Source organism: Sphingomonas sp. LaA6.9 (assembly GCF_022601895.1).
GTDB lineage: Bacteria > Pseudomonadota > Alphaproteobacteria > Sphingomonadales > Sphingomonadaceae > Sphingobium_A.
This window is the reverse complement of sequence record NZ_JAKVIO010000009.1, coordinates 56,240-111,697: the sequence shown is the minus strand read 5'-3', so window position 1 is coordinate 111,697 and position 55,458 is coordinate 56,240. Positions and strand designations below refer to the sequence as shown.

Below are 55,458 nucleotides of genomic sequence, written 5' to 3'. Positions count from 1 at the left end.
TGTTATGACGACGCGGTGAATGCGCTCGAACAGGCCGTCACTGGCAGGCAGTTCATCGCACGCGACCGCTTCAGCGCCGCCGATGTCTATGTCGGATCGCACATCATGTGGGGGACGCAGTTCGGGACGCTGCCCAAAAAGCCGGCCTTTGAAACCTATATTGCCGGTCTTTCGACCAGGCCCGCCTTTATTCGGGCGAGCGCGCTGGATGATGCCGCGATGCCGGCGCAGCCGGCGCCGGCCGAACCCGCCTGAACAAAAAAAGACCCGGCAGCTTGCGCTGCCGGGTCACGGCTCGGATCGGAAGTTCCTGACGAACTATTCGCGGTTGCCCATGAAGCTGAGCAGGAACTGGAACATGTTGATGAAGTCCAGATAGAGCGACAGCGCGCCCATGATGACCGTCTTGCCCATCATGTCGGTGCCCGCGACATAGGCGTACATCGACTTGATACGCTGGGTGTCATAGGCGGTCAGACCAGCGAACAGCAGCACGCCAATGAAGCTGATCACCAGCGCCATCGTCCCCGACTGGAGGAAGATGTTGATGACCGACGCGACGATCAGGCCGACAAGACCCATGATCAGGAACGTGCCGAAGCCCGACAGATCCTTCTTGGTCGTGTAGCCCCACAGGCTGAGGCCCGCAAAGGCCGCCGCGGTCGCGAAGAAGGTCTGCGCGATCGAGGTCCCCGTATAGACGAGGAAGATCGACGACATCGACAGGCCCATCACCGTGGCAAATGCCCAGAAGCAGGCCTGGAGCGCGCCCGTCGACAGCCGGTTGAGGCCAAAGCTCATGACCATCACGAACGCCAGCGGCGACAGGATGATCAGCCATTTGAGCAGGCCCGGCCCCATCAGGATGCTCTGCGCCAGACCCGAACTGGCGAAGAGCAACGCGACGATGCCCGTCAGCAGCACGCCCGACGCCATATAGTTGTAGACAGAAAGCATGTAGGACCGCAGCCCCGCATCGAATGCGGCATCGCGCGCACCGGCTTGCGCCGGGAAGCCCGCGGCTGTCGTCCGGGGGTCAGACCAGTTTGCCATTTGAATTCGTCTCCTTTGCCCGGCCAAGGGGCCGGATGGCTTCAATATCGGTTGAAACAATCAGAGTTTCAAGGAAAACCGGACAAGATCATCCCCCATACTTCTGTTACAAAATGTTTCTATGCATCGTCTTTTTGCAGCGATCCGACCACCTGCGGCCATTCGCCGGCAACTTCTTGGCCTTATGGGCGGCATTCCGCGGGCGCGCTGGCAGGACGATGACCAGTTGCACCTGACGTTGCGATTCATCGGCGAAGTCGATCGTCATAGAGCGACCGATGCTGCCGCCGTGCTCGGTCATGTCCGTCACCCCGCCTTCGACATCGCGCTGAGCGGTATCGGCGCCTTCGATCGGCGGGGGCGCGCCGACGCGCTGTGGGCGGGCGTGACGCCCCATGATGACTTGGCGCTGCTCCACAACAAGATCGACCAGGCGCTCGCACGGATAGGTCTGGCACCCGAGACACGCGCCTATCTGCCGCACATCACGCTCGCGCGGTTCGGACGCGATGCGGGATCCATGGATGGCTTCGCCGAAAGCCATGGCGGACTTTCGAGCGCTCCCTTTGCAGTCACGCATTTCATCCTGTTCGAATCGACGCTCGGTAGCGAGGGCGCACGCTATGACGTCGTGGAACGCTACGCGCTTAGCGCCTGAGCCGTTCCACCAGTCCCTGCGCGCCCGCGACCACGTCGGCCCAGGTGACATCGAATCCGGCGTCGTCGCCATAATAAGGATCCGCCACCGCCTCGCCCTCGCGGCCCGGCACATGGTCGAGCAGCAGGCTGATCGCTGCGCTGGCATCCTCGGGACGCATCGCGTGCAGATTGGTCACGTTGCTCTCGTCGAGCGCGATGATGTGATCGAAGCGCATGAAGTCGATGCGCTCGACCTGCCGCGCGCGATATGCCGAAATGTCCATGCCGTTGCGCAGCGCAACCGCCTGCGCGCGCTTGTCCGGCGCATGGCCGAGATGCCAGTCACCGGTGCCCGCCGAATCCACCTCGACCTCAAGCCCCAGCCGCTCCGCCTCGGCGCGAAATGCCGCCTCCGCCAGCGGCGAGCGGCAGATATTGCCGAGACATACGAACAGCACCGACACCATTTTTCGAAACTCCTTTGCCAATCGGTCGAACCCTGTAAGCTCCGCGCCACAAAACACAAAGGAGAGCGGGCGGATGGGTGGCGGATTGTACCGATATTACGTTCTCGGCCTGTTGATGGTCATCTATGCCTTCAATTTTCTCGACCGCCAGGTCATCACGATCCTCGCCCCCTCGCTCAAGGCAGATCTCGGATTGCAGGACGCCCAACTCGGGCTGCTCTTCGGCACCGCCTTCGCGCTGTTCTATGCGCTCTTCGGCATTCCCTTGTCCAAGCTCGCCGATGGCTGGCACCGCGTGAAGACCATCTCGCTCGGCCTGAGCTTCTGGTCGGGGATGACCGCGCTCAGCGGTTTCGCCGCCAATTTCGCGCAGCTCGGCGCCGCGCGCGTGGGCGTGGGTATTGGCGAGGCCAGCGCTTCGCCCGCCGCCTATTCGCTGCTCCAGGACTATTTTCCAAAGGAGAAGCGCGCCACAGCGCTCGCCCTCTATTCGAGCGGCATCTATATCGGTGTCGGTGCCTCGCTGATCTTCGGCGGCGCGGTGATCGCCTATTGGGACACGCATTTCACGCCCGACACCCAGCCCTTCGGCCTGGCCGGGTGGCAGGCGACCTTCCTCGCCTTTGGCATCCCGGGCCTGTTGCTCGCGCTGCTGATGCGCTTGACCGTCCGCGAGCCGTCACGCGGCGCGATCGACGGCCTTCACAGCCCGGTAGACCCCCACCCCTTTCGCGCGGTGGGCCGCGAATTCGCCGCGATGTTTCCGCCCTTTTCGATCCTGGCGCTGGCGCGGAGCACAACCTCCCGTGCACCACTGCTGCGCAACGTGATGATGCTGGTTGCATCGATCCTGGGAGCGATCGTCATCATCGGCTGGACCGACGGGCTGCTGCCCCCTGAAAAACGCCCGGCAATCGCCACGCTGGTCGGGTTTGCCATTACCACCAATGTCGTACAGTGGACCGCGATCGCGATCGGTGCCTATTGCAGCTTCAGCTGGATCCAGTCGATCCGCCTGCGCGACCGGCCAACCGCGCGGCTGATCGGCAACGGCACATTTGCGATGTTGTCGATTGGCGGCGGCCTGATGTCGTTCGCCAGTTATGGCCTGTCGCCCTTCCTTTATCTTTACGCGGTCAAGACCTTCGGCGTGGGACCGGAGGCCGGCTACACGCTGGGCTGGATCCTCGCCATCGCCGGCGGCACCGGCACCGTCGCCGGCGGAATGCTCTCTGATCGCGCGCGCTCCCTGCATCCTTCGGGAAGGCTCTATGTCGTCATCGCCGCGGCAACGGCGGCGGGCATCCTGCTCTGGGTGCAGTTGCACACTGCCAGCCTGACGGTGTTCTATGCGCTGCTCGGCCTCGTCAACTTCCTCCAGATCATGTGGCTCGGGCCGGTGGCGGCAACCTCGCAGGACCTCGTGCTGCCGCGCATGCGTGGTGCTGCGACCGCGGTGTTCTTCCTTGGCACCAACATCATCGGACTCGGGCTCGGACCCTATGTCGTCGGCCTTGTGAGCGACGCGACCGGCGACCTTCGCTTCGCGATGCTCTCGGTCCTGTTCGTCCTGCCGGTGACATTGGCGATGTTCATTTTCGCCAGCCGAAAGCTCCCGGCGCTCGAGGCAAGCGTCGTAGAACGCGCCCGCGAGGCCGGGGAGCAGGTTTAGCCCGCGCTAAAGACGCCGCAGGCGATCCGTCCGCCGCTATTGCCCGTCGGATCGGTCTTGAGGTCGTCGGGATTGGCGTGGATGACGAGCGCCGCGCCGTCCTCGTCGAGCAGTCCGCCCGACCCCATCATCTTCGCGCCGTGCAGGTCGATGGTGAAGGATCCCTTCCCGTCGGTCCCGATCAGCAGATTGGGCAGGTCGCCCGCATGCGCACCCTGCGGATTGTCACGCCCATGCTGCGCGCCGCTCGGGTTCCAGTGCGCGCCCGCGCTCGCAAAGTCGGGCGCGTCGCAGCGGCCGACCATATGGACATGCGTGCCGTGCGCACCCTGCGGAAGGTTGACGCCCGTCACCGTCAGCTTCAGTCCATGCGTCATCGCTTCGATGACCGCCTCACCCACCGCGGTGCCCGTCGGCCCCTGAAGCGATGCGCGTGCTGACGTCTGAGCCGCGGGCGCAGCATCCTGAACCCCGCCGTCATTTGCAGCACATCCCGAAAGACCCAGACCGAGCAGCACCGCCGCCAGTCCCGATTGCCTCACATCACGTCTCAGCATTACGCGCTCCTTCGTTGCATTGCCCCGGCCCTTCGGTCACATACATGGTGATCGATCAGAATACCCTCCCTAACACCCGAAACGCCTTGATGAAAATCGGGTGCGGGCCGCGGAGGGAGGGAGAATGTGCGAATGACGACGCTCGTAACCGGGGCTGCGGGTTTTATCGGCTATCATGTCTGCAAGGCGCTGCTCGCACGCGGCGGCGGCGTGATCGGCATCGACAACATCAACGACTATTATGATCCGGCGCTGAAGCGCGACCGGATCCAAGCACTTGAACGCCTCAACAGCGGCCGCTTCACCTTCAAGCGTGTCGATTTTGCCGATCACGAAGCGCTCGACGCAGCGCTCGACGGCGCGGAGTTTGATCGCATCATCCACCTCGGCGCTCAGCCGGGCGTGCGCTATTCGTTGCAGAATCCGCGTGCCTATATCCAGTCCAACCTCGTCGGGCATCTCAACCTGATGGAAGTCGCGCGCAATCGCACCTCGAGCCATCTGGTCTATGCCTCGTCCTCTTCGGTCTATGGCAACAACGAGACGTTGCCCTTTCGCGTCGAGGACCGCGTCGACCACCCCGTCTCGCTCTACGCCGCGACCAAGAAGTCCGATGAGCTGATGAGCGAGACCTACGCCCATCTCTATCGCGTTCCGATGACGGGGCTGCGCTTTTTCACGGTCTATGGCCCCTGGGGCCGGCCCGACATGGCGCCCTGGATCTTCACGCGCAAGATCCTCGCGGGCGAGCCCATTCAGGTGTTCAACCACGGCGACATGCGCCGCGACTTCACCTATATCGACGACATCGTCGCGGGCATCATCGCCTGTCTCGACAATCCGCCCCCCGATGATGGCGCGGAAAAGGCGGGCGGCAGTCGCGCGCCCCACCGGCTCTACAATATCGGCAACCACCGCTCGGAAGAGCTGCTACGCTTCATTTCGGTGGTCGAGGACGCGTGCGGCAAAAAGGCAATCACCGAAATGATGCCGATGCAGCCGGGCGACGTCCGCGACACTTATGCAGATATCAGCGCGATCGAGCGCGATCTGGGCTATGCCCCAACCACCCCGATCGATATCGGCATCCCGCGCTTCGTCGAATGGTTCAGGGAATATCACGCCCGTTAGACGCTTCTTAAATCTGCATGGCTAGGGGGCAGCCATGCATAGCAGCAACAACAAGGTCATCGTCGTCTTCGGCACGCGTCCCGAGGCGATCAAGCTGTTCCCCGTGATCCAGGCACTGCGCGCCGAGCCGGGGATTGACGTGCGCGTCTGTGTGACCGCGCAGCATCGCGGGCTGCTCGATCAGGTGCTCGAGATCAGCGGCATCACGCCCGACATCGACCTTGACCTGATGCAGCCCGGCCAGTCGCTCGACGCGCTGAGCGCAAGGCTGCTGACGGGTCTCGGCGAGGTCTATGACCGCGAAAGCCCCGCGCGCGTCATCGTCCAGGGCGACACCGCCACCGCCATGATCGGCGCACTCGCTGCCTATTATCGCAAGATCCCCGTGAGCCATGTCGAAGCGGGTCTGCGCAGCTACGATATCTACCAGCCCTGGCCCGAAGAAGTGAACCGCAAGATCGTCGGCTCGATTGCCGACCAGCACTTCGCTCCTACACAGACCGCCGCAGATGCCTTGCACAAGGAGAACGTCGCGCCCGACACGGTTCATGTGACGGGCAACACCGTGATCGACGCGCTCCATGCGACGCTGGCGCGGATCGAGACCGATCCCCGCTTCGCGCGGGGCCTCGACGACATCGCCGCCCGCTTTGCCGGCAAACGCATCATCCTGGTCACGAGCCACCGGCGCGAGAATTTCGGCGGTGCTATGGAGGGCATTGCCCGCGCCCTAGGCCGTATTGCCGCGCGCGAGGATGTGGCGATCGTCTTCCCGGTTCACCCCAACCCGAATGTCCGTGCGGTCATGGACCGTCTTCTTGCGGATCGGGCCAATATCGCGCTGATCGACCCGCTCGACTATCCCCAGTTCGTCCGTCTGCTGGGCATGTGCCACATCGTCCTCACCGATAGCGGCGGCGTACAGGAAGAGGCGCCCGCGCTGGGCAAGCCCGTGCTCGTCATGCGCGAGACCACTGAGCGTCCCGAGGGCGTCGCCGCGGGCACCGCGAAGCTGATCGGAGCCAGTGAAGACCGCATTGTTTCCGAATTGTTTACGCTGTTGGACGATGATGGCGCCTGGTCAGCCATGGCGCGCGCCCACAATCCATTCGGAGACGGGAAGAGCAGCCGGCGCATTGCTAGGATCGTCGCCGATGCTCTCGGAGCACACCCCTAAAGTCATCGTCCTTGGTCTTGGTTATATCGGATTGCCCACCGCCGCGGTGATCGCGCGTTCGGGCTGCCCGGTGCTGGGTGTCGACGTCAACGCCGACGTCGTAGAAACCGTGGCTTCGGGCCGTGTCCACATAGAAGAGGTCGATCTCGACGGCCTCGTCCAGGGCGTCGTCGCGCGCGGGCTGCTACGCGCCTCGACGCGGATCGAGGCCGCAGACGTTTTCGTGATCGCGGTGCCGACCCCCTTCGAGGAGGATCACGCTCCCAATATCGGCTATGTGCTGAGCGCCGCGACGAGCATCGCGACGGTGCTCAAGGCCGGCGACACGGTCATCCTCGAATCGACCTCGCCCGTGGGTACGACCGAAAAGGTGCGCGACCTGCTCGCGCAGCTCCGCCCCGATCTGCGCGTACCCGGCCGCACGGGTGAATCCGCCGACATCGCGATCGCCTATTGCCCCGAGCGCGTGCTCCCCGGGCGCATCCTCGTCGAACTGATCGACAATGACCGCTGCATTGGCGGCATAACCCCACGCTGCGCGCGCAAGGCACTTGCCTTCTATCGGCGCTTCGTCCGGGGTCAGTGCGTGACGACCAGCGCCCGCACCGCCGAAATGGTCAAACTCACCGAAAATGCGTATCGCGACGTCAACATCGCCTTCGCCAACGAACTGTCCAAGGTGTCGGACACAATGGACCTCGACGTGTGGGAGGTGATCCGGCTCGCCAACCGCCATCCGCGCGTCAACATCCTTCAGCCGGGTCCCGGCGTCGGAGGGCACTGCATCGCGGTCGACCCCTGGTTCATCGTTCATGGCGATCCTGAAAACACTCCGCTGATCCGCACTGCACGCCAGGTCAATGACGGCAAGACCGATCACGTCATCCAGCGCGCAGTCGCGATGATCGACGAACTGCCCGGCGCGGCGATCGCCTGTCTCGGGCTCGCCTTCAAGGCCAATATCGACGATTTTCGGGAAAGCCCGGCGGTCAAGGTAGCAGCCGCCCTGGCCGGCCGGTACGGCAGCAGGGTGCGGATTGTCGAGCCATATGCGTCAGCGCTTCCCAAGGCCCTTGAAGGCACCGGCGCCACGCTGATCGATATCGACACTGCGATCGAGACTTGTCCGGTTTTTGTCGTGCTCGTCGACCATGATGTATTCAGGTCGGTGCCCGTCGACGAGCGCAGTGACAAACATGTCTACGACACACGCGGCATCTGGCCGGATCAGCCACGCCGCGAAGCACGCCCCACCTCTGCGCGTCAGTTGGGCCTTGACCGTCTCAGGCTGAGAGCCTGAAACCTGAAGCAAGGCCTCAACCATTTGAATAGAGACTGATTCACGCTTTCGGCGAAGCGCGACACCACCTCAGACGAACCCGCGCCAGGCGAATGGACGCGACCGGCTCGCCTCAGTCGGTGCTCAGGAACCAGCACTGGTCGGCTTCGAGACCGACCGCGCTCAACCTCCCGCTGGCAAAGGCTCCCGTGTCGATGCCGATCCGGTTGGGCAAGCGCTCCACCTCCTCGGTGATGCTATGCCCGTGCACGACGACGCGTGCATGCATGCCCTGATGGTTCAGGAAATCGTCGCGGATCCAGCGCAGGTCCGAGGGCCGCTGCTGCTCAAGGTCGACACCCGGGCGTATCCCCGCATGCACGAAGGCATAATCACCGACCTCGATCAGATCTTCGAACGATTCGAGAAAGGCCACGTGTTCAGCAGGGACGCGCGCTGCCAGCAGCGCGGTCAGATCCTCATATTCGAGCGTGTTATACTCGTCATCGGTGATCCCATAGCTCGCCAGCGTGGCTCTGCCGCCGATGCGGATCAGGAACTTGGTCGACTTCGCATCGCCGTGCACCGCGCGAAGCAGCACCTCTTCATGGTTGCCCTTCAGGAAACGCACATGCCGCCCTCGTGAACGAAGCCGCATCGCGCACTCCACCACGCCGGCGGAATCCGGTCCTCGGTCGACAAGGTCTCCGAGCAGGATGATCAGCGTGTCCGCGGCTCCACGCGCGGCATCGTCCTCCTCGATCCTTGCAAGGAGAACCTCCAGAAGGTCGAGCCGCCCGTGGATGTCGCCAATGGCGTATACGCGCTGCCGATCGGGAATGCGGGCGTCAGGCGCTTTTCGGTTGCGCGCCCAGCGTGTCAGTTTCGAATAGAGCATTTCTTCTGTCTGTGTCGGTTACGTAAAGCGTAGCGCGCATATAGGCGCATGGTCGCGTTTGTGCATCCCTTACATTTACTCTTAGCGTCTGCGCGGTCGCTTCGAACTCCGTCTAATTATTAAGCGACGATTAAGAGAAGGAAACAACGGGCATCCAACGCATCCGGCAATCGAAGAAGGCGTGCAACGAGTTCCTGTATCCAACACTTTGACTCGTTCGGAATGCCCCCACACGACGTCATTTTTTGTTAGCATTTTAGTGCGAAAGCCGCCGTGACAACGCCTCCTTCAATCGCGTTTTAGGGTTGTCATGATTGCATGGGTATGGCATCGGACAACCTGAGTGTTGGAAGAGCCTGTAACGTTGTAAGGAGCTAACTATGCGTCTCGGAAAAATTTCGATGGCGGCTGTCGTGGCGCTCGCAGTGTCGAGCACCCCGGTTCTCGCCCAGGCTGCTAGCCCTGCGTCGAAGCTGTCGGTTGCGACTGCTTCGAAGTCGGTCCGCACCGGTGCGACCGTCGATCGCAAGAGCGAAGCTGCCGGTGGCGGCGTCATTCTCGCGGTTCTCGCAGCTGCCGCTGTGATCGCCGGCATTGTCATCCTCGCCGACGGCGATGATGAACCCGCCAGCCCCTGAGCTGACGGCGTAAAGCCAAAAGGAAATGGCGGCCTTCGGGCCGCCATTTTTTTTGCCCCGCCGCGGACAAGTCATCCTGCATGATGGCTTGGCCGAGACTATAGCATAATGGCGGCCGAGCGCCTGTCAGAGCAGCCCCCCCCCCCCCCCGGGGCCAACTCCCGCTCCTGTCAGTGGGCATGGCGGCACCACCACGCCCATAGGCGCAAGGCGTTTCCCAAAGCATTCGAACTGGCCCTGGCGCCGGCAGACAACCCGCGTTCGGGCGTCGACACTGCTCACGAACGACAGCGGGGCGTCGCGGCGTTGAACAGCAGCAGCGCTCCCCCAAATGCCCAGTGCGCCCCACGCTGTTGAACCTCGACGTCAACAACACTGAAAGCGCAGGCGTAGAAATTGTGACAATAAAAAGGAGGCCGGCCAAATGGCCGACCTCCTCTTTTCTTTGTCGTGAAACGTGGCCCGAAGGCCACGGCCACTTACATGCCCGAGCCGGGACCGTAAGTGATTTCCACGCGACGGTTCTGCAGTTCGCGGACACCATCGGCGGTCTCGACGCGCGGACGGCTTTCGCCGAACGCTTCCGTCGCGATGACGCCCGAGGGGATGCCCTTCGATTCGAGATATGCACGGGTCGAGTCGTTACGACGCTGCGAGAGACCGACGTTGTACTGGGCCGAGCCCGACTTGTCGGCGTGACCCGCCAGCATGACCTGCGCGTTTCCGCAATCCTGATACGCGGTAACCGCGTTGTCGAGGATCGACGCTGCCTCAGGCGTGATGTTCGACTTATCCCAGTCGAAGAACACGATGTACGGCCCGGGCGTGCACACTGCCGGCGGCGGAGGCGGCGGCGGGGGCGGCGGGGGCGGCGGGGGCGGCGGCGGGGGTGGCGGCGGAGCCTCGGGCTCACCGAAGTTGTAGATCAGGCTGCCGAGGAGGCTGTGCGAACGGAAGCGCCCGCTCACGTCCTGACCTGCTGCATTGACCGTGTCGAAGCTGTCGGCGTTGAAGAAGCGATACTTCAGGCCGACATCGATGCGGTCCGAAAGCGGAGCGCGGACGCCCGCAATCGCCTGCCAGGCAAAGCCCGTGTCCGAATCATCGATGAAATCGCCGGGGACGTCGATATCCCAGTCAGCATCGACGCGGGCTACGCCCACACCGCCGCCGATGAAGCCCTGAAGGCCGTCATCCTCGCCGAAATCGACGAGAGCGTTGACCATGAAGCTCAGCGCGGTTGACGAACCACCGGGCGTGGTGTCGCCAAAGGCAGGCGTCTGGATCGATTCGATCGAAGCGCCCTTGTAGCCGATCTCGGCTTCAGCGCGGAATCCGCCGAAGTCATAACCGATGATAGCATCGAAATCATAACCCCAGTCGTGATTGACACTTGCGGCATTGTCGATGTCGTTGATGTCGAGATCCATGTCCTCGACAAGCATCGCACCACCTTCGACACCAATGTACCACGCATCGTCTCGCGCCAGGGCGGGCGAGGCAATGGCCGTGGAGGCGAGTGCCATCGCTATGGCAAGCTTCCGCATAGTATTCCCCTTTCTCAGTTGTCACTTAGGACAGCGGTTTATTCACTACCCAATGCCAAGTCTTCGCGCAAGCCGCCAAATAGCCTGATATGTGGCCAAAATGTCGCACTTCTTTGCCATTGAGCACGTCGTTGAGAACCCCGTTTGGCTAATATGGTTCCCCCAATTCCGTTGTCAGTTCGAAATTATTCCGGGTGCGCGAAGCCGCAAGCTCCGCCACGACAGCGCCGTGCACTTCTGCATCAACAACGCCCCCGGCCAAGGATTTGCAACGGACGCCTGTTGGGCTCCACGCACGCGCTGCTCACCTCGATCCGGACGCGCGCATCAAAGCCGGGTCAAAGTCGAATGAGCCGCGAACTGCCCAGAGCAGCAGATTGCGCAACCATGAGGCGCATGTCCTTGCATCAACGCGGCAAAGCGCCATTCCACCCGCCCTCCACCAGGCGAATTGCGCCGCACGTCCAGCCCAGCCCTGTTGGCGCAGATCCCAATAGCCATGCCTGTCCGTCGCGGTTGAATCGTTGGTGCCAAGCACCCCGGCGGCAGGATTGACCAGGCAATCGGTTAGCAAGAGCGCTTCGTTGGCATCACCTCCTTGTGCGCCTGCACCTCCTTGTGCGTCTGCCGCGCACAGAGCAGCGGGAATGCGCGCCGTGGAATAGCAGAAAGGGTCGTCGACACATCTTCCGCCAGATTCTGCTCGATTACAATGTGATAGTGGCTCGCAAATGAGGGCGCGGGCGCCCCCGCGCCCGACCGCGGTTCGCGCCACTCGCCGAATCTGTGGAAGTGATCACAACGGCTTCGCCGCTGATCGGGAGTTGCGACGCGCGCAGCCCGGCGACGGCGCATGGACCGGCGGAATTGCGCCACTCTTTGCCTTCAACATAAAGAGACTTCCCTTTTCCGTGGCCATGTATCACCCTCCATATAGTCAAGTTCTGGGATTGGAATTCGCCATGATTTCAATAGCGCTTGTCACGATGCTCTTGGCCGCTGCGAACCCGAGCGATCCGCCGCGCAAGGCCTATCTTCAGTGCCTCGATCAGTTCATGCGCAAGAGCCTCGATGAAAGGATGAAGCCCGACGATTTCGAGAAGGCGATGGGTCCGGCCTGCGCCGAAAAGGAGGGCGTGCTCAAGAAGGTTGCGATCGACTACGACGTGAAGGACGGCGTGCCGCGAAAGGATGCCGAACAGTATATAATCGAGGAAATCGGCGACTTTCAGTCGAATATCCGCATCATGTACCGCGACTATTTCGACAGCAACAGCAAGCCTGGCTGAAGCCGCGCCAAGGGGCCGGGGGACGTCTCGATCGCACCCACGCGATATTCGATCATCCATTGCCCGTCGCGCTGGCCGTCACGCATGATCCGGCTGCGGAGAAGGCGATGCTCGCCATCGTCAGGCGCATTTTCGATCGCCTCCTTGGCCATCGCCACCAGGCGGCGCAGCCGCGCCCGGGGGCCAGCCCGCCATTGGTCGACGCAGCCAGCGCCTCGCGGCCCTTGAGCGCGCGAGGAGCGCCGCCTCGACCGCTCGCTGCGCGCTCGTCGCGATCCAGCGCAGTCGCGTATCGGCGAACAGCCAGCCGCGCAGCCCCGGTGCGGGGAGGTCTACGCCCACCATTCTCGTCCGGGACGGCCAGATCGGGACACGCCCGCATCACGGCTTAAGCCAAACGTTGCCAGCCTTCGTCCAGCGCCGCATCCCAGTTTGCGCGTACGTCGCAGCAACGTCGCCTGAGCTTGCCCGCGCTCGCTTTGGACATAGCGGCCGCATCTGCAGAAGCATTCACATTGACGGCCAGCGCCAGAAAGCGCTTGCGCCGCGTCGGGATCCACCCCTCATGACGCACAGCGCGCCGCTGGCGTCGTCCGGCATCGGGGCTGCAGCTACGCGCCCTGATCAGCGATGATGCTTCACCGACGATCCCGCTCCGCTCAAAACGAAACGGGCCGGACAAGCATCCCGTGTCATTGGGAGCTCCCGGCCCGTCTCCAGTCCCGATCTCCGGGACCCGACTCATAAATCTTCTGCTGCTACTTACGTGCCAGATAAGCGCGATGATGTCAAGACAACTTTGCCGATTTGGTTATATTCACGCGGCCTGCACAAAGGCCCGCTCCTTCGTGAGCCACACCGCAAAGCTCGGGCGCGCGAGGATCGCTTCCACATAAGCCGCCGTTCTGGGCCAGCGTGACTTGTCGATTGCGACGCCGATATGGTCCAGATTGGCAACGGGGCTCGCGACCGAAATATCGGCCAGCGTCAGCCGGTCGTCGACGAGATAGCCCGAGTCCGGGATCGTCTTTTCCAGATAATCGAGGATGGGGGGCAGTTCGTCGCGCTCGGCTGCGTCCGCCACCGCCAGGTCGCCTTCGCGCCCAAGCACCTTGGGGGCCACAAACCGGTTGAAGAACATCTTGGCGCCGCATCCCATCAGGATCGTGTCGGCGAACTCCTCGAACCAGATCGTGCGCGCGCGCGATCTGGGCTCCGCGGGGATCAGCGAAGGCTCGGGATATTTGGCCTCGAGATAGGTGATGATCGCGGTTGAATCGCAGATCCTGAAATCGCCGTCGCTGAACGCGGGCATCTTGCGGAACGGGCTCGCGGCCTCGAATTCCGGGCCGCCGCGCCCCATGCCGGCCATCTCAAGCTCGAGCGGCAGCCCCTTTTCCGCGGCATAGGCCAAAACCTTGCGGACATAGGGCGACATCGAAGAACCGTAGAGCTTCATCATTCCTCTCCTGCGACTCAATTGCGTTGCAATTTGATACTTATATCCGTTCACCCTGAGCGCCAAGCCGAAAGGCGTCCGGTCCCGAGTCCCCCATTGCGGAGTATGATTGTCCCGCCTAATCCGCGCCCATGACCCGTTCGCCACGCATCTGCATTCTTGTCCCCGATCCCGCGGATCCCCAGTTCGGCGCGCACTGGCATCCCCAGGCCGATCTGCTCGAGGCGCCGCTCGCCGCGGTGGGCCTGTCGGTCGACTTCCGCCCCTGGACCGCGCCGGGCGATCTTGCGGGTCATGACCTCGTCCTGCCACTGCTCGTCTGGGGCTATCATGCGCGCCCGGCCGACTGGAGCGCCTTTGTCGACGGCGCCGCCGGATTGCGGCTCGCCAATCCGCCCGCGATCCTTCGCCGCAATACCGACAAGCGCTACCTGCTCGATCTCGCCGCACGCGGCGTACCCGTCGTGCCCACAATGGTCTTCGAACGCCTCGGACAGGCCGATATCGCGGATGCCGCCGCACGCTTCGGCACCCCCAATCTCGTCGTCAAGCCGCCCATATCGGCGGGCGCGCACGGCACCTGGCGCCTCGAAGGCGCTCCCGCCCCCGCCGCTGCACTGGACCGCGCCATGCTCGTCCAGCCGATGATGCCCGCGATCGCGCAAGAGGGCGAATGGTCGCTGTTCTACTTTGGTGGCCGCTACAGCCATGCGATCCTCAAGACCGTCGCGGCCGGGGATTTCCGCGTTCAAGTCCAGCATGGCGGCGATGCCAACGCCGCAACGCCCCCCGCCGCGGCATGCGTCGCTGCCGAAGCCGTGCTCGCCGCAATCGCCGACCCGCTGCTCTATGCGCGCATCGACCTCATTTCCGACGGCGCGGGCAATTATCTGCTCATGGAAGCCGAACTCATCGAACCCCAGCTCTTCCTCGAGCACGCACCCGATGGCGGCAGACTCTTTGCCGAGGCCGTACGCGCCGCCGCCTGAAGGTTCGGCGCGACAAACCCCGCAAATCATGCAACATTGCCCGGATCAGGGGTAACGGGCGGAAGCGGGGCACATGCTTATTCTTGCGATTGCGGCCGTGGTGTTCGCGGTCCTGCTCTCGCGCGCGTTCGATCGCATCAGGACGCTCGAGCGCACCGTCGCCGAGCTTGAGGCGCGCGATTACGCGGCATCGGTCGTGCCCGTTCTCGATGAACAGCCCGCCGCGCCCCAACCCGCCGCGCCCCAACCCGTCATGGCCCATCAGGTACCGCGGACCGTTGCCCGCGTCGTCAACGCCCCGCCGCCCGAGCCCGAAGCTGCGCCCGAGCCCCCCATAGCCGCCGAGCCTGAATCCATCATCCTTGCACCGCGGGTGGAACAGCCCCGCGCAACCCCGCTCAACCTCGCGGCAACCTTCGAAAATCTTGTCGGCGGCAAGCTGCCGATCTGGATCGGCGGGGCTGCACTCATCCTGTCGGCCTTTTTCCTCGTACGCTATTCGATCGAAAGCGGGTTGCTCGGTCCCGGCGTGCGATCGGTGCTTGGCGCGGTCTTCGGGCTCCTGCTTCTCGGCGCGAGCGAGATCAGCCGACGCTACCCCGCCACGCGCGACGATCCGCGTATCGGCCAGGCGCTCGCGGGCGCGGGCATCGCGACGCTCTATGGCACGCTCTACATGGCGGCCGAGCTTTACGGCCTGCTCGGAACGGTCTCCGCACTCGTGCTCATGGTCGCGATCACCGTCTCGGCACTCGGGCTGTCGCTGCGCCACGGCCCGCCGACTGCGATCATGGGGCTGGTGGGCGGCTTCGCAGCGCCGCTCGTGACCGGGCTCGACGCCGCCAATGTCGCGCCGCTGCTCGTTTACCTCGCCCTGTTCACCGCCGGACTGTTCGCGCTCGCGATCCATCGCGGCTGGTTGTGGCTCGCGCTTTCGGCCACGGGCGGGGGCTTTGCGTGGCCGCTTGCGCTGATGGCGCTCGCCGAGCGCACTGAACTGCAATGGGTCGGACTGTTCGTGCTCACGCTCGCCTTCACCGCGACGCTTGCCCTGCCCCGTGCGGGCACGTCGAGCCCGCTGCTCCGCCTCGCGCCGCTCGTCACCGGCCTCGTCCAGCTGGTCCTGCTCGCGCCCCAGCTCGAATTCTCGCCGCTCGCCTGGGGGCTCTACGCGCTGCTCGCCGCCGCCGCGCTCTGGCTCGGCTGGCGCGACTACCGTGTGAGTGCAGGCGCGGGCGCCGCGCTCGCGCTTGTGCTCGTCCTCCTCGCGATCGCACTCATGGGCGGCGATGACCGCAACGCGCCGCTCGCGGCACTTTTGTTCACGCTGATGTTCGGCGGCGTTGGCCAGTTTCTGCTCCGCCGCACGCCCGATGCACACATTTGGACGGGCATTGCGCTCGGCGGTGCCGCCGCACCACTGCTGCTCACCAACGGGCTTGAGCCGGATCTGTTGCGCCCGATCGGCTGGGCCGCCCTTGCGACCATTGCCGCAGGCGCCGCGGGCTGGGTCAGCTGGCGCTGGCGCGATCGTGCAGCGCCCGAGAGCCGTTTCGATCCCGGCCTGACCGGCGGCGCGGCCGTCGCGGCCCTCCTGCTCGCGGTCGGGCTGTCGCAGCCGCTGCCCTCGCTCTGGAGCGCGCCGCTGCTTCTGGCGATCGCGGCCGCGCTAGCCTTCTGGGCGCGGCGCACCGGCGATGCCTCGCTCGCCAATCTCAGCCTGCTCCCGTTGCCATTCGCGGCCGGGCTCTGGATCAACGACACCGAGCCGCTTGTCACCTATGGCGAAAGCGTCCTCGCTGCCGGTCCGATCCCGCCGGTCGACGAAATCGGGGCGCTCGCGCTCGTCCCCGCTGCCCTGCTGGCACTGCACAGCTGGCTGATCAGCGCGCATGCCGCACGCCCGATCCTCCACTGGGCAGCCTGGCTCCTCGCGCTGTCGATCCCGCTCGCGCTCGTTCCCGCGCCCTGGCACGCCCCGCTGCTGGCGTTGATCGCCGTCGCCGCGATTCTGAGCGCTTCGCGTCCGATACTGCCGCGCCTCGGCGAAGCCGCTCCGCTCGCAGCGACCCTCGTCGCGATGCTGCCCCAGCTCTTTCCGATGGCGTTGTTGCTCGCGGCCTCGCTCGCCGGCGACCCCACGCCCTATACCCGGCTTCCCTCGCTGATCACGCTGCTGCGCGAGGTCGGGCTTCCCGCGACCATCCTCGGCGCGCTCCTGTGGGGACGCACCGACGCGATCGCCGCGAAGCTGCGCATGCCAGTCGCGCTCTGCGTCGCCGTCACGCTCACCGTGACGCTCTATGCGCTCCTCAAGCAGCCGCTCGCCATCGCCACCGAAGCGCGTTTCGTGGCGTTCGGCCTGTTCGAACGCACGGCACTAACCCAGATGCTCTTCGCGGGCGGGCTGATCGCGCTGTGGCGTTTCCCCCGGTTGCGCGCGCCGGGCCTTGCTCTCATCGCGCTCGCCGCCTTCCGCCTTGCATGGTTCGACCTGCTGGTGCTCAATCCAGCCGCAGTCGCCCAGTCGGTCGGCGCGATTCCGCTGCTCAATCTGGCGACGCTGCATCCCGCGCTTGCCGCCTTCTGGTTCTGGCTCGCCGCTCGCCTCGGCGCGCCGCAGCGCCCCTTCCGCAGCGCTGCTATTGCATTGGCGATCATCGCGGTGCTGGGCGCGATCCGTCAGCTCGTGCATGGCCCGATCCTCACCGCGGCCGAAATCACCACGACCGAGAATTATCTCTATTCGGCAGGGCTGCTGGGCCTTTCGCTGATCTGGCTGTGGCGCGGCATCGCCAGGAGCGTGCACGACCTCCGCATCGCGGGGCTTGCGCTGCTCACCGCTGTCACGCTCAAAGTCTTCCTCGTCGACGCATCCGCGCTGCAAGGCCTGCTGCGTATCCTCTCCTTCATGGGGCTGGGCGTGGCGCTGATCGGGATCGGCTGGGCCTATGGCCGGTTCCTGAGCGGCACGCGCGCGGCCGCAGTGCCTGTTGACTAGCGCAAGCCGTAGTCATCGGCGAGCCGGTCGAGCGCGAGCGACAGTATAAGCTTGCCCGTGCGCATGGGCCACCCAAGCGCCTTTTCCGCGTTCGCGCACGCCACGCGCCACAGCACGTCGCTGAGGCCCGGCCCCACCGCCACGATCGCCGCATCAGACCGTTGCTTGGCCGCGCGCTGAGGCGGAAGCGTGAACCAGGCTCTTTTCAAAAAGTTGAGACCTTGATTTGAGTCGGCCCTCTTGCCGCGAAGGCGATTATGTAGGACAGAAAGAAACCTTATCGGTTAGTTCTATTTTTGAGGAAGCGTCGATGATCACTGCCATTCGCGAAGTGCGCCGCGCCAGGAAGCTCACGCTCGAGGATGTCGCCCGGCGCTGCACCCCTCCGACCACCGCGCAGACGATCGGGCGGCTGGAAACGGGCACGCGCACCGTCTCGGTCGGATGGCTCAACCGGATTGCCGATGCGCTTGGCGTCACTGCCGCCGATCTCGTCAGACTGCCCGACCGCGCCGACCTCCCCGTCGCCGCGCTGCTCGAGGCGGACGGCGTGCATGCGCCGCGCCACCCCACTATCGTCACGCCACCGCAGCCCGCACCTGAGCTCGTCGCGATCATCGTGCGCGCCAGCGTGGGCGACTATCGTTCGGGCGACGAGATCTGGTGTGCACGGCTCGCGCCCGATCGCTTCAGCGAGGCGCTCAACCGCGACATCTTGCTGCCACGTCCCGCCGGCCGTTTCCTTTTCGGTCGCCTGATCGGGCGCGAGGGCGACAAGCTCCATATCCTGCCGCTGGGCGCCAGCGCCCGTCAGCAGGTGATCAGCGATCCGCCTTGGGCCGCCGTAGCGGTCCGGCTGGTGCGCACGCTTTAGGACTTGGGGAAGATGCGGATCCGGCCGCTGTTGTGGCAAGACAACGCTGCCTCAGAAAAATGACGGAAATCAGCATATTGTTCTCTTGCAGCCACAGTCTCGCCGCGCGCTCGTGAGACCGCAATCTCGCGTTGATTTCTAGAAAACTGATCGGCTTCCGGGAGAGGCGATGACGCTGCTGCGCTGATAGCCCACCCCAACGGTTTCGCACGCACGATCAGGCAGCTCCCGGTCGGCAAGGAGCTTCAATGAGGTGAGCGAGCAATTGAGTATCTCGCTCGCTGTTGCCGCTGACATGGTCTCTCTGTCCCGCGCTTCGGCCTCGAAGCTTCGCCTGCCCGCAACGGGCAGCTTCTTCACCGGTTTCGAGTGGCTCACGATCATGCTCACCGGCGCCGGTATCGCGGTTGCGATCCTCGCCGTCTTCGTCGTTGCCGTGGATGGCGGGGAACCCCCTGAACACGCGCGTGCGATGGCCCTCGTGACGCTCGTCGTCTCGCTGGCGATCCTGCTGCTCGCGCTGAGTCGAGGCGCAATTCCGGCGGCGCGGATAGGCGCACTCTGCGCCTTCGCCTCTGTGCTCGCCTTCACCCAGGTCGACGCGTTGGCGGCCCTACTGCACTCGCACCCGCTGCCGGCGCGTGATTGGCTGGTCGCCGTCATAGCAGGCCTGATCCCCGCGCTGGGCGCCATGCTTATGCACTGGAGGCTTGGTCACGAGGCGGGTGGACCTCTCACGAGGTCGAACCACGCTTAGGATGACCGTCGTCAACGCCCAGGTCGGCTCGTGCAGGCTTCGCTCAGGAGCCGTCATTCTGCGTCCGGTCCAATCGCGATCACCGCGCGACGCATGAAAGACTGGCAAGTATAGTACATGACATGAGGCGCACCGAACGGCGGAGATTGCGGCGCTTGCTGGCATAGTTCCATCGGTTGCAGAAGCGCCGTCTCTCGGCCTTCTCGCGCCCGAAACCGGGCCAGTCGGTTCTCGGTCCATCCTCCGACTGGATATCGGCCGCGATTGTATCGGCGCGTCAATCAACGCGCGCTGCCAGGTCGCCCGATGATGATGGAAAGCTGTCGGGTCTCGTCTCCGAAGGCGACTTCTTTCGGCCCGGCGCGCCGGGTAGCCGCGTGGCCGAGCTTCTCGAAGCGGATGCTTCGACCAGATCCAAAGTGTTAGCTTCGATGCGGGTCGGCGAGATCTGTGCCGAATGTCCTGACGACGGACAGAGGCACTTTTAAATTGGTACAACACCCGAAGAAGATATGGTGGGCGCTGACGGGCTCGAACCGCCGACCCTCTCGGTGTAAACGAGATGCTCTACCAACTGAGCTAAGCGCCCCTGTCGATCAATGATCGTCCGGGAAGCGGCCCATGCCACTTCGCGCGCGCTTCGGCAAGATCAGATCGCCATCCCGCCGATCTGACGCAGCGCGCCGAACTAAACCGTCATCCCCGCCGCGGCGCCTTGGGATAAGGCGATGAACACGCGCCGACCATCGCCGGGGTCGGCGGTGCGGACAAGCAGGCCATGGTCGGTCAGCGTCCGAATCCAGCGCAGCCCGTTTCTCCATTTCGGATAGATCTCTTGGCGCCTCCTCAATGCAAGACGAAACGCAAACGCCCCGGTCGGCAATTCCTGCCGACCGGGGCGCCTGAACCGCTAAATCGCGCGATTGCTACAGAGACTTCACGATATCCTCGACCATCTTCTTGGCGTCGGCGAGGAGCATCATGGTGTTGTCCATGTAGAACACCTCGTTGTCGACGCCGGCATAGCCGACACCGCCCATCGAGCGCTTCACGAACAGCACGGTCTTGGCCTTTTCGACGTCGAGCACGGGCATGCCGTAGATCGGCGAGGTCTTGTCGGTCTTGGCCGCAGGGTTGGTGACGTCGTTGGCGCCGATCACGAAGGCGACATCGCACTGCGCGAACTCGGAGTTGATGTCCTCCAGCTCGAACACCTCGTCATAGGGCACGCTGGCTTCGGCCAGCAGCACGTTCATGTGCCCGGGCATGCGGCCCGCGACGGGGTGGATGGCGTATTTCACCTTCACGCCCTCTTCCTTCAGGATGTCGCCCATCTCGCGCAGCGCGTGCTGCGCCTGCGCCACCGCCATGCCGTAACCGGGCACGATGATGACGCTCTCGGCCTGCTTCATCAGGAACGCCGCGTCCTCGGCCGAGCCGCGCTTCCACGGCCTGTCGGTGGCAGCACCGCCGCCTGTGATCGCCGCCTCGGCGCCGAAGCCGCCCGCGATCACGGAAATGAAGCTCCGGTTCATCGCGCGGCACATGATGTAGGACAGGATCGCACCAGACGAGCCCACCAGCGCCCCGGTGATGATCATCGCGGTGTTGGAGAGCGTGAAGCCCATCGCAGCTGCAGCCCAGCCCGAATAGGAGTTGAGCATCGAGACGACCACGGGCATGTCCGCGCCGCCGATCGGGATGATCAGTAGAAAGCCGATCAGGAACGAGAGCGCGGTGACGGTCCAGAACACCCAGGGGCTCTGGTCGGTCACGAAATAGCCGATCAGCCCGAGGATCGCGGCGAGCGTGCCGAGATTGATGAAGTGGCGCAGCGGAAGCATGATCGGCTTGCCCGACATGTTGCCGTTCAGTTTCAGGAACGCGATGACCGATCCCGAGAAGGTGATCGCACCGATCGCGATGCCCAGCCCCATCTCGACGCGGCTGACCGCGAAGATCTGGCCTGCAGCATCGACGATGTGGAAGGCGTCGGGGTTCTGGTAGGCGGCGGCGGCGACGAGCACCGCGGCCATACCGACCAGCGAGTGGAAGGCCGCGACGAGCTGCGGCATCGCGGTCATCGCGATCTTGCGCGCGATGACGAAGCCGATCGCGCCGCCGATTGCCACGGCTGCGAGAATTTCCCCCAATACAGCCCAATCAAGCGTTGACGTGTCATAAGCCGGCACGCCCGGCGTCGGAAACACGTTGAGGCTTGGAACATGCGTGACGAGCGTGGTCACGACCGCGAGCGTCATGCCGATCATGCCGAAGCGGTTGCCGCGACGGCTGCTCTCGGGGCTGGACAAGCCCCTCAGCGCGAGGATGAAACAGACGCCTGCGATCAGATAGGCGAGCGCAACCCAGGGGTTGACGGGAGTGGCTTCATGCATGGTCGTTTACCCCCTCAACCCTTCTTTTCTTTTTTCTTGTACATCGCGAGCATCCGCGCGGTGACCGCGAAGCCTCCGAAGATGTTGACGCTCGCGAGCGCGACGCCGATCAGCCCCAGCCATTTGGCGCTGGCCGAACCCGCGGCAGCAGACGCGATCAGCGCGCCCACGATGATCACCGACGAAATCGCATTGGTCACCGCCATCAGCGGCGTATGCAGCGCGGGCGTCACCGACCACACCACATAATAGCCGACGAAACACGCCAGCACGAAAATCGACAGGATGGATATGAAGTCCATGATTAACCCCTGTTATCGCACCGCTTCACGCGGTGAATTCTGCGCGCGCACGATTGCGCGCGTGTAAACGACTGAACCCAACGCCTATCGCTGCATCGCCAGATCCTCTCGCGCAGCGGCCCCGGGGTCTTGCGCCGGCGCCAGTGCGTTGAACGGGATCCGGATGGTGGCGCGAAAGCCGCCCTCCTGCTCCCTGGTCTCCAGCACGCCGCGATCGCCGAACAACATGTGCAGTCTGGCGCGCGTATTGTTCAGCCCGATACCGTGTCCGGCCGTCACTACGCCCCGTCCGGTCGCCACCGCGCCCGGCTGTTCCGCGCGATTCTCGACGACAAGCATCAGGTCGCGCGCGTCCCGCCGCGCGGACAGCCGCAGCGATACCGGCCCGGTCACCGCCTCGACGCCATATTTTAGTGCATTCTCGACCAGCGGCTGAAGGATGAAGTTGGGAACCGCAGCGTCACGCACCTCGTCCGCCGCGTCGACCTCAACGTGAAGCCTGCTGCCGAACCGCATCGCCTCGACGTCGATATAGGATTCGATCGTGGCCAGCTCGTTGCGCAGCCGCACCTCGTCGCCCTCGACATCCATGACGCCGCGCAGGAAGTCAGCAAGCTGCTCGGCCATGCGATTTGCCTCCGCATGCCGGCCTTCGAGGATCAGGCTCGAAACCGTGTTGAGCGAATTGCACATGAAATGCGGATTGAGCTGCATTCTGAGCATATTGATCTGCGCCTGCAACGCGCTGATCTGGGCATGCGCGAGCTCGGCCTCGCTATCGCGCAGCCGTCGCGACGTCGCCGAAATCCAGAACAACACGATGTTGCATGCGCTCAACGCCCAATAGATGACGGTCGTCAGCGCGACCGCCTGGGGCGACGTATCGGGCATGCGATGCTCTGCGAAGATCGCGTGGAGCAGATATTGCCCCGCATAGTCTCCGATCATCTGGAGAATCGCGGTTACCGACAGCCCGACCAGCCCCATGGGAATCGCGAACCACAGCGGCCGCCCCGACACGATATGCGTGAGGCCATAGAGCAGCGTGGCGAAGAGAAGCGCGGTAATTGCGCCTGTGATGAGCGAAAGGAACTCACCCACGCTCGTTACCTGACCGGCGATCAGCACCGCGGGCGCGATCACGCACACCACGGCGGTCCACAGGACAAGCGAAAGCTGGATCGCCTCGCGCCTCGACGGCGCCGCAAGGTTCAGCCTGCGCTCAAGCATCGGTGCTCACCATCACACAACGCCTCCCCGTGGAAATGCCCGCCTTCCGGCTAGGCGCCTGCCTCCAGCAGCCGTGCATTCACGACCTTGCCGCCCTGCGTCAGCCGGATCGCCTGCGTGATCTCGTCATCGTCGGGCAGCACCGGACGCCCCGCTTCCTTGTCCCAGAAGGCGCTGAGGAAGTTGAAGAGATTGCGCGAGAACAGCGCCGAGGTATCCGCCGCAAGCCGGCTCGGCACATTCTTGTGCCCGACGATCTTCACGCCATGCTTCTCGACGATCTCGCCCGCGACCGCGCCCTCGACATTGCCCCCCTGCTCGACCGCGAGGTCGACGATCACCGAACCCGGCTTCATCGACGCGATCTGCGCGTCCGAGATCAGCCGTGGCGCTGCACGTCCGGGGATCAGCGCGGTGGTGATGACGATGTCCTGCTTGGCGATGTGCGACGACACCAGCTCGGCCTGCGCCGCCTTGTATTCGTCGGACATTTCGGTGGCATAGCCGCCGGTGCCCTCGCCCTCGATGCCCTTGACGCTCTCGACGAAGATCGCCTTGGCGCCGAGGCTCTCGATCTGCTCCTTGGTCGCCGCGCGCACGTCGCTCGCGGACACCTGCGCGCCGAGGCGTCGCGCGGTTGCGATCGCCTGGAGGCCCGCCACGCCCACGCCCATGATGAAAACACGTGCTGCGGACACCGTGCCCGCCGCGGTCATCATCATCGGGAAGGCCTTGCCATATTCGCCCGCCGCATCGAGCACCGCCTTGTAGCCGGCAAGGTTCGACTGCGAAGAAAGAATGTCCATCGACTGCGCGCGCGTGATGCGCGGCATGAACTCCATCGCCAGCGCCTCGACGCCCAGCTTCGCATATTCGTCGACACGCGCGCGTTCGCCGAAGGGGTTGAGGCCCGCGACGATCCACGCGCCGGGCTTCACGCCTTTCAGGCTCTTGGGATCGGGGCCCTGAACGCCGAGCAGGATGTCGGCGTCCTTGAGCACGGCTGCGCGTGTGCCGAGTTCGGCGCCCGATTCCGCATAGGCCTGGTCCGCGATCGTGGCGCCTGTTCCGGCACCTTTCTCGACCGCGACCGTGGCTCCCAGTCCAATGAACTTCTTGACGGTTTCCGGCGTAGCGGAAACCCGGCGCTCACCTTCGGCGCCCTCCCCAAGCACCGCGATCTTCATGCGCGGCGATCAGTTCGCGATGACGAAGATGACGATGGCGGCGAGGATGATGCTCGCGGCCGTGCCCACCTTCAACAGCGTCAGGAACCCGTGATAGGTCTGATCGTGCATCTGCATATCGCCATTGTCGGCCATTTTATTCCCCTGAAACTGTTCGGTCGTCGCATTTGCGAACGTCGCCATGCCTTAGACAGCAATTTCCCTGTCCTCAACCCTGCATATGGAAAGGGTCCGGCGCAGTTTTGCTTGGGCCCGCCTTAAGCCTGTGTTTACCCAGAATCGTTTACCTCGTCCCCTAACGGGACAGGAAGTTGCTGAAATGACGCCACAGGGCACCAGACTGCTGATGCTGATCGATGACGAACCGGCGCAGCGCCGGCTGGTATCGGCGATCGCGGGGCGTGCCGGATGGCGGACGATCTTCGCGGGCGATGAGGAAACCGCCATAGCGATGCTCGGCACGCAGGACGGGATGATGCTCGACGCGATCGTCCTCGATCACTGGGCGCCGGGCGTCGATCAGGGCACGCTGATCACCGAGATCCGCAAGCGTCGTCCAGCACTCCCCATATTGATGCTCACCTCGGTCACCTCGGTCTCGACCGCGGTCGACGCGATGCGCGCGGGCGCCACCGACTTCCTCGTCAAGCCGATCGCGCCCGACCGCCTGCTCTCCGCGCTCGACGCGGCGGTCAGCACGCGGAACGGCACCGGCGAACTCCGCCCGCTCACCGAAAAGATCAACCAGGTGCTGGGATTCGGCGAAATTGTCGGCTCCGCCCCCGAATTTCGCGCAGCACTCGCGATCGCCGCCAAGGCCGCGCGCGCGCGCGTCCCCGTGCTGGTCGAGGGCGAAAGCGGCGTTGGCAAGGAGCTCGTCGCCGAAGCCATCCATGCCGCGTCTCCCCGCGCCAAGCGCCGGATGATCGCGGTCAACTGCGGCGCAATTCCGATCAATCTCGTTGAATCGGAACTGTTCGGGCACGAAAAAGGCTCGTTCACCGGGGCGTTCGATCGCCATATCGGCAAGTTCCAGGACGCCGATGGCGGGACGCTCTTCCTCGACGAAGTCGGCGAGCTTCCCCTCGACGCGCAGGTCAAGCTGCTGCGCGTGCTCCAGTCCGGCGAGGTTCAGTCGATCGGCAGCCGGTCGGTGCGCGAGGTCGACGTGCGCGTCATCGCCGCCACCAACAAGCGGCTGATTGAAGAGGTCAATGCAGGCCGCTTCCGCGAGGATCTCTATTACCGCCTCAACGTCGTCCAGGTGACGATCCCGCCCTTGCGCGAACGGCACGGCGACATTCCTGCGCTTGCGCGCCACATGCTCGCGCGCATTGCGCAGCAGCCGGGGCTAAGGGGCCTCGGCATTACCGACGAAGCGCTCTCGCTGCTCATCGGCTATGACTGGCCGGGCAATGTGCGCCAGCTTCAGAACGCGCTGTTCCGCGCCGCGGTGCTCTGCGACGGCGATGCGCTCACCATCGCCGACTTCCCGCAGATCGCCGAACATGCGGCCAATCCCCAGCCGCGCGCGCAGCATGTCAACGGGCACAGCGCCGTCACCGACGGCGCGGGCGTCACGCTTTACCGCGCCGACGGCAATCTTCGTCCGCTTGAGGAGATCGAGGCCGACGTCATCCGCCTCGCCATCGGCCATTATCGCGGACGCATGACCGAGGTCGCACGTCGGCTCGGCATCGGCCGTTCGACGCTCTATCGCAAGCTGGGCGAGCTCGGCATCGGCGACGCCGCCTGATCGGCGACGCGCGTTACAGCGCGACGATGATCCCCGCGCGCGGGTCGGCCCTGCCCTCCACCGCCTCGCGATATGCCGCAAGCGCGGCGTCAGCGCCTTCGCGGCGGTCGATATGGAAGAGCCGCTTCGCATCGCCGAGGAAATGCGTCCATGCCGTCGCGACACGTTCGCGAAAGCCATTCGCGCCCCAGTCCTGAGAGCGCTTCTGGATGCGCCCCGGCGCGAAGAATCCGGTGGCGGGCCAGCGTTTCCCCTCGGCAGCCGTGGCATCCCAATGCGCCTTGCCGACGATCAGGCTGAAGCGAAGCGCATCGCCCAGATGCTCATGCACCGCACCCGTCACCGCGCTGTTGCCCGCGACATCGACAAAGGCGGAAGGCGCAGACGCATCGATTTTGCCGATCGCGTCGTAAAGCACCAGTTCGTCGTAAAGCTCCGTCGCTTCGAGGAACGCGCGGCCCCGCTGTGAAGTCAGGCCGATCAGGCGCGGTCGCTCGATTCGCTCGCGCATTGCGTGCGCAAAGGCGATCGCGGTCTTGGCCGAAGCGCTCGCGACGATCACCTGCCGCGCGCCATGATCGCGCTCATCCTCGAACTGGTCAGCGATCAGCCAGCCGGTGAGGTAGAGCGGGCGAAAGACGGGCCACCAGTCGCGATCGGCTTCGGCATAATCGTCGAGCGCCGTGACGCGCTGATACTGGTTGTAGACCGCGGGCATGTCGAGCCGGTGCGCGCTCTGGTCGGTGAAGCCGAGGGGGCTGACGCGGCCGGGGGTGAGGCGCGCGTGCGAGGCGAGCGGGAAATAGCCGTAAAGCTGCTCGCCGGGATCGACCCCCTCGACACCGGAGCGCGTGACCGTGGCGAAGCCCCACACCGGAAGCCGCCCGGCGCCGTCGCCCGAGAAGAAATCCCAATAGCCCTTGTCGTTTCCGAACAGCCCGACGGGATGCCCGAGCGCCGCATAGGTGACGTTGTTGGCGGTCATCGCGAACGCGTCGAGCCGGACCTCGATCTCGCCGTCATCAAGCGGCGTCTCACGTTCGTCTACGATCACGGCGTTTGCGATCGCGTCGCGATCGATATCGATGGCCCAGCGTGCTTCGCTCATGGATTCCTCTCCTTGCTCCGCCAGCAGAATGCCGCATAACCGTGACAGCACAAGCCATGGACGAGGACATGCGGTGAAAGCCACGCTCCGGATCAAGCGTATCCATGAGCCTGTGGAGCCCGATGACGGAGCGCGCTTCCTCGTCGACCGGCTCTGGCCGCGCGGCGTTTCAAAGGAAAAGGCCGCGCTCACCGGCTGGCTGCGCGTGCTTTCGCCCAGCGATATGCTGCGCAAGCTCTATCACGGCGAAACCGGGGATTCGGACGCGGCATGGGACGCGTTCCGCAAGGCCTATGCTGATGAACTCGAAATCGGCGGCCCCGACATTGCCCGCGCACTCGCCGAACTCGACGCAGCGCGCGCGTCTGGACCGGTGACATTGCTCTATGCCGCAAAGAATGAGGCGCGGAACAATGCGGTGGCGCTGAAAGCATGGATTGAAGCGCTGCACTAGGCGACGTTTCTCATTACCGTGCAGAAATGATCCTTTAATTTCCTGCGTCTAGGCGTCCACAACAATGGAGCGCGGGGCGAACAGGCCGTATTCGCGTTTTGCCGCGCGTTCTAAAACATGTTCCGGGGGGAATATCAGTGAATCGATGGAAAAACCTGCTCGCGCTGCTAGCATCCGGCGCGTTGATCAGCGGATGTACGGTGCCGGTCAAGGAACTGCGTCACAGTGGCGGCTATCCTGGCCATCTCATGGACAAGCAACTTTTTGACGCTTCGGGATCGAAGCAGCTGCAATTGCTGCGCGCGACGATGATCATCGCAATGGCCTCGCGCGTGGGGACTGCCTATGTCCGCGACGGCAGGGAAGCCGAAGCCTTTATCGACTATCTGCAGAACGCCACCGATGAAGTGAATTATATCGCCAGCCACGTCTACGAGGCGGATGGGGAGGCCCCGTGCCTGACGCTCGAAGACGCAGGCTGCACGGGCAGCTACCGCGCCCTGTTCGAAAGCGACCTGCCGCAGCTTGAATACAAGATCGTCCGTCTTGTCATGGCGGCGCTGCCACAAAAACAGGCGGCCGAATTCGCGGATACAGCGCGGACGGGAAACGGAATGTCCGCCGCGTGGAAAGCGCTCCGCCTGGCGCTCGCCGCGCTGGACGGCGCACATCGGGGCGCGGCCGTCTATCGATCGAGCGAGGAAGTGCTTGCGCTGCTCGTCAGTTCAGCGAGCAAATGCGCCAGCGGACAGGCCATGGAGATCGCGACAACCAACAATGCGGTCCAGTGCCTTGGCCTGTCGCCCGACAGCCTGACCGAAAATCCCGATCGGGTAAAAAACATTCCGGCCGAGGTCGGCAAGGGCGCCTTTCACCCGCTTTTCGACATCATCAAGACGTCGTGCTGGCTTCTTCCTCTCGACGTCGATCTCAGCCGGGTTCGCACCGCCAACGGCGAGCCGGCGGGTGAAGCCGTGGTGACTAACCGCGCCGACCGCTGCGACTCGCTCGCGTTCGCCCCGCGCCTGCGTTTCGCGAAGACGGCGGCGGTTCAGGACCGGGGAAGCGCTCCCGGCACGGCGCCCCCAACCGGCACGGCGCCGGTCGCCAATCCTCAATAATTGAGCCTGAACCCCGTTGCAGCCCATCCCCTCCAGAGAGGGGAGCGGCCATGTCCATAATGTCGTGGCGGGTTCAACTGGTCGCTGTCGCCGAACCATCGCCTGAACGAAAAGCGGCTTTCAGCGTGGCACTCGCGAGGACTGAATGGCGGAGATAGTCGGCGCCTGCAGCCTGCCATCATCCGCGCCTGACCCTAGAACTCAAGGTCAGTTTTATAAACTGATCTGATCCAGCTAGGCAGGCGCGGCACCGCGAAGACCAATCGGCCGTTCGCGAATGTCAGGCAATGGCTCGGCGGCTGGTTGAGGCTGGAATTGTCAAAGACCATACCGCGATCCGCTTTGAGAACCGCGTCGCGGATGAAAGGTGCACCGCGCGCATATCGGGCACGGATCTTGTCCTCGGGGACGATATGTCCGCCCTCCTCGACCCGTGCGCCGACGCGCGCGACCGAGAGATCTGGAGTATCCACGCCGACATGCATCACGATGACGGTGAAACCTCTGGTGCGCGCTTCGTCGATGAGTTCAAGCTTGGAGGGATGCGAGAAGACGGTCTCGGTCACGAAATCCCGACCCTGAGCGAGATAGTCGGCCCGGCGCGCGGAAGCGATGTTGGCCGCTTCGTAAGATGCAGTCGGTGACGGATCGCGCAGCTCGTCGCGTTGGATGATGTCGGCGTTGATGAACGGTCCTGCGAAACTTGGCGCGATGCGGGTCTCGTAGAGTGTGGACTTGCCAGCCCCGTTCGGCCCGGCAAGCACGACCATCGTTGGCCTCATGCGTTACGGGTGGCCTTCTCACGCATGAGGTTGCCGGCCGCATCGAGGCCGACACCCAGCCCAAGCTGCCGCCGCCGGGCAAAAAAAGCATCCTCGTCAGACCCGTGTTGCCCCATTTTCTCGACAAAGCTGTCGAGCCAGACATCCTTCTCCTCGTCGTTGAGGTCAGTTGTCTCGATCTCGCCGGCGAGAGCAGCGGTGATGCGGGCATAATCGAAATTGCCGGATTTCTCGATAGCGCGGCCGATGCGCACCCAATGGGCGATCTGGCCGGCGATCGAGCGGCTCTGCAACTCGGATTCGCGACGCACGATCTTCATGATGTCGTCACCAAGCTTGATGGACTGGGCCATGGATCACCTCCAGGCCACGAGGTAGCATTTTGCCACCTTAATTTCAAGCGTGTGGATCAGTGTTCCGCCGGGGTCGCTGGCGACCGAAGTTCCAGCGTAACCTGCCATATCCCCACCACCCTCAATAGTTCAGCTTTAACCCCGGCCTCGGCCAGTCGATCGCGACCAGCCGGCCCGTGCCCGACAGCGTGACATAGGCCGTTCGCCGATCCTTCCCGCCCCAGCAGATATTGGTGGTGAAGGGATCGGTGGTCGCGACGAAGTCGACAAGCTGCCCCTCGGGCGAAATCACCGAGATGCCACTCTGGCCGATTGTCGCGACGCAGATATTGCCGTCCTCCTCGACGCCGAGGCTGTCGAAATAGGTGTAGCCCGCGGGCGAATAGAGGAAGCGCCCGCCGCCGCCCGACAGTCCCGGGGTCTTCGCAACCCTGCCCGGCCCTTCGAGGTCGAACGCCCAGAGCTTGCAGGTATAGGTTTCGGCGACATAGAGCGTCTCGCCGTCGGGCGAGAGACCGATGCCGTTGGGATTTTCGAGCGGGAAGATCACCTCCTCGATATGGCTGCCATCGGCCTTTGCGTAGAAGACGCCGACGACGTCGCGCGATCGCGGCCCGGTCTTGCCATGATCGGTGAACCAGAAGCCGCCTTGCGCGTCGAAAACGATATCGTTGGGCCCGCGCAGCTGCACGTCCCCTGCATGCGTGTAGAGCGTCTCCACCGACCCCGTCGCCATATCGACGCGCTGGATCGAGCCGCCCGCATAGTCCGCTGCGGTGCCGTGGGGGACGAGCAATCCTTCGGCTTCCACCCAGCCGAAGCCGCCATTGTTGCAGACATAGAGCAGGCCATCGGGGCCGATCGCGAGGCCGTTGGGTCCGCCGCCGGGCTCGGCCACGGTTTCCTTCGATCCGTCCGGATGGAGGCGCGTGATCCGGCCCGCCGCGATCTCGACGAGCACTATGCTGCCATCGGGCATTACCACCGGGCCTTCGGGAAAGCGCAGTCCGGACGCGACTTCGTGCACGGCGATCATGACATCGGCTCTCCCGCTTGCTTGTACTTTGCCCAAGCAGAGCAAAGCACGCTCGCGCTTGCCAGCAAAAAAGCACGTCGCACGCTGTCCTACATGCGCGCTTGCTGCCATGCTGTGCCCGAGCGTCGTTCAACCCGCACCGAAAGGAAGCCGGTCGAACACGCGTTTTGTGAGAAATTTGCGAAGCTAAGTGAAGCTAAGCGAAGCCCGACACGCTCTTGCAAAGGGCGGAGGCGACCTTAGACCTCTGACAAAAGACACAGGATTCAGGAGAGCTCCCCAACCATGACAACCAGAACCGGCGGCCGCGTCCTCGTGGACCAGCTCCTCATTCAGGGCTGCGACCGCATCTTCACCGTCCCCGGCGAAAGCTTCCTTGCCGTGCTCGACGCGCTCCATGACAGCCCCGAAATCGAGACGGTTGTGTGTCGGCAGGAAGGCGGCGTCACCTTCATGGCGGAGGCCGATGGCGCGATGACCAAACGGCCAGGCGTTGCCTTTGTGACGCGCGGGCCGGGTGCGACCAATGCCTCGATCGGCGTCCATGTGGCGATGCAGGATTCGACGCCGATGATCCTGTTCATCGGCGATCTTGCGCGTGGTGACCGGGACCGCGAAGGTTTCCAGGAAGTCGATTTCACCGCGATGTTCACGCCGCTCGCCAAATGGGCGGCGCGGATCGACGATGCCGCGCGCATTCCCGAATATATCGCGCGCGCTTATGCGACTGCGATGTCGGGGCGGCCGGGCCCGGTGGTGCTGGCGCTGCCCGAGGACATGCTGCGCGACGAGGTCGAGGCGCTCGACCGGCCAAAGGTGGTGCCGCCCGAACAGAGCGTCGATCCCGAAGCGATGATGGTGCTGGTCGACATGCTGAAGGACGCCTGCGCGCCTGTCGCGATCGTCGGCGGCGCTGGCTGGTGCACGGGCGCATCGCATTATTTCCGCGAATGGGCCGAGCGGATCGGCATCCCCGTCGCGGTCGGTTTTCGCCGGCAGGACGCGATCCCCAATGACAGCCCGGTCTATGCGGGCAATCTGGGCTATGGCCCCAATCCCAAGCTCGTCGAGCGCGTCAGGAACGCCGACCTGATCCTCGCGGTGGGCGCACGGCTCGGCGAGGCGACGACCGATGGCTATGCGCTGATCACCCCCGATCATCCCGACCAGATCCTCGTCCATGTCCATCCAGACCCCAACGAGCTCAACCGCGTCTATCGCACCGATCTCGCAATCTGTGCGGACATGCGCGAATTCGCCGAGCAGGCCGCCGATTGGGAGGACGACCTGCTCGATTTCGATGCGGGCAAGGAAGCGCATGCCGAATGGGAGGCGTGGAATACCCCCCAGCCCAACGGCGCCGCGCTCGATCTCGGCCTGTGCGTCGCGGAGATGCGCGAAAAGCTGCCCGCCGATTCGATCATCTGCAACGGCGCGGGCAATTTCTCGGGCTGGTGGCACCGCTACTGGCGCTATACCGGCCCCGTCAGCCAGCTTGCGCCGACCAATGGCGCGATGGGCTACGGCGTGCCCGCGGCGGTCGCAGCTGCCATGCGCAATCCGGGCCGGCAGGTGATCGCGCTTGCGGGCGATGGCGACTTCCTGATGAACGGACAGGAGCTCGCGACCGCGGTGCGCTATGGCTGCGACATGCTCGTCCTCGTCATCGACAACGGCGCCTATGGCACGATCCGCATGCATCAGGAGCGCGAATATCCGAACCGCGTTTCGGCGACCGATCTGGTCAACCCCGATTTCGCCGCACTCGCGCGCGCCTATGGCGGCTGGGCGACGACGGTCGAGAAGACCGGGGATTTCGCGCCCGCGCTCTCCGAGGCGATGCGCCAGAAAGGCGTGAAGCTGATCCACCTCAAGACCGAGGTCGAGCATATCGGCGCGGGCGGCAACACGCTCGACAAGGTGCGTGCGGCGGGCCGCAAGTCGCGCGGCGAGGCATAAGTGAAAGGCCCCGTTCCGAATGACCGGAACGGGGCCTCCCGCGACCCTCAGGGGGTTGGACGATATCAGCGGGCACCTATGGCATGTCGCGCCTGATCCGTCCTCGATCAGAAGATTTCGTGCACGAGGGCACGCACTCCCTACTGCAACCGCCGGTCAGGGGAGAACCAGGCGAGCATGGGGGGACCAACGGCCGGCCGGAAGCGCGGTTCCGGCATTTGCGGCAGGCGGTTGGAATTCAAACGACGATCCGTTGGTCTCAACCGCCGCTATCTTGCCATGATGGTGCTGCAAGACGCCGAAACAGGTCGGAGGCACAGATGAAGTTTCGTCCCCAAATCCTTGCAATGATGATGCTTCTGTTCCTCGCCGCCTGTGTGACCCCGGCCCCCTTGCCGCTGTGGCGAACAAGCGGCGCCCCGGCGGGCACGCGGACGGCGATACCTGTGTTCTTTGCCACCGATCGCATCGCCAGCACCGCGCCCGCGGACACCCCCGAATATCTCGCGCAACCCTATGGAAAACAGATATTCTTCGATCGTGCCAACAGCCTGTCGTTTGGCACCGCGACCGGCACGATCGGGCGGCGCCCGACATCGCTCGGGCCGTGCGAGCCGGGATGGTGGCAGCAGGACATCGTGCCCGGCATCGTGAAACCGCGTTTTCCGTTCAGATCGGTGTCGCCCCTCCCCGACGATGCATTCTATTCGGCGTTGCGCAGCGAGATGGAACGCCTCGCAACCGCGCCCGCCACTCCGTGTAGCGAAAGCGAACCGGGTGCGCTGACACGCCCGGCGCGGCGCGTGATCCTCTATGTCCACGGCTTCAACGATAGCTTTGACGAGGCGGCCGGCAACGCGGCACAGCTGGCCTATGACCTCGACATCCGCGCCGCGCCCGTCTTCTTCAGCTGGCCCTCGCAGCAATCGCTGGTCGAATATACGCGCGACAGAACCTACTCGGAGCGCGCGGGACCGCTTCTGAAGGAGCTGATCGCGGGGATCGTCGACAAGGTGCAGCCCGACGAATTCTATCTGATCGCGCACAGCCTCGGCACGCGCATCACGCTGCAGGCGCTGAATGAGCTGTCGGTCGAGCGCTCCGCGCGCTTCGTGCCTCTGACCGCGCTCGTCCTCTATGCCCCCGATCTCGATACGCTCGTGTTCGAGAGAACCTTCATGGAGTCGCTGCCGCGCTTTGCGAGACGAACCTCGGTCTATGCCAACACGCACGACATCCCCCTTTCGGTATCGCGCCGCGTCAATGGCGGCTACGCGCTCGGCGATTTCGACGGCGCACCGTTCACGGGCCCAGGCTTTCACACCATAGACGTCGGCCCGGTGCGTCAGTCGCGGCTCAACCATTCGGGGTTTGAGGATTCGCCGCTCATCACGCGCCAGATCCAGGCCGATTTGCTCGGCACTCCCGTCGCCGAACGCCCCTGCCTTTGCCGGCTGAGTGCCGAAGGAAGCGGCGCGATCAACCCGACGGGCAAGCAGCCCTATTACCGTATTGCCGTGGGGGCGCCGGCCTGTCCTTTCGATGCCAAGGTCTATGCGGACCGTCCGGACACGCCCAATTGCCCGGCTCAGAAATGAGAGGCCTCAACTCCCCTCCAACTGCGCGCGCGTGGCCGCATTGTCCGATGCGATGCGCGCCATCAGCGCCTTGAAACGCGGATCGTCATTCAACCCGCGCGCGAGCGGATAGTCGACGATCGGCGCGAAGATCTCGAAATCGATGGGTGTGCGGTAACCTGCGCCGATCGCCGAAGTCAGTTCGCGCAGGGCTGCCTCGCGATCGCCCAGACCCTCCCAGGCAGCAACGCGCGCCAGCACCAGCGTCCCCTCGGGCGCGCCGGGAGTGGGTTTTTCGCCGTCTACCACCAGACGCAGCAGCCGGCGCGCCTGTCTCTGATCACCCACCGCCGCCATGACTCCGGCCGTGACCATGCTTTCATACGCCGATGCGTCGGGTTGGGGCTCGGGCAGAAACAGGCCGGGCGTGAGTTCTGCCATGAGCGTCCGCGCTCTTTCGAAATCGCCCGTGAACATAGCCGCCTTGGATATCGCGTCGCGCCAGATCGGATCATTTGTCCGTTTGAATTCGCGCTCGCTCAGGGTCATCAATCCGCGGTAATCGCGTGCAGCGAGCAAGCGTATCGCCTGCGCGAGCCCCGCCGCCATTGGCGACTTCTCGATGCCGTCGAGCGCATTCTCAAATTCCTTCTGCATACCAAGATTGATATAGACATGCGCAAGCATGAACCCCGCCGCGGCATCGTCGTCGATCGTCCGTGCCCGACGCAGAGGCGCTATGGCACCCGCCAGATCGCCGCGGGCCACGCGCAGTTGCGCCAGCGTCAGCAGCGTGGGCGTGTAATCGGGAAACAGCTCCGCGGTGTTTTGATACTGGCGTTCGGCTTCATCCAGCCGGCCCAAATTCTCGAGCGTGACGCCCACCATGGTCTGCGCGGCCCGATTCAACGGATCGATGGCAAGCGCGCGCCGCAACACTGTGAGCGCCTCTTCCGACCGATCCAGCGAGGCAAGTTGCGTGCCGTAAAGCGTCAATGCGTCTGGATTGCGCGGCTCGCGCGCGAGCGCTTGGCGCAACACTTGCTCGGCGATGCGGTGATGTTCGATGTTACCCGTCCGGATCGCGAGCACCCGATGTATGAACGCCTTGGCTCGCAATGCATTGGCAGATCGGGGATCGACGGCAAGCGCGCGATCCACTGCGCCGCGCGCGTCGCGCACCGCAGGATCGAACTCGATGGCGAGATGATCCTGAGCAAGCTTCATCAGCGCATCCGACAGACCCGCCCATGCATCGGGATTACGCGGCTCCAGTCGCGTCAACTGCTCGAACAGCGTGCGTGCCGCCTCCACATCCTCCAGCCGGTTTGTCCGCAGTCGCGCGCGGGCCTGCAGTTCCATCGCAACAGCTTCACCGCTTCGCGTGGTTGGTGCGGCGCCTGGCTCAAGCAGTTGCGCCTTCAGGACATTGGCGACGGAATTGGCAATGTCCGTCTGAACCTTGAGCACGTCGCTGACCGGACGATCATAGGTTTCGGACCACAGATGAAATCCGTCCGCGGTCTTGATCAGCTGTGCAGTGACACGCAACCGGTCGCCGTCGCGCCTGACACTGCCTTCAACGACGTGCGCGACCCCCAGTTTCTTGCCGACGTCGCGCAGATCGACATTGCGGCCCTTGAAATAGAAGGAGGACGTCCGGCCGGTGACCTTGAGTTGCGGGAGCTGGGCAAGGCTGTTGATGAGTTCCTCGGTCAGCCCGTCGGCGAAAAATCCGTCCTCGGCCGATCTGCTGAAACTGGCAAAGGGCAGCACCGCAACCGAACGATCGCCGCCCCCGGCACCGTCACGCGCGCCGATGATCTGATAGCCTGCGACCCCCACGATCAACGCCGCCGCCGCAAGCACCGCCCAGTCGAGGCGCCCCATGCCCGCCGGCGTCGCCCCCGCTTCAGCGGGGGCGGTCGGCCGGATGCCCTCGGGCGTACGCTCGAATGCCCAGGCGATGATGAGCGCAACAGGCAATCCCAGTGCCAGCAGCACCAGCGAGAAAGTGACGGTCCATTTCGGAAGGTCGAGCGCGGGGGCAACCGCGCTGACGACCTGGAAGATCGCCCAAGCCGTCACGGTATAGACCCCGGCAATGCGGATGACGTTGCGGCGTTTCAGTTCGGCGAACAGACCCGTTCGCGCTCCGCCTTCGCCGTCCACGGCTCCGGTCGTGTCAGACACGTGCTTCGAGCACCATGTTGGCCGACGTCTGCCCTGTCTTCGCGCCGTCGATTTCCGGAGCCATCGTCGCCATTGCACTTCTCCCGGAGCGTCCCGCAATGCCCGGAGACGATAGCACCGGGCCGCACGCGAATCGTCGGGGGAAACTACGCGCCGACGAGCGGGACGAAGCGCACCGCGCAGAGCTCGCCGACGCTGTAGCTGTCGGCACCCGTACGCGTCACGCGAACCAGCGTCTGGATCTCGTCATGGTGGCCGAGCGGAATCACCAGTCGCGCGCCGATCCTGAGCTGCTGCTTCAGCGGCTCTGGAATCGCCCGGCCACTGGCAGCGACGAGGATGGCGTCGAAGGGCGCCTCTTCGGGCCAGCCAAGCGTGCCGTCACCCGTGCGCACCGTGACGTTCGTATAGCCGAGTTCGGCCATACGCGCTTCAGCAAGGGCCGCCAGGACCGGCAATCGTTCGAGCGCGAAGACGTGCTCTGCAATCCGGCTCATCACCGCAGCCGCGTAGCCCGAGCCCGCCCCCACTTCGAGCACCCGCGATCGCGGACCGAGCCCGGCCTCCGCGATCATCAGCGCGACGATATAGGGTTGCGAGATCGTCTGCCCCGCCTCGATCGGCAGCGCGCTGTCCGAATAGGCATAGGCCGCAAGGTCATCGGCGAGGAAACGCTCGCGCGGCACTTCGCGCAGCGCGGCCAGCAATTGCGGATCGTGGATTCCGCGGCTGGCGATCTGGCGATCGACCATGCGATCGCGCTCGCCCTGAAAATCGCGCATCGGGCCTCCTTCGGCTACACGATGACTTTCCGGCTGTCACACTAGCACAGCGACAATGCCCATCAGCTTTCAAAATCGGACGGCATTGCGGCACTGCTTGAAAAGCTGGCACGTCCACCTTCGCCGTGAACCGATATTATGTACTGGGCAGATAGCGCCGGAACAATCAGATCAGCCCGGCCAGCGGGCTTGACGGGTCCGCATAGCGCCGCTGGCCCATGCGACCCGCGAGATAGGACAGGCGCCCGGCCTCGACCGCGGCCTTCATCGCGCGGGCCATCATGATCGGCTGCTTCGCTTCGGCGATCGCGGTGTTCATCAGCACGCCGTCGCAACCCAGTTCCATTGCGACTGCCGCGTCCGAGGCAGTGCCGACGCCCGCGTCGACAAGCACGGGCACCTTGGCGCCTTCCACGATCAGGCGGATCGTGACGCGGTTCTGGATGCCGAGGCCCGAGCCGATCGGCGCGCCCAGCGGCATCACCGCGACGGCGCCCGCATCCTCGAGCTGCTTCGCAGCGATCGGATCGTCGACGCAATAGACCATCGGTTTGAAGCCTTCATTGGCCAGCACCTCGGTTGCGCGCAGCGTCTCGCGCATATCGGGATAGAGCGTCTTCGCCTCGCCCAGTACTTCGAGCTTCACCAGATCCCAGCCCCCCGCCTCGCGCGCGAGGCGGAGCGTGCGGATCGCCTCATCGGCGGTGAAGCAGCCCGCGGTATTGGGAAGATATGTGATCTTCTTCGGGTCGATATAGTCGGTCAGCATCGGCGCGTTCGGATCGGCGATGTTGACGCGGCGGACCGCGACCGTGACGATCTCGGCGCCTGATGCCTCGACGGCAGCGGCGTTCTCCGCGAAATCCTTGTACTTGCCCGTCCCGACGATCAGGCGCGAGCGAAAGGTCCGGCCCGCGACGGTCCATGTATCATCGTCCTGACCGCCACCGACGAAATGGACGATCTCCAGCTCATCGCCATCTTCGACGCGCACATCACCCAGCGTCGAGCGCGGCACGACCTCGAGATTGCGCTCGACCGCGACCTTGGCAGGATCGAGGCCAAGTTCGGCCGCGAGGCCGGCGAGCGTAAGCCCGGCCGTGACCCTGCGATGCTCGCCATTCACCTGGATCGAAATCGTGCCATCGCTGCCCATCAAGTCCAAACCTTTGCGTGTTGCGTTCGCGCGCCATATAGGGGGCGCCTTGGCAGTGTCGCAACCGAAAGGCTCCTGATGGCTGACGCAAAGACCGTGTTCGTGCTCAACGGTCCCAATCTCAACCTTCTGGGCTTACGCGAACCCGAGATTTACGGGCACGACACGCTCGACGACATTGCCGACAGGCTCGAGGATCAGGCGCAGAATCTGGGGCTCTCCATCGACATGCGCCAGTCCAACCATGAGGGGCATCTGATCGATTGGCTGCACGAGGCCAATGCCGAGGGCGTCAAGGCCGTCATCCTCAATCCTGGCGGCTACACGCATACCTCGGTAGCGCTGCATGACGCGATCAAGTCGATCACCGTCCCCGTTATCGAGGTCCATCTTTCCAACCCGCATGCGCGCGAAAGCTTCCGTCATATCAGTTATGTAGGGCGCGCAGCCAGGGGGACGATCGCGGGCTTCGGCGCGCTTTCCTATGCGCTCGCGCTGGACGCGGCGGCGCGTCTCTGACAATAGCGGCGACAACCAAGGGGAATAAGAGGGTCGCATGACCACAGCAAAAACCAACAGCACCATGCAGGTCGATCCCGCGCTGGTCCGCCAGCTCGCCGAACTGCTCGACGATACCCAGCTGACCGAAATCGAGGTGCAGGACGGCGAACGCCGTATCCGCGTCGCGCGCAACGTGACCGTGGCCGCTGCCGCAGCGCCCGCCTTTGCGGCACCCGCTGCCGCGCCCGTTGCAGCGGCGGCACCCGCCGACGCTCCGGCAGCCGCACCCGCCCACGCCAACGCGATCAAATCGCCGATGGTGGGCACCTGCTACCTGGCGCCCGAGCCCGGCGCCAACGACTTCATCAGCATCGGCAGCACGGTCAAGGCCGGCGACACGCTCCTCATCGTCGAGGCGATGAAGGTGATGAACCCGATCACTGCGCCCTCCGCGGGCAAGGTGACCGCGATCCTCGTGGGCAATGGGCAGCCGGTCGAGTTCGACCAGCCGCTCGTCGTCATCGAGTAGACACCCCATGAAGATCGAGAAGCTGCTGATCGCCAATCGCGGCGAGATCGCGCTGCGCATTCACCGCGCGGCGCACGAAATGGGAATCCGCACGGTCGCGGTGCACTCGACGGCGGACGCCGACGCCATGCACGTGCGGCTCGCTGACGAGGCGATCTGCATCGGCCCGCCGCCCGCGGGCGAGAGTTATCTCAACATCCCCAACATCATCTCGGCCGCCGAGATCAGCCATGCCGATGCCATCCATCCCGGCTATGGCTTCCTCTCGGAGAACGCGCAGTTCGCCGAGATCGTCGAATCGCACAACATCATCTTCGTCGGCCCCAAGCCCCAGCACATCCGCACGATGGGCGACAAGGTCGAGGCCAAGCGTACCGCGGGCAAGCTCGGCCTGCCGCTGGTGCCGGGTTCGGACGGCGCGCTGACGGGCATCGAGAGCGCGAAGATCATCGCCGAGAAGATCGGCTATCCCGTGCTCATCAAGGCTGCTTCGGGCGGCGGCGGGCGCGGCATGAAGGTGGTGCAGAGCGCCGACCTGCTCGAAACCATGATCGGTCAGGCCAAGAGCGAGGCCAAGGCGGCGTTCGGCGACGACACCGTCTACATGGAAAAATATCTCGGCAACCCGCGCCATATCGAGTTCCAGATATTTGGCGATGGCGAGGGCAACGCAATCCATCTGGGCGAGCGCGATTGCTCGCTTCAGCGCCGGCACCAGAAGGTACTCGAGGAAGCCCCCTCGCCCGTCATCACGCACGCACAGCGCGAGGAAATGGGCATGATCTGCGCGAAGGCGATGGCCGAGATGGGCTATCGCGGCGCGGGCACGATCGAGTTTCTCTACGAGAATGGCGAGTTCTACTTCATCGAGATGAACACGCGCCTGCAGGTGGAGCATCCGGTGACCGAGGCGATCACGGGCCTCGACCTCGTCCGTGAGCAGATCCGCATCGCCGAGGGCAATCCGCTGACCTTGCGTCAGCAGGACGTCCAGTTCCGCGGCCACGCGATCGAATGCCGCATCAACGCCGAGGATCCTCGCACCTTCGCGCCCTCGCCCGGTCTCGTGAAGCAGTTCCACGCGCCCGGCGGCATGCATGTACGCGTCGATAGCGGGCTCTATGCCGGCTACAAGGTGCCGCCCTATTACGACAGCATGATCGCCAAGCTGATCGTCTATGGGACGACGCGCCAGGGCGCGCTCCGCAGGCTTCGCCGCGCGCTCGAGGAGTTCGTGATCGACGGCATGAAGACGACGATCCCGCTCCATCAGGCGCTGCTCGACGTCCCCGAATTCCAGTCGGGCGATTACACGATCAAATGGCTCGAGGAGTGGCTGGCGAAGCAGGACGAAGGCTGATCCGCCGATTTTGTAATCGCGTTCAATCGAGGAGGTCCGGGTGACCGATCTGTCCAGTTTTCCGATCACCCGGCGCTGGCCGGCGGCGCATCCGGATCGCCTTCAGCTCTATTCGCTGCCTACGCCAAACGGGGTGAAGGCATCGATCATGCTGGAGGAGATCGGCCTGCCCTATGAGGTGCACCTGATCGACATCGGCGCGAACGAGACCTGGACGCCCGAATATCTGTCGCTCAACCCCAATGGGAAGATCCCCGCGATCCTCGATCCCGACGGCCCCGGCGGAAAGCCTCTGGCGCTCTTCGAATCGGGTGCGATTCTGCTCTATCTCGCCGACAAGACGGGCAAGTTCATGCCCGCAGACGTGGCGCGTCGCTACGAGACGATCCAGTGGGTCTTCTTCCAGATGGCGGCGATCGGACCGATGTTCGGACAGGTCGGCTTCTTCCACAAATTCGCGGGCCGCGAATATGAGGACAAGCGCCCGCTCAAACGCTACGTCGATGAAGCCAGGCGGTTGCTTGGCGTGCTCGAGACGCGGCTCGAAGGGCGCGACTGGATCATGGGCGACGATTATACCATCGCCGACATCTCGATGCTTGGCTGGGTGCGCAACCTGATCGGATTCTACGACGCGGGCGCGCTGGTCGACTATGGCAGCCTGCGCCATGTGCCCGCCTGGCTTGAACGCGGGCTTGCGCGCCCGGCGGTACAACGCGGACTGACCATTCCCGCGCGCGGCTGACGCTATGGACCTCTACGTAATGACCATGCGTTTGATGCCGGCAAGGATCGAACGAGAGAAAGGCGAGGAGCACACCCGTGAAAGCGACCATCTGGCACAACCCCAAATGCGGAACATCGCGCAAGACGCTTGAGATCCTGCAGACGACCGCGGGTGTCGACGTCGAGGTGATCGAATATCTGAAGACGCCGCCCAGCCGCGAAAAGCTGGCGGAACTCTACAAGCGCGCGGGGATGACGCCGCATGAAGGGCTCCGCAAGAAGGAAAAGCTCGTCCAGGATCTCGACCTCGAACATGTCAGCGCCACTGCGGTGCTCGATGCGATGGTGGCCGATCCGATCCTTATCGAACGCCCGCTGGTAGAGACCGAAAAGGGCGTCCGCCTGTGCCGTCCGCAGGAGATGGTCCGCGAGATACTCTGACCCGGCAGTTGCCATTGGTGCAATCGCCATGCCACATTTGCCTGCCTAACACCGCGGACCGGGAGCAGCGATGGGGAACGGCAACGAGATGGCGACGATTGCGGTCTATAGTTTGAAGGGGGGCGTCGGGAAGACCACGCTCGCGGTCAACCTCGCCTGGTCCTCCGCCATCCTGTCTTCACGCCGGACATTGCTGTGGGATCTCGACCCCCAGGGTGGCGCGAGCTTCCTGATCGGCGACGGCAAGGCCGCCAGGGACACCGCGCAGGCGGTGTTTTCGAAAGACGTCGCACCGGAAAAACTGATCCGCCCCTCGACGATCGATCGCGTCGACCTGCTGGCGGCGGACACATCGCTGCGCGGGCTCGACCGCCTGCTCTTCACGCTCGACAAGAAGAAGCGGCTCGCAAAGCTGCTCGAAACGCTGGGCCGGCATTATGATCGCATCATCCTCGATTGCCCGCCCGGCCTTACCGAGACGAGTGAACAGGTGATGCGCGCCGCCGACATCATCCTTGCGCCCGTCATCCCATCGCCGCTCTCAGAGCGCGCCTTCGAGGACGTGGTTGCCTTTCTCGACCGGCTGAGCGGCCGGCGCGCGCCGATCCTGCCGATCTATTCGATGGTCGACCGCAGGCGAGCGCTTCACAAGGCAGCAGTCGAACTGCGTCCCGACTGGCCCGTCATTCCGATGGCCAGCACGGTCGAGCAAATGGCGATCCGCCGCGCGCCCGTCGGCCATTTCGCGCATAGCTCCCCTGCGGGGCAGGCGTTCGCGAGGCTCTGGCAGGGGGTCGAGCGCAAACTCGCGACGATGGGACCTAACGGATAGCGATACCCTTTTCGCTATAGTCGATCCGGATCCGCACCCAGCTACCCACCATCGGCCGCCCCCCGATCCTGGGCGGGAGAACGCGGAACTGCCACGCGGCAAGCCGGACCGCGCGGGCGAAGCCCGAGCCGCGCGGCGATTCGCCCAGTTCCTGACAGTCTTCGACCTGATATCGGTCTATGGTTCTGCACGCGATCAGACCCCAGCCAGCCGACGGTGCGTTGGACGGCACATAGGTCGCCAGTTCCGCGTGCGTGGGCCGGCGATACCAGTCGGCATTGTAGAGACGCTCGCCCCCGGGGCCTTCCCCGACCGCGCGCGCATCGGTGCCCGACCCCGAGCTACCGCCCCCCGCTTCGCTCTGCGTCGTCCGCCGTGACGGCAAGCGGCCGATATCGGCAGCGGCATAATCTTCGCGGGTAAGGACGAGGAACGAGGGTACCGGCACATTCTCGATCCTGGTCACGTCGACTTCGGGAGGTTTCTGACGCTCGACCGCACGCTGCTGCACCGATTCGCGCTCTGGTGACTTCTTCTTCGCGGCATCAGCGCTGGCATCGGGCTGGGGCAACAGTTCGAAGGTCGCCGACAGCCGACCGCCTTCGCGCGGCTTCATGGGAACAAAAGACTGCCTCAATAACAACGCGATCATGAGGAGATGGATGGCGATCGCCAGGGCGAGCGCGATCGCGCGCCCGCTGATCTGCGGCCGGCCGGCGGTCAATGAATTTCTGGAATACGCCAACGCCATCCGTCAGCGGCCTAACCGCAACCTTCTTCGGCGGCAACTCATGCCGGCACACATTGATCCCGTGCCGCCGACGCGACATATTGAAGCCGTGCAACCGCTCGACACCACCATGCTCCTTCGCGCCTATGCCTGCGGCGTCTTTCCGATGGCCGACGACCGTGAGGCGGACAAGGTCTTCTGGGTCGAACCCAAGAAGCGCGGCGTGTTGCCGCTCGACCATTTTCACTTGTCGCATTCTCTCGCGAAGACGCTGCGTTCGGACCGCTTCACCGTCACCGTCGACCGCGACTTCGAGCAGGTGATCGCGGGATGCGCTGCGGCGACACCCGACCGGCCGGGCACCTGGATCAATGCGCAGATCGAGCAGGCCTGCCTCCAGCTCCATGCGCGCGGGCACGCCCATTCGGTCGAGACCTGGCGCGGCGATGTGCTGGTCGGTGGCCTCTACGGCATCAAGCTGGGCGGCGCCTTTTTCGGCGAAAGCATGTTCAGCCGTGCAACCGATGCATCAAAGGTGGCGCTGGCACATCTCGTGGCGCGGCTCAGGGTCGGCGGATTCAGCCTGCTCGATTGCCAGTTCATCACCGATCATCTCGCCTCGCTGGGCGCGATCGAGATCAACCGCGACGATTATGTGGCGTTGCTCGATTCGGCGCTGGCTGGCGGCGTGGGCGCCTCAGCCTCGCCCGATTTCGGAGCGCTGGACCGTTTGGCCGCAGCGGGCGCCGAGGACGATTCGCCGCCCGTCACGGTTTCGGTTTCCGGCCCGATATCGGGGAAGCTCATCGCGCAGCTCTTGGGCCAGACATCGTAGATCGGATGCTCGACCACGTTGAGCGACGGCGATTCCTTGTAGAGCCAACCGGAAAAGACGCGGCCCCATTGATCCTTGGGATTGCGCACATCGACCTGGACGAAGGCGCCGGTGAGCTGCTCGTGCTCCCAGGGCGCGGTCTTCTCGCACGCACGTAGCCGAACTATGACGTCGCCCAGGCGCAGCGCCTGGCCGGGCTTCATCGTCAGGTCGCGCTCGATGCCGTTGCGCTTGTTGAGCACACCGATCACCGCGACCCGCTGGGCCATGGGCGTAGTACCCCGTGATGGCGCAGGTCCGCGCGTTTCCGCCGCCGCGACACGCACCGGCCCGCGCGGCACGGCATCGGTCTGATTGGACACGACACTGCTCGCGTTGTCCGCGGCCGCTTCTTCGTTCTGCAGCGCATCCGCCGCCTGCCATCCCGCCAGTCCCAGCCCGATGGCCGCGATCCCGGCAAGCGCCCAGCCCTTCTTCACGCGCCCGGCGTCCATGCCTCATAGTCTCCGGTGGCAGCCGCGCGGCGCCCACCCTTTTCGAGCGCGCCCGCGGGGCGATACGCCTCTGCCGTTCCGGTCAGATTTGGCGTCGGCTCGCGTTCCCAGTTCCGCGCGGGCGGAAACGCCTGATCGGGCGCAGCGTCGATCGTATGGTGCAGCCAGCTGTGCCATTCGGGCGGCACGCGGCTCGAATCATTCTGGCCCTTGTACATGACCCAACGACGCGTGAAGCCGCCCTGAGCCTTTTTGCCCTCATAATAGAGGTTGCCCTGATCGTCCTCGCCGACCTTGCGGCCGTTGCGCATCGTGTTCAGCGCGGTGCCGAAGGTCGCGCCTTCCCACCAGGTGAAGATATTCTTGAAAACGCCCATGGGGGCTCCGTTACTGCAAAGCCGCGGCCGAGAAAACCGGTTTTCGGCAGACCACTATTCGGGGAGCGAAGGACCGCCCTTCCAGCTGACATGATCGCCCTCGGCAATACCAAGCGCGGCAGAGCGTCCGCCCGCGATCTCGAGCACCGCGGCGACAGGCTCGCCCGACGACACGCCCTCGAGCGATTGCGGCACCGTTTCCTCGGCGATGCGCGCGATGCTGCCATCTGCACGAATGAAGATCATGTCGAGCGGGATGAGCGTATTCTTCATCCAGAAGCTCGCGGGGCGCGGCGGAGAAAAGGGAAAGAGCATGCCACCATCGTCAGGCAGCGACGTACGGTACATCAGCCCCTGCGCCTGCTCCTCGCTGGTGCGCGCCACCTCGACCCGAAAATTGTGCACGCCCTTCGCGGTCTTCACGCTGAGCGGCAGAAGCGCCTGTTCTTCGGCGCTGGCAGCTGACACCGCATTCGACGCGGTGCCGCAGCCGGCCACGAGCATCACCGCGCCCAGCGCGGCCAGCAGACATTTCGATGTCATGATATCTATTCGGGCCTTTCGACGCATACGGCGAGCAAACCCTTATTGCCCGCCACACACCGCGCCCGAAGCGGTTGGCCGGGTTCGATATCGGCCAGCCCTGCTCGGCGCAGCGTTTCCATATGCACGAATATATCGCTGCCGTCCGAACCGCGCATCAGAAAACCATAGCCCTTCACGCGGTTGAACCATTTGACCGTGACCGGCTCAAACGGCCCCGCATTGTCGAGCAGCGCGACCGGGTCGACTCGATTCGCCCGCTCGCCCGCCTGCTTGTCGAGATCGGGACCGATTGCGGTCGACAGGTCGAACGAGACGATCTTGCGCGCCTGAAGCCCGCGATTGCGTCGCGCGGCCATGCAGATGAGGCGCGTGCCTTCGGGAAGGCTGCGCCGGTCGTGCTCTCGCAGGACAGAAAAATGGACGAGGATATCACCGGCATCGCCGTCCGCGACCATGAAGCCAAAGCCACGGGTGGCGTCAAACCACTTCATGGCGCCTTCATAGCGCTCCAGGATTTCGGCATCGCCTTCATTCACGGCCGCGCACTCGGTCTCCGTCTGCTGGAGATCAGTGTCGCGATTCAAAGCATCCAAGCGACCAGACTCATGCACGCGAGCGGTCCCCTCCTTATTTATGCGCCCTGAACGAATTTAGCACAGTCGATACGAATCCGAAACCGAGCGATAAGGCGTGTGTCAATTCGGGTCGGACGGGCATTCGCCTGGAGATGCCGACACCAATAGCTTTGCAAATTCAAATGGATGACCTGCCCGCAACATGGCCGCGAGCTGCTTTTGTTGACGCTTTTCTTCAGATGGTTCGGGGGCAAACGGACCGATTTTCTTGCGTCGCGCATAGGTCAATGCAGCGTCCCAGGCCCTTTCTCCCGCCTGTACACGCGCAATCTCGGCGTCGGCATCCTCGATTCCAGCGATTCGCAGTGCCGAATCGACTCGGCGTGCGCCATAACCGCGCCGTGCAAGCGCCTCGGCGCGACTCTCGGCGAACAGGCGATCGTTGACATAACCCCGCTCCGCAAAGCGCGCGACGATCGCCTCATGCGGCGGCTCGCTCTCTCCTGCCCAGCCGCGTTCGCGCAGCTTGCGTTCGAGATAGCCCCGTAGCCTGGCGCGCGTGGTTGCATAACGTTCGACATAGTGTAGCGCGAGACGCTCCAGCGCCTCGGAATCGAGCGGCGGGCGCGCAGAATTGCGGTGTTTCGTACTCACCGCCACGTTTGTGCCACAGTCGGGCCGGAATTTGAACGCGGCTTTACCGCTAAACAGCGAAACTGTAACAATTCGCGCCGGGCGGCATGTGGGGATCAACCCTTTGCAAAGCCCGGCAATAAGGGACGCAGGCAAAATGCTCGATCTGGCAAGGGACACCGCGCCCGGCATGAAGGTCGCCGATATGCACATTCTGAACTCGACGCCGACGCAGGATAATCTCCCGCGGCGCTTCTCCGATTTCGAAACGCTCGGTGAAGCGCTCGACTATGCCGCAACGGGACGGCGCGGGCTCAATTTCCACGACGCCCGCGGCAATCTGGCGCGACCATATCCCTATTCGGAGTTGCGTCTCGACGCGCTCGACAATGCCTATCGCCTGATCGCCCATGGGGTGAAGCCGGGTGACCGGGTCGCGCTTGTCGCCGAGACGGGCGCCGAATTTGCAGCGCTGTTCTTCGGCACGATCTATGCGGGCGCCTGGCCTGTGCCGTTGCCGCTACCGACCTCGTTCGGCGGCAAGGACAGCTATATCGACCAGTTGAAGGTGCAACTCGCAAGCTCTGACCCCGGCATCCTGTTCTTCCCGCAGGAACTGGAAGCGATGGCAGGTGAAGCCGCGCGTCAGTCCAATGTCGAGGGACTGAACTGGGAGGATTTCGCCAGGCGTCCCGCCGACGCTGTGGATCTGCCCAAGGCGGGCGCCGATGACATCGCCTATCTGCAATATTCGAGTGGATCGACGCGCTTCCCGCATGGCGTGGTCATCACGCACCATGCGCTGCTCAACAACCTCGCCGCGCACTCGCACGGCATGGAGGTTGTCGACAGCGACCGCTGCATCTCGTGGCTGCCCTGGTATCACGACATGGGGCTGGTCGGCTGCTTCCTCTCGCCGATCGCAAATCAGGTATCGGCGGACTATCTGAAGACCGAAGACTTCGCGCGGCGCCCGCTCGCCTGGCTCGACATGATCAGCCGGAACGAGGGCACGTCGATCAGCTATTCGCCGACCTTCGGCTACGACATCTGCGCGCGGCGCATGTCGAGCCAGACGCGTGCATCGGAACGCTTCGACCTGTCGCGCTGGCGGCTTGCGGGCAACGGCGCGGACATGATCCGCCCCGATGTCATGCAGAGCTTCGTTGATGCATTCGCCGAGGCCGGCTTCAAGGCAAGCGCCTTTTTGCCGAGCTATGGCCTTGCCGAAGCGACCCTGGCTGTGTCGATCATGCCTCCGGGCGAAGGCATCGTCGTCGAACTGGTCGAGGAAACCCAGCTTTCGGGCGGCGAAGGCGATGAAGACCGGCCACAGCGCTATCGCGCTATCGTCAATTGCGGCAAGCCGTGCCGCGACATGGCGATCCAGATCCGGGACGAAGACGGCGCGCCGCTGCCCGAACGAGAGATCGGCAAGGTCTGGTGCAGTGGCCCGTCGGTGATGGTCGGCTATTTCCGTGACGCGGACGCGACCGACGCCTGCATGAAGGACGGCTGGCTCGATACGGGCGATATGGGCTATATGTCAGACGGTTACATCTATATCGTCGGCCGCGCCAAGGACATGATCATCATCAACGGCAAGAACCACTGGCCCCAGGATATCGAATGGGCGGTGGAGCAGTTGCCCGGTTTCAAGCAGGGTGACATTGCCGCCTTCGCGATCACCACCAAGGGCGGCGAAGAGACGCCTGCCGTTCTGGTTCATTGCCGCGTGTCGGACAATTCCGAACGCCTGCGCCTGCGCGACGAGATCCGCGAGAAGGTGCGCTCGATCACGGGCATGCACTGCGTCGTCGAACTGGTACCGCCGCGAACCCTGCCGCGCACGAGCTCGGGCAAGCTCAGCCGTGCCAAGGCGCGCAACCTCTATCTGTCCGGCGAGATTCAGCCCTTCGACCTCGCCGCCTGAACGTGGCGCCCGCGTCGTTCTCCGCCTGCGGAGACGGCGCGGCGTCGTCGCCCGGCTCGGGCAGTTCTTTACGTTTCAGTGCAAAATCTTTCGCCGTCCTAACGGATCGCTAACCAGTTACGGTTAATCGCAGTGGCGTGGACCAGAGGCATAACAATGATGAATCCGCGCCGCGCATAAGCTGGGGAGCCGTTCTCGGCCTTCGGGACTCGGCAGGACTCGACTGGGGCGCAATCCGCGCCGCGCAGATCGCTGCGCTCCACGGGTCCACGGCGGTTCGCTTCCTCGCCAATGTCATCGGGGTCATCCTGCTCACGCTTGTTCTGCGCCAGTACGCAGATCCGCTGCTTCTCTATGGTTGGGGCGTATCCACACTGCTGCTGGCTACGCATACGGCGGTCGGCAAATGGCGCCTGCGCGGTTGGAATGACCGATCGGCGACGCGCGGCGAGCTACACAAGGAAACCGCTGGTGCGGCCCTGACCGGCGTACTCTGGGGGTTTCCGGCCCTTCTTTTCTCCGCCAACGGAGGTCTTGAGCAGACGCTTGCGCTCTGGGCGGTGCTGACCGCGCTCATGGCGGGAGCCGCCTTCGTTCTCACTTCCATACCGCTTGCCACGGTCAGCTTTCTGTTAATCGTAGGGGGAGCGCTGGGCACGTGGATGTGGCAGATCGAGCTTCCCATCCTCGCCGTCGCCGCGGGGCTCAATACGCTGATTCTTCTGGTCACCGCCTCGTTGAGCGGCCGGCAGTTCGTCAACAGCCGCGTTGCCGAACTCCAGCTCGCCGAGAAGAAGGAAGTCGTCAGCCTTTTGCTGCGCGAATTTGAAGACACGGGTGCTGACTGGCTGTGGCAGATCGACGCCGCACGTTGCCTGACCCATGTGTCCCCGCGCTTCGCGACCGCACTGGGGCTGGACCTCAGCGAACTTGAAGGCAAACCCTTTCTTCAGGTGCTTGCCGGAGACAGCTGGGAAGCCGGCAATTTCGCCTCAGGCCTGCGCGAGCTCGCCGAAAAGCTCAAGCGGCGCGAAAGCTTTTCCGACCTCATCCTGCCCGTCAAGATCAACGGCCTCACCCGCTGGTGGGAACTTTCCGCGTCACCCCGACTCGACGATCGTGGCACTTTCCTCGGCTTTCGAGGCGTGGGCTCGGATGTCACCCAACAGCGCGATTCGGCCGACAAGATCAACCGGCTGGCGCGCTACGACACGCTCACCGGCCTGCCCAACCGCATGCTGATCAACGAGACGCTGGCGCGCGCGATGCAGGACGCCGATCAGTGGCGCAGCCGCTGCGCGTTCATGATGATCGATCTCGACCGATTCAAGGCGGTCAACGATACGCTGGGTCATCCCGTCGGGGACCGCCTGTTGAGCCATGTTGCCGAGCGGTTGCGTTCGCTGATGACCGATAACGAACTGTGCGGCCGTCTGGGTGGCGACGAATTCGCGGTCGTCGTGCGCGACGCCAGCGACCCGAGCCGCCTGGAGGCGCTTGCGCGCAACATCATCGAGACGCTTTCGCGTCCCTATGAGGTCGATCAGCATACGCTGTACATCGGTGCCAGTGTCGGCACCGCCGTCGGTCCCAAGGATGGCCGCACCGCCGAGATGCTGATCCGCAGCGCCGATCTTGCGCTCTATCGCTCGAAGGATGCGGGCGGCGGTTCGCACCATCGCTACGAACCTCAGCTCCACGCCGATGCCGAGGAGCGTCGCACACTCGAAATCGCGCTGCGCAGCGCCCTCGAAAAGGGCGAGCTGCATCTCGTCTACCAGCCCGTCGTTTCGGCAAAGGATACGACGATCGAGGGTTTCGAGACACTCCTGCGCTGGACCCACCCCAAGCTGGGACCGATACCGCCCTACAAGTTCGTGCCCGTGGCCGAGGATGCGCGCCTGATCGCGCCGATCGGCGAGTGGGTGCTGCGTACAGCCTGCATGGAGGCGGCAAACTGGCCGACTACGGTGCGCGTTGCGGTCAACGTCTCACCCGAACAGCTCAACGATCCCAATTTCGTGACCTCGGTGATCTCGGCGCTGTCGCATAGCGGATTGCCGCCGCAGCGGCTTGAGCTCGAAGTGACCGAGAGCATCTTCCTGCGCGAGGGAACCGGCGCGATCAACGTGCTCGACCAGATCCTTGGCCTTGGCGTGAAGCTGGCGCTCGACGACTTCGGCACGGGCTATTCGTCGCTCGGCTATCTCAGAAAGACGCAATTCTCGACGATCAAGATCGACCGCAGCTTCGTGCAGGGCGCCGCCAAGAACAGTGCGGAAAGCCTTGCGATCATCCGCGCGGTGGTGGCCATGGCGGACAGCCTTGGCATGACGACAACGGCCGAGGGCGCGGAGACCGAGGAAGAGTTCGAGATGATCCGTCAGCTCGGCTGCCGCAAGGTACAGGGCTATCTCTTCGGCAAGCCCATGCCTGCCGAAGAGGCGCGTCAGGTGATCGCCAAGGCCATCCGCAGCCGCGCTGCAGCCTGATCCTCGCGTCGCTGCCCACTCCGCGCTATGGTGCCGACGTGACCGGAGAGCCCGCCCTCCTGCTGATCGACCTGCAATGCGCGATCGACGATCCGCGCTGGGCTGAAGCCGGACCGCGCAACAATCCCGATGCCGAGAAGCATGTTGCCGAACTGCTCGCGCACTGGCGCGCGCGTCACTGGCCGGTAATCCATGTTCGCCACTATTCGACCGAAGCCGACTCGGCCTATCGCCCCGGACAGCCCGGCCACGCCTTCAGGCCCGAAGCCCAGCCGCTGGCGCACGAAACAATTGTGCCCAAGCACGTGAACAGCGCCTTTGTCGGGACCGGGATCGAAGGTGCGTTGCGCCGCGCCGGTATCACGCAACTGGTGGTCGCCGGCGTCATCACCAACAATTCGGTCGAGGCGACCGTCCGCAATGCGGGCAATCTGGGGTTCGACACGGTGCTCGCCGAGGATGCGTGCTTCACCTTTGCGATGCGCGATAGATCGGGTCGCGTGTGGAGCGCGGAGGACGTCCATGCGATGAGCCTTGCCAATCTCAGCGGCGAATATTGCCGCGTCATGCGGACCGCCGACATCGTGGCGACGACTCAGATCAATGCGTGATCGCGCCTGCCACCCTGTGCAAGCAACGCGTCGAGGCGACCAAGCCCACGGCGCAACGCGTCGCGCGATAGCGCGCCACCGAGCGAAATCCTGAGTGCTTCGGGCGCCTGCGCAGGCGTAACCGCGAAGGCGCTGGCAGGAACGGCCGACAGCCCCGCGCCCTGGAGCGCAAGCGCAATATCCGTCGCCTTGCTTCCCTCGCCCAGTCGGAGCCAGAGATGATAGCCCTCGGGATGGATCGCGAAATCCGCGCCCTCGAGCATGGCCGCTGCGATCTCCGCGCGCGCCGCCGATTCGGCGCGTACCGCCTGCACCAGCCGGTCGAGTTGCCCGGTGCCGATCCAGCAGCCCAGCAATGCGACGTTGAGCGGCGGCGCCATGACCGCGGTTTCGTGGACATCGGCCGCCAGCCGCAGCGCATCGCGCACGCGCGGCGCACGCACGAGCGCAAGGCGCAGCGCGGGCGAGACCGCCTTTGAGAGGCTTAGAATGTGCCAGGTACGCTCGGGTGCGATCGCCGCGATCGGCGCGATCGGCGCCTCGGGCAACCGCCCATAGGCGTCGTCCTCGATGATCTGGAGGCCGTGGCGCGCCGCAACCTCGACGATCGCCGCGCGGCGCGCGGCGCCCATCGTGGCCGTCGTCGGATTGTCGATCGTCGGAACGACATAGACTGATTTCAGCCGCCCATTCCGCGCAGCTGCGTCGAGCGCATCGGGAAGAATTCCCTCTTCATCCATGGCAAGGGGAACGACGTCCACGGCAAGGCGTCGCGCCACCGCGAGGAAGCCGGGATAGGTGCATGCGCCCGCAGCAACCGCGTCGCCGGGCTGAAACATCGTTGCGCAGATCGAATGCAGGGCATTCTGGCCACCTGCGGTCACAAGGACCTGATCCGCGGAAGTTTCGCCGATCGTGCGCGCAAGAAACGCCGCAGCGAACGCCCGGTCGGCCTGTCCGCCGCCACTCGGGCGGTAATGAAGATGCGCGCCCTCCCCCAGCAGCGCCTGATATCCCTGACGCAGCGCCTCGACGACCGCGTCCGGCGCGGGCGGCATGTTCATGCCCGATGGCTCGGCCTCCCCGCTGCCGGCGGGAGTCGGTTCCGCAACAGGGGCACGCACGAAACTACCGCGCCGCCCGTCGCTTTCGATCAGGCCCTGGCGGAGTGCTTCGGCAAATCCGCGGGAAACCGTGGTGAGGTCGATCCCCATGGCCGCCGCAAGGTCGCGCTGGCTCGGCAACCGCTGGCCCGGCCGGAGCACGCCGCGCGCCACGTCGCGTGCGATCGCGGTCGCGATGGCGCGGTAGATCGGGCCCTCGTGCCCCGCAATGTCCAATGTCCAGTCCGTCATATCCTCACCTTGACTTTGCATGGATACAAATGCAATATTGTTTGCATACAAAATTCATTCAGAGTCCATACAATGCCCGAACCATGCGACACGACTGACGCCAACGGCAAGACCTGGCCGAAGATCGATCCGCTCAAGACCGGCCCCTATGGCCGCTGCCCCCGCTGCGGCGAGGGCAGGATGTTCGCGAGCTATCTCAAGCTGCGCGAGAATTGCGACGTGTGCGGCCTCGACTACGGCTTTGCCGATCCCGCCGACGGCCCCGCATTTTTCGTGCTGTGCTTCACCTGCGTCCCCGCGGTCGTGTTCGCGCTGCTGCTCGAGGTCTATCTGTCGCCCCCGGCATGGGTGCATCTGCTGACCAGCCTGCCGCTGATCCTCATCTTCTGCCTTTTGCCGCTGCGCCCCCTCAAGGGATGGCTCGTCGCCAGCCAGTTCTTCTTCAAGGCGCGCGAGGCCCGGCTGGTCCCCTGAGGATTTGCGCAAAGGATGCTTGCGCTTGGCCGGGCACGGAGCTAATAGCCGCCCTCTTCCCGCCTGTAGGGGTATAGCTCAGTTGGTAGAGCATCGGTCTCCAAAACCGAGGGTCGTGGGTTCGAGTCCCTCTGCCCCTGCCACGCTTGCTTTATAGGAAAGCGCGGATTATGTGGGCGGGATACGAAATCGAGGTCTTTGGGCGGCTCCGGTCGATAGGACCGGGAGCGCCTGCGGCCTCGTTTTCGCTGTTTATTGGTATGTGAGGGCTGAACAGGCGTGGCAAAGGTCAATCCGGGCGAGTTCATCCGGCAGGTACGTGCCGAGACGGCCAAGGTCGTCTGGCCTTCGGGCCGGGAAACGATGATGACCGCGGTGATGGTGCTCATCATGACCACGATCCTCGCGCTGTTCTTCTTCGGGGTCGATACGGTGTTCAGCCGGATCGTGAAGCTTCTGCTCAGCTTCGTCGGCTGAGCGCGGATTAGGGACTTACATGTCGCGCTGGTACATCATTCACGCCTATTCGGGCTTCGAGAACAAGGTTCGTGACGCGATCATGGCGGAAGCCGCGCGCATGGGGCTCGAGCAGCTCGTCGAATCGGTCGAGGTTCCCGTCGAGACGGTGACCGAGGTCCGCCGCGGCAAGAAGGTCCAGTCGGAACGGAAATTCTTCCCCGGCTACGTCCTCGCCAAGCTCGAGATGAACGACGACGTCTATCACCTCGTCAAGAACACGCCCAAGGTGACGGGCTTCCTCGGTTCCAGCGGCAAGCCGCAGCCGATCAGCGAGGCCGAGGCCGCGCGCATCCTCAACACCAAGGAGGAAGCGGCTGCCGCGCCCAAGCACAAGATCAAGGTCGATTTCGAGATCGGCGATCAGGTCAAGGTGCTCGACGGTCCTTTCGCCAGCTTCAACGGCCTCGTCGAGGAACTCGACTTCGAAAAGAACAAGGTCAAGGTCGCGGTGTCGATCTTTGGCCGCGCAACCCCCGTCGAGCTCGATTTCGAGCAGGTGGAACGCGCGAAGTAAGAATTTGCACCCCGGCGACGGCCGGGGTTCAGACGTGTCCCGGCTTCGGCCGGGACACAAAATTGCGGGAGGCCCCTGGCCGTCAGCACCGCTAAACTTGAAAGAGAGTGAACAATGGCAAAGAAGATAACGGGCTATATCAAGCTCCAGGTGCCCGCGGGC

At 64.2% G+C, this 55,458-nt stretch carries 57 protein-coding genes, 2 tRNA genes and 2 pseudogenes (2 of these 61 only partly in view); 32 read left to right on the top strand and 29 right to left on the bottom strand.

Annotated features, from left to right (window positions below):
* On the top strand, positions 1-255 hold the end of the coding sequence (locus MKI88_RS07175) for a glutathione S-transferase family protein (RefSeq protein WP_241630294.1). Its footprint begins 384 nt before the window's first position; only the last 255 of its 639 coding nucleotides appear in the window; its start codon lies off the left edge, out of view; the stop codon is at positions 253-255.
* 63 nt (positions 256-318) lie between these two features.
* Here MKI88_RS07175 and MKI88_RS07170 read toward each other — a convergent pair whose 3' ends face one another.
* Positions 319-1,053: a Bax inhibitor-1/YccA family protein gene (locus MKI88_RS07170; RefSeq protein ID WP_241630292.1), complete on the bottom strand. Its 735-nt coding sequence runs from the start codon at positions 1,051-1,053 to the stop codon at positions 319-321.
* A 121-nt stretch (positions 1,054-1,174) separates the two neighbouring features.
* Here MKI88_RS07170 and thpR point away from each other — a divergent pair, with 121 nt between their 5' ends.
* The gene (gene thpR, locus MKI88_RS07165) at positions 1,175-1,711 is read left to right on the top strand and encodes an RNA 2',3'-cyclic phosphodiesterase (protein ID WP_241630290.1); all 537 of its coding nucleotides are present in this window, start codon (positions 1,175-1,177) and stop codon (positions 1,709-1,711) included.
* Here the strand turns inward: thpR and MKI88_RS07160 are convergent.
* Entirely contained in the window at positions 1,701-2,159 is a 459-nt protein-coding gene (locus tag MKI88_RS07160; protein ID WP_281063720.1) for a low molecular weight protein-tyrosine-phosphatase, read from the bottom strand. The genes thpR and MKI88_RS07160 overlap by 11 nt on opposite strands.
* A 73-nt stretch (positions 2,160-2,232) precedes the next feature.
* Between MKI88_RS07160 and MKI88_RS07155 the strand changes: the two genes are divergently transcribed.
* Positions 2,233-3,831: an MFS transporter gene (locus MKI88_RS07155; RefSeq protein WP_241630289.1), complete on the top strand. Its 1,599-nt coding sequence runs from the start codon at positions 2,233-2,235 to the stop codon at positions 3,829-3,831.
* Here MKI88_RS07155 and MKI88_RS07150 read toward each other — a convergent pair.
* Entirely contained in the window at positions 3,828-4,388 is a 561-nt protein-coding gene (locus tag MKI88_RS07150) for a superoxide dismutase family protein (RefSeq protein WP_241630288.1), read from the bottom strand. The two genes, MKI88_RS07155 and MKI88_RS07150, sit on opposite strands and share 4 nt — an antisense overlap.
* 132 nt (positions 4,389-4,520) lie before the next feature.
* On the opposite strand from MKI88_RS07150, the gene MKI88_RS07145 reads away from it, so the two are divergent.
* Genes MKI88_RS07145 through wecC form a run of 3 tightly spaced genes read left to right on the top strand, consistent with a single transcriptional unit; the run spans position 4,521 to position 7,996 of the window.
* Entirely contained in the window at positions 4,521-5,519 is a 999-nt protein-coding gene (locus tag MKI88_RS07145; RefSeq protein WP_241630286.1) for a GDP-mannose 4,6-dehydratase, read from the top strand.
* A gap of 34 nt (positions 5,520-5,553) precedes the next feature.
* Positions 5,554-6,696 carry a non-hydrolyzing UDP-N-acetylglucosamine 2-epimerase gene (gene wecB / locus MKI88_RS07140; RefSeq protein ID WP_241630284.1) on the top strand — a complete coding sequence of 381 codons (1,143 nt, stop codon included), beginning with the start codon at positions 5,554-5,556 and terminating at the stop codon, positions 6,694-6,696.
* Positions 6,674-7,996, top strand: a complete 1,323-nt coding sequence (wecC, locus tag MKI88_RS07135) for a UDP-N-acetyl-D-mannosamine dehydrogenase (RefSeq protein ID WP_241630282.1) — start codon at positions 6,674-6,676, stop codon at positions 7,994-7,996. The genes wecB and wecC overlap by 23 nt, the downstream gene beginning before the upstream one ends.
* 112 nt (positions 7,997-8,108) lie before the next feature.
* Here the strand turns inward: wecC and MKI88_RS07130 are convergent, their stop codons facing one another.
* Positions 8,109-8,873, bottom strand: coding sequence for a metallophosphoesterase (locus tag MKI88_RS07130; RefSeq protein WP_241630281.1), 765 nt, complete (start codon positions 8,871-8,873; stop codon positions 8,109-8,111).
* A 380-nt stretch (positions 8,874-9,253) separates the two neighbouring features.
* Here MKI88_RS07130 and MKI88_RS07125 point away from each other — a divergent pair, with 380 nt between their 5' ends.
* On the top strand, positions 9,254-9,511 hold the full coding sequence (locus MKI88_RS07125) for a hypothetical protein (RefSeq protein ID WP_119762280.1): 258 nt from the start codon (positions 9,254-9,256) through the stop codon (positions 9,509-9,511).
* A gap of 479 nt (positions 9,512-9,990) precedes the next feature.
* Here MKI88_RS07125 and MKI88_RS07120 read toward each other — a convergent pair whose 3' ends face one another.
* Positions 9,991-11,058, bottom strand: coding sequence for an OmpA family protein (locus tag MKI88_RS07120; protein ID WP_241630279.1), 1,068 nt, complete (start codon positions 11,056-11,058; stop codon positions 9,991-9,993).
* A 962-nt stretch (positions 11,059-12,020) separates the two neighbouring features.
* Between MKI88_RS07120 and MKI88_RS07115 the strand changes: the two genes are divergently transcribed.
* Entirely contained in the window at positions 12,021-12,347 is a 327-nt protein-coding gene (locus MKI88_RS07115) for a hypothetical protein (protein WP_241630277.1), read from the top strand.
* Here MKI88_RS07115 and MKI88_RS07110 read toward each other — a convergent pair.
* Positions 12,317-12,505, bottom strand: coding sequence for a hypothetical protein (locus MKI88_RS07110; protein WP_241630276.1), 189 nt, complete (start codon positions 12,503-12,505; stop codon positions 12,317-12,319). The two genes, MKI88_RS07115 and MKI88_RS07110, sit on opposite strands and share 31 nt — an antisense overlap.
* A 659-nt stretch (positions 12,506-13,164) precedes the next feature.
* Positions 13,165-13,809: a glutathione S-transferase family protein gene (locus MKI88_RS07105; protein WP_348636243.1), complete on the bottom strand. Its 645-nt coding sequence runs from the start codon at positions 13,807-13,809 to the stop codon at positions 13,165-13,167.
* Positions 13,810-13,937: 128 nt separating this feature from the next.
* Between MKI88_RS07105 and MKI88_RS07100 the strand changes: the two genes are divergently transcribed.
* Together MKI88_RS07100 and MKI88_RS07095 are read left to right on the top strand one after the other, a co-directional pair.
* Positions 13,938-14,795 carry a RimK family alpha-L-glutamate ligase gene (locus MKI88_RS07100; RefSeq protein WP_241630275.1) on the top strand — a complete coding sequence of 286 codons (858 nt, stop codon included), beginning with the start codon at positions 13,938-13,940 and terminating at the stop codon, positions 14,793-14,795.
* A gap of 73 nt (positions 14,796-14,868) precedes the next feature.
* Positions 14,869-17,796 (top strand): DUF2339 domain-containing protein, encoded by a 2,928-nt coding sequence (locus MKI88_RS07095; RefSeq protein ID WP_241630273.1) that lies wholly within the window; start codon positions 14,869-14,871, stop codon positions 17,794-17,796.
* Here MKI88_RS07095 and MKI88_RS07090 read toward each other — a convergent pair.
* Entirely contained in the window at positions 17,793-18,005 is a 213-nt protein-coding gene (locus tag MKI88_RS07090; RefSeq protein WP_348636241.1) for a DUF6456 domain-containing protein, read from the bottom strand. The two genes, MKI88_RS07095 and MKI88_RS07090, sit on opposite strands and share 4 nt — an antisense overlap.
* Before the next feature lie 101 nt (positions 18,006-18,106).
* Between MKI88_RS07090 and MKI88_RS07085 the strand changes: the two genes are divergently transcribed.
* Together MKI88_RS07085 and MKI88_RS07080 are read left to right on the top strand one after the other, a co-directional pair.
* Positions 18,107-18,670 carry a helix-turn-helix domain-containing protein gene (locus MKI88_RS07085; protein WP_241630271.1) on the top strand — a complete coding sequence of 188 codons (564 nt, stop codon included), beginning with the start codon at positions 18,107-18,109 and terminating at the stop codon, positions 18,668-18,670.
* Between the two features lie 253 nt (positions 18,671-18,923).
* Positions 18,924-19,427 carry a cation transporting ATPase C-terminal domain-containing protein gene (locus MKI88_RS07080; protein WP_241630269.1) on the top strand — a complete coding sequence of 168 codons (504 nt, stop codon included), beginning with the start codon at positions 18,924-18,926 and terminating at the stop codon, positions 19,425-19,427.
* Between the two features lie 513 nt (positions 19,428-19,940).
* Here the strand turns inward: MKI88_RS07080 and MKI88_RS07075 are convergent.
* The 7 genes and pseudogenes from MKI88_RS07075 to MKI88_RS07045 all read right to left on the bottom strand — a co-directional run bounded on the left by MKI88_RS07075 (position 19,941) and on the right by MKI88_RS07045 (position 24,677).
* Positions 19,941-20,016: transfer RNA gene (locus MKI88_RS07075), tRNA-Val, on the bottom strand.
* Between the two features lie 99 nt (positions 20,017-20,115).
* Positions 20,116-20,235 (bottom strand): annotated as a pseudogene (locus MKI88_RS07070) (winged helix DNA-binding protein); the annotation flags it as partial.
* A gap of 118 nt (positions 20,236-20,353) precedes the next feature.
* Positions 20,354-21,823 (bottom strand): NAD(P)(+) transhydrogenase (Re/Si-specific) subunit beta, encoded by a 1,470-nt coding sequence (locus MKI88_RS07065; RefSeq protein ID WP_241630267.1) that lies wholly within the window; start codon positions 21,821-21,823, stop codon positions 20,354-20,356.
* Positions 21,824-21,837: 14 nt separating this feature from the next.
* Entirely contained in the window at positions 21,838-22,125 is a 288-nt protein-coding gene (locus MKI88_RS07060; RefSeq protein ID WP_241630265.1) for an NAD(P) transhydrogenase subunit alpha, read from the bottom strand.
* Between the two features lie 84 nt (positions 22,126-22,209).
* The gene (locus MKI88_RS07055; protein ID WP_241630262.1) at positions 22,210-23,355 is read right to left on the bottom strand and encodes a sensor histidine kinase; all 1,146 of its coding nucleotides are present in this window, start codon (positions 23,353-23,355) and stop codon (positions 22,210-22,212) included.
* Positions 23,356-23,405: 50 nt separating this feature from the next.
* Positions 23,406-24,542, bottom strand: coding sequence for an NAD(P) transhydrogenase subunit alpha (locus MKI88_RS07050; RefSeq protein WP_241630260.1), 1,137 nt, complete (start codon positions 24,540-24,542; stop codon positions 23,406-23,408).
* A gap of 9 nt (positions 24,543-24,551) precedes the next feature.
* Positions 24,552-24,677 carry an aa3-type cytochrome c oxidase subunit IV gene (locus MKI88_RS07045; RefSeq protein ID WP_241630259.1) on the bottom strand — a complete coding sequence of 42 codons (126 nt, stop codon included), beginning with the start codon at positions 24,675-24,677 and terminating at the stop codon, positions 24,552-24,554.
* A gap of 184 nt (positions 24,678-24,861) precedes the next feature.
* Here MKI88_RS07045 and MKI88_RS07040 point away from each other — a divergent pair, with 184 nt between their 5' ends.
* Positions 24,862-26,298, top strand: a complete 1,437-nt coding sequence (locus MKI88_RS07040; RefSeq protein WP_241630257.1) for a sigma-54 dependent transcriptional regulator — start codon at positions 24,862-24,864, stop codon at positions 26,296-26,298.
* Between the two features lie 13 nt (positions 26,299-26,311).
* Here the strand turns inward: MKI88_RS07040 and MKI88_RS07035 are convergent, their stop codons facing one another.
* A complete protein-coding gene (locus MKI88_RS07035; RefSeq protein WP_241630255.1) occupies positions 26,312-27,406 on the bottom strand; it encodes a DUF2855 family protein in 1,095 nt (364 codons plus the stop codon).
* Between the two features lie 73 nt (positions 27,407-27,479).
* Here MKI88_RS07035 and MKI88_RS07030 point away from each other — a divergent pair, with 73 nt between their 5' ends.
* Both MKI88_RS07030 and MKI88_RS07025 read left to right on the top strand, forming a co-directional pair.
* Positions 27,480-27,860 (top strand): DUF488 domain-containing protein, encoded by a 381-nt coding sequence (locus MKI88_RS07030; RefSeq protein WP_241630253.1) that lies wholly within the window; start codon positions 27,480-27,482, stop codon positions 27,858-27,860.
* Between the two features lie 137 nt (positions 27,861-27,997).
* A complete protein-coding gene (locus tag MKI88_RS07025) occupies positions 27,998-28,981 on the top strand; it encodes a hypothetical protein (RefSeq protein WP_241630252.1) in 984 nt (327 codons plus the stop codon).
* A 194-nt stretch (positions 28,982-29,175) separates the two neighbouring features.
* On the opposite strand, the gene MKI88_RS07020 is transcribed toward MKI88_RS07025, so the two are convergent.
* From MKI88_RS07020 to MKI88_RS07010, 3 genes are all read right to left on the bottom strand, one after another.
* On the bottom strand, positions 29,176-29,751 hold the full coding sequence (locus MKI88_RS07020) for a zeta toxin family protein (protein ID WP_241630249.1): 576 nt from the start codon (positions 29,749-29,751) through the stop codon (positions 29,176-29,178).
* An 8-nt stretch (positions 29,752-29,759) separates the two neighbouring features.
* Entirely contained in the window at positions 29,760-30,116 is a 357-nt protein-coding gene (locus MKI88_RS07015; protein ID WP_241630247.1) for a ParD-like family protein, read from the bottom strand.
* A gap of 121 nt (positions 30,117-30,237) precedes the next feature.
* Complete coding sequence (locus MKI88_RS07010) at positions 30,238-31,152, bottom strand: SMP-30/gluconolactonase/LRE family protein (RefSeq protein ID WP_241630246.1); 915 nt, start codon at positions 31,150-31,152, stop codon at positions 30,238-30,240.
* 285 nt (positions 31,153-31,437) lie between these two features.
* Between MKI88_RS07010 and MKI88_RS07005 the strand changes: the two genes are divergently transcribed.
* Both MKI88_RS07005 and MKI88_RS07000 read left to right on the top strand, forming a co-directional pair.
* On the top strand, positions 31,438-33,111 hold the full coding sequence (locus tag MKI88_RS07005; RefSeq protein WP_241630245.1) for a thiamine pyrophosphate-binding protein: 1,674 nt from the start codon (positions 31,438-31,440) through the stop codon (positions 33,109-33,111).
* 320 nt (positions 33,112-33,431) lie between these two features.
* Positions 33,432-34,709, top strand: a complete 1,278-nt coding sequence (locus MKI88_RS07000) for an alpha/beta hydrolase (protein WP_241630244.1) — start codon at positions 33,432-33,434, stop codon at positions 34,707-34,709.
* A gap of 6 nt (positions 34,710-34,715) precedes the next feature.
* Here the strand turns inward: MKI88_RS07000 and MKI88_RS06995 are convergent, their stop codons facing one another.
* The 3 genes from MKI88_RS06995 to thiS form a co-directional block, all read right to left on the bottom strand.
* Entirely contained in the window at positions 34,716-36,881 is a 2,166-nt protein-coding gene (locus MKI88_RS06995) for a tetratricopeptide repeat protein (protein ID WP_241630243.1), read from the bottom strand.
* Positions 36,882-37,027: 146 nt separating this feature from the next.
* Positions 37,028-37,663, bottom strand: coding sequence for a protein-L-isoaspartate(D-aspartate) O-methyltransferase (locus MKI88_RS06990; RefSeq protein WP_241630241.1), 636 nt, complete (start codon positions 37,661-37,663; stop codon positions 37,028-37,030).
* Between the two features lie 166 nt (positions 37,664-37,829).
* Positions 37,830-38,819: a sulfur carrier protein ThiS gene (gene thiS / locus MKI88_RS06985; RefSeq protein ID WP_281063721.1), complete on the bottom strand. Its 990-nt coding sequence runs from the start codon at positions 38,817-38,819 to the stop codon at positions 37,830-37,832.
* A gap of 78 nt (positions 38,820-38,897) precedes the next feature.
* On the opposite strand from thiS, the gene aroQ reads away from it, so the two are divergent.
* The 6 genes from aroQ (at position 38,898) to MKI88_RS06950 (ending at position 43,208) form a co-directional block, all read left to right on the top strand.
* Positions 38,898-39,338 (top strand): type II 3-dehydroquinate dehydratase, encoded by a 441-nt coding sequence (gene aroQ / locus MKI88_RS06975; RefSeq protein ID WP_241630239.1) that lies wholly within the window; start codon positions 38,898-38,900, stop codon positions 39,336-39,338.
* A gap of 64 nt (positions 39,339-39,402) precedes the next feature.
* A complete protein-coding gene (gene accB, locus MKI88_RS06970; RefSeq protein ID WP_241630343.1) occupies positions 39,403-39,849 on the top strand; it encodes an acetyl-CoA carboxylase biotin carboxyl carrier protein in 447 nt (148 codons plus the stop codon).
* A gap of 7 nt (positions 39,850-39,856) precedes the next feature.
* A complete protein-coding gene (gene accC, locus MKI88_RS06965; RefSeq protein WP_241630237.1) occupies positions 39,857-41,209 on the top strand; it encodes an acetyl-CoA carboxylase biotin carboxylase subunit in 1,353 nt (450 codons plus the stop codon).
* 40 nt (positions 41,210-41,249) lie between these two features.
* Complete coding sequence (locus tag MKI88_RS06960) at positions 41,250-41,954, top strand: glutathione S-transferase N-terminal domain-containing protein (protein ID WP_241630236.1); 705 nt, start codon at positions 41,250-41,252, stop codon at positions 41,952-41,954.
* A 77-nt stretch (positions 41,955-42,031) separates the two neighbouring features.
* Positions 42,032-42,376 (top strand): arsenate reductase (glutaredoxin), encoded by a 345-nt coding sequence (arsC, locus tag MKI88_RS06955; RefSeq protein ID WP_241630234.1) that lies wholly within the window; start codon positions 42,032-42,034, stop codon positions 42,374-42,376.
* Positions 42,377-42,446: 70 nt separating this feature from the next.
* Complete coding sequence (locus MKI88_RS06950; protein WP_241630233.1) at positions 42,447-43,208, top strand: ParA family protein; 762 nt, start codon at positions 42,447-42,449, stop codon at positions 43,206-43,208.
* On the opposite strand, the gene MKI88_RS06945 is transcribed toward MKI88_RS06950, so the two are convergent.
* Positions 43,198-43,824, bottom strand: coding sequence for a hypothetical protein (locus MKI88_RS06945; RefSeq protein WP_241630232.1), 627 nt, complete (start codon positions 43,822-43,824; stop codon positions 43,198-43,200). The genes MKI88_RS06950 and MKI88_RS06945 overlap by 11 nt on opposite strands.
* 223 nt (positions 43,825-44,047) lie before the next feature.
* On the opposite strand from MKI88_RS06945, the gene aat reads away from it, so the two are divergent.
* Positions 44,048-44,773: a leucyl/phenylalanyl-tRNA--protein transferase gene (aat, locus tag MKI88_RS06940; RefSeq protein ID WP_241630341.1), complete on the top strand. Its 726-nt coding sequence runs from the start codon at positions 44,048-44,050 to the stop codon at positions 44,771-44,773.
* A gap of 35 nt (positions 44,774-44,808) precedes the next feature.
* On the opposite strand, the pseudogene MKI88_RS06935 reads toward aat, so the two are convergent.
* From MKI88_RS06935 to MKI88_RS06915, 5 genes and pseudogenes are all read right to left on the bottom strand, one after another.
* Positions 44,809-44,976, bottom strand: a pseudogene (locus tag MKI88_RS06935) (DUF2155 domain-containing protein); the annotation flags it as partial.
* A 272-nt stretch (positions 44,977-45,248) separates the two neighbouring features.
* Positions 45,249-45,644 (bottom strand): NADH:ubiquinone oxidoreductase subunit NDUFA12, encoded by a 396-nt coding sequence (locus tag MKI88_RS06930; protein WP_241630231.1) that lies wholly within the window; start codon positions 45,642-45,644, stop codon positions 45,249-45,251.
* Positions 45,645-45,698: 54 nt separating this feature from the next.
* Positions 45,699-46,187 (bottom strand): DUF192 domain-containing protein, encoded by a 489-nt coding sequence (locus MKI88_RS06925; RefSeq protein WP_241630230.1) that lies wholly within the window; start codon positions 46,185-46,187, stop codon positions 45,699-45,701.
* Positions 46,188-46,192: 5 nt separating this feature from the next.
* The gene (locus tag MKI88_RS06920) at positions 46,193-46,783 is read right to left on the bottom strand and encodes a cold-shock protein (RefSeq protein WP_407073312.1); all 591 of its coding nucleotides are present in this window, start codon (positions 46,781-46,783) and stop codon (positions 46,193-46,195) included.
* 102 nt (positions 46,784-46,885) lie between these two features.
* The gene (locus tag MKI88_RS06915; protein ID WP_348636240.1) at positions 46,886-47,590 is read right to left on the bottom strand and encodes a RecX family transcriptional regulator; all 705 of its coding nucleotides are present in this window, start codon (positions 47,588-47,590) and stop codon (positions 46,886-46,888) included.
* A gap of 13 nt (positions 47,591-47,603) precedes the next feature.
* On the opposite strand from MKI88_RS06915, the gene MKI88_RS06910 reads away from it, so the two are divergent.
* From MKI88_RS06910 to MKI88_RS06900, 3 genes are all read left to right on the top strand, one after another.
* Positions 47,604-49,331, top strand: coding sequence for a fatty acyl-AMP ligase (locus MKI88_RS06910; RefSeq protein WP_407073313.1), 1,728 nt, complete (start codon positions 47,604-47,606; stop codon positions 49,329-49,331).
* Positions 49,332-49,468: 137 nt separating this feature from the next.
* Entirely contained in the window at positions 49,469-51,823 is a 2,355-nt protein-coding gene (locus MKI88_RS06905; protein ID WP_241630229.1) for a bifunctional diguanylate cyclase/phosphodiesterase, read from the top strand.
* A gap of 38 nt (positions 51,824-51,861) precedes the next feature.
* Positions 51,862-52,434 (top strand): cysteine hydrolase family protein, encoded by a 573-nt coding sequence (locus tag MKI88_RS06900; RefSeq protein WP_241630228.1) that lies wholly within the window; start codon positions 51,862-51,864, stop codon positions 52,432-52,434.
* On the opposite strand, the gene MKI88_RS06895 is transcribed toward MKI88_RS06900, so the two are convergent.
* Positions 52,419-53,789, bottom strand: a complete 1,371-nt coding sequence (locus MKI88_RS06895) for a PLP-dependent aminotransferase family protein (protein ID WP_241630227.1) — start codon at positions 53,787-53,789, stop codon at positions 52,419-52,421. The two genes, MKI88_RS06900 and MKI88_RS06895, sit on opposite strands and share 16 nt — an antisense overlap.
* 72 nt (positions 53,790-53,861) lie before the next feature.
* Between MKI88_RS06895 and MKI88_RS06890 the strand changes: the two genes are divergently transcribed.
* From MKI88_RS06890 to rplK, 5 genes are all read left to right on the top strand, one after another.
* Positions 53,862-54,263 (top strand): DUF983 domain-containing protein, encoded by a 402-nt coding sequence (locus tag MKI88_RS06890; RefSeq protein WP_241630226.1) that lies wholly within the window; start codon positions 53,862-53,864, stop codon positions 54,261-54,263.
* Positions 54,264-54,330: 67 nt separating this feature from the next.
* A tRNA-Trp gene (locus MKI88_RS06885) sits at positions 54,331-54,406 on the top strand.
* A gap of 136 nt (positions 54,407-54,542) precedes the next feature.
* Positions 54,543-54,740: a preprotein translocase subunit SecE gene (secE, locus tag MKI88_RS06880; protein WP_241630225.1), complete on the top strand. Its 198-nt coding sequence runs from the start codon at positions 54,543-54,545 to the stop codon at positions 54,738-54,740.
* Between the two features lie 19 nt (positions 54,741-54,759).
* Entirely contained in the window at positions 54,760-55,296 is a 537-nt protein-coding gene (gene nusG, locus MKI88_RS06875; protein WP_241630224.1) for a transcription termination/antitermination protein NusG, read from the top strand.
* A 114-nt stretch (positions 55,297-55,410) separates the two neighbouring features.
* Positions 55,411-55,458, top strand: partial view of a 50S ribosomal protein L11 gene (rplK, locus tag MKI88_RS06870; RefSeq protein ID WP_241630223.1) — the 5' end (the start) only. The gene runs 384 nt beyond the window's last position; the window shows 48 of its 432 coding nt (coding positions 1-48); its start codon is at positions 55,411-55,413; the stop codon falls past the right edge of the window.

What these genes read in the sequence shown, in the direction of transcription:
- MKI88_RS07010 (WP_241630246.1), bottom strand. Translation starts at nt 31,152, where the DNA reads ATGATCGCCGTGCACGAAGTCGCGTCCGGACTGCGCTTTCCCGAAGGC.
- MKI88_RS07085 (WP_241630271.1), top strand. Translation starts at nt 18,107, where the DNA reads ATGATCACTGCCATTCGCGAAGTGCGCCGCGCCAGGAAGCTCACGCTC.
- MKI88_RS07160 (WP_281063720.1), bottom strand. Translation starts at nt 2,159, where the DNA reads ATGGTGTCGGTGCTGTTCGTATGTCTCGGCAATATCTGCCGCTCGCCG.
- MKI88_RS07130 (WP_241630281.1), bottom strand. Translation starts at nt 8,873, where the DNA reads ATGCTCTATTCGAAACTGACACGCTGGGCGCGCAACCGAAAAGCGCCT.
- MKI88_RS07115 (WP_241630277.1), top strand. Translation starts at nt 12,021, where the DNA reads ATGATTTCAATAGCGCTTGTCACGATGCTCTTGGCCGCTGCGAACCCG.
- MKI88_RS07040 (WP_241630257.1), top strand. Translation starts at nt 24,862, where the DNA reads ATGACGCCACAGGGCACCAGACTGCTGATGCTGATCGATGACGAACCG.
- MKI88_RS06950 (WP_241630233.1), top strand. Translation starts at nt 42,447, where the DNA reads ATGGGGAACGGCAACGAGATGGCGACGATTGCGGTCTATAGTTTGAAG.
- MKI88_RS07055 (WP_241630262.1), bottom strand. Translation starts at nt 23,355, where the DNA reads ATGCTTGAGCGCAGGCTGAACCTTGCGGCGCCGTCGAGGCGCGAGGCG.
- aroQ (WP_241630239.1), top strand. Translation starts at nt 38,898, where the DNA reads ATGGCTGACGCAAAGACCGTGTTCGTGCTCAACGGTCCCAATCTCAAC.
- MKI88_RS07050 (WP_241630260.1), bottom strand. Translation starts at nt 24,542, where the DNA reads ATGAAGATCGCGGTGCTTGGGGAGGGCGCCGAAGGTGAGCGCCGGGTT.
- accC (WP_241630237.1), top strand. Translation starts at nt 39,857, where the DNA reads ATGAAGATCGAGAAGCTGCTGATCGCCAATCGCGGCGAGATCGCGCTG.
- MKI88_RS07125 (WP_119762280.1), top strand. Translation starts at nt 9,254, where the DNA reads ATGCGTCTCGGAAAAATTTCGATGGCGGCTGTCGTGGCGCTCGCAGTG.
- MKI88_RS06925 (WP_241630230.1), bottom strand. Translation starts at nt 46,187, where the DNA reads ATGACATCGAAATGTCTGCTGGCCGCGCTGGGCGCGGTGATGCTCGTG.
- MKI88_RS07060 (WP_241630265.1), bottom strand. Translation starts at nt 22,125, where the DNA reads ATGGACTTCATATCCATCCTGTCGATTTTCGTGCTGGCGTGTTTCGTC.
- MKI88_RS07150 (WP_241630288.1), bottom strand. Translation starts at nt 4,388, where the DNA reads ATGCTGAGACGTGATGTGAGGCAATCGGGACTGGCGGCGGTGCTGCTC.
- MKI88_RS07120 (WP_241630279.1), bottom strand. Translation starts at nt 11,058, where the DNA reads ATGCGGAAGCTTGCCATAGCGATGGCACTCGCCTCCACGGCCATTGCC.
- MKI88_RS07100 (WP_241630275.1), top strand. Translation starts at nt 13,938, where the DNA reads ATGACCCGTTCGCCACGCATCTGCATTCTTGTCCCCGATCCCGCGGAT.
- MKI88_RS07145 (WP_241630286.1), top strand. Translation starts at nt 4,521, where the DNA reads ATGACGACGCTCGTAACCGGGGCTGCGGGTTTTATCGGCTATCATGTC.
- MKI88_RS07015 (WP_241630247.1), bottom strand. Translation starts at nt 30,116, where the DNA reads ATGGCCCAGTCCATCAAGCTTGGTGACGACATCATGAAGATCGTGCGT.
- MKI88_RS07035 (WP_241630255.1), bottom strand. Translation starts at nt 27,406, where the DNA reads ATGAGCGAAGCACGCTGGGCCATCGATATCGATCGCGACGCGATCGCA.
- MKI88_RS07000 (WP_241630244.1), top strand. Translation starts at nt 33,432, where the DNA reads ATGAAGTTTCGTCCCCAAATCCTTGCAATGATGATGCTTCTGTTCCTC.
- MKI88_RS07155 (WP_241630289.1), top strand. Translation starts at nt 2,233, where the DNA reads ATGGGTGGCGGATTGTACCGATATTACGTTCTCGGCCTGTTGATGGTC.
- MKI88_RS07065 (WP_241630267.1), bottom strand. Translation starts at nt 21,823, where the DNA reads ATGCATGAAGCCACTCCCGTCAACCCCTGGGTTGCGCTCGCCTATCTG.
- MKI88_RS07045 (WP_241630259.1), bottom strand. Translation starts at nt 24,677, where the DNA reads ATGGCCGACAATGGCGATATGCAGATGCACGATCAGACCTATCACGGG.
- MKI88_RS06910 (WP_407073313.1), top strand. Translation starts at nt 47,604, where the DNA reads ATGCACATTCTGAACTCGACGCCGACGCAGGATAATCTCCCGCGGCGC.
- MKI88_RS07170 (WP_241630292.1), bottom strand. Translation starts at nt 1,053, where the DNA reads ATGGCAAACTGGTCTGACCCCCGGACGACAGCCGCGGGCTTCCCGGCG.
- accB (WP_241630343.1), top strand. Translation starts at nt 39,403, where the DNA reads ATGCAGGTCGATCCCGCGCTGGTCCGCCAGCTCGCCGAACTGCTCGAC.
- MKI88_RS07005 (WP_241630245.1), top strand. Translation starts at nt 31,438, where the DNA reads ATGACAACCAGAACCGGCGGCCGCGTCCTCGTGGACCAGCTCCTCATT.
- thpR (WP_241630290.1), top strand. Translation starts at nt 1,175, where the DNA reads ATGCATCGTCTTTTTGCAGCGATCCGACCACCTGCGGCCATTCGCCGG.
- MKI88_RS06990 (WP_241630241.1), bottom strand. Translation starts at nt 37,663, where the DNA reads ATGCGCGATTTTCAGGGCGAGCGCGATCGCATGGTCGATCGCCAGATC.
- MKI88_RS07020 (WP_241630249.1), bottom strand. Translation starts at nt 29,751, where the DNA reads ATGGTCGTGCTTGCCGGGCCGAACGGGGCTGGCAAGTCCACACTCTAC.
- MKI88_RS07095 (WP_241630273.1), top strand. Translation starts at nt 14,869, where the DNA reads ATGCTTATTCTTGCGATTGCGGCCGTGGTGTTCGCGGTCCTGCTCTCG.
- MKI88_RS06895 (WP_241630227.1), bottom strand. Translation starts at nt 53,789, where the DNA reads ATGACGGACTGGACATTGGACATTGCGGGGCACGAGGGCCCGATCTAC.
- MKI88_RS06930 (WP_241630231.1), bottom strand. Translation starts at nt 45,644, where the DNA reads ATGGGCGTTTTCAAGAATATCTTCACCTGGTGGGAAGGCGCGACCTTC.
- wecC (WP_241630282.1), top strand. Translation starts at nt 6,674, where the DNA reads ATGCTCTCGGAGCACACCCCTAAAGTCATCGTCCTTGGTCTTGGTTAT.
- MKI88_RS07105 (WP_348636243.1), bottom strand. Translation starts at nt 13,809, where the DNA reads ATGATGAAGCTCTACGGTTCTTCGATGTCGCCCTATGTCCGCAAGGTT.
- nusG (WP_241630224.1), top strand. Translation starts at nt 54,760, where the DNA reads ATGTCGCGCTGGTACATCATTCACGCCTATTCGGGCTTCGAGAACAAG.
- MKI88_RS06890 (WP_241630226.1), top strand. Translation starts at nt 53,862, where the DNA reads ATGCCCGAACCATGCGACACGACTGACGCCAACGGCAAGACCTGGCCG.
- MKI88_RS06945 (WP_241630232.1), bottom strand. Translation starts at nt 43,824, where the DNA reads ATGAAGCCGCGCGAAGGCGGTCGGCTGTCGGCGACCTTCGAACTGTTG.
- MKI88_RS06915 (WP_348636240.1), bottom strand. Translation starts at nt 47,590, where the DNA reads ATGCCGGGCGCGGTGTCCCTTGCCAGATCGAGCATTTTGCCTGCGTCC.
- wecB (WP_241630284.1), top strand. Translation starts at nt 5,554, where the DNA reads ATGCATAGCAGCAACAACAAGGTCATCGTCGTCTTCGGCACGCGTCCC.
- thiS (WP_281063721.1), bottom strand. Translation starts at nt 38,819, where the DNA reads ATGGGCAGCGATGGCACGATTTCGATCCAGGTGAATGGCGAGCATCGC.